Below are 57,671 nucleotides of genomic sequence, written 5' to 3'. Positions count from 1 at the left end.
CGCCGAGCGCACGCTGGGCCGCAAGCGCCTGGCCTCGGGCTGGTTCACCCGCAATCAGCACGCCTCGGTCGGCTATCTGCCGCTGGGCGTGGTCGGGGTGCTCGGTGCCTGGAACAACCCGGTCTTCACACCGATGGGCGCCATCGCCTACGCCATGGCCGCGGGCAACACCGTGGTGTTCAAGCCGCACGAGCTCACCACCGGCGTCGGCGTCTGGCTGGCCCAGAGCTGGACCGACATCGCCCCCGACCATCCCGTCCTGCAGGTCGTCACCGGTGACGAGCGCACCGCGACCACCCTGTGCCGGGCCGAGGTCGACAAGATCGCCTACGCCGGTCCGGAGGCGGGCGGGCGCGAGGTGATCGCCCAGTGCGCGCGCACCCTCACACCGGTGGTGGTGGAGCACAGCGGCAAGGGCAGCATGATCGTGCACGTCGACGCGGTCCTCGACGCGGCGGCCGAGGCCGCGGTGTTCGGCGCGATGGCCAACGCCGGTCAGAACGCCACCGGCATCCAGCGCTGTTATGTCGCCGACTCGGTGTTCGACGACTTCCTGGCCAGGGTGGCCGAGCGCGCGGCCCGGCTGCGGCCCGGCGCCGACAATCGCGCCGCCTACGGCCCGATGATCAACGCCGCCCAGGTCGACGTGGTCCGCACCCAGGTGCGCGACGCCATCGCCCGCGGCGGGCACGCGGTGCTGGGCGGGCTGGAGTCCTTCCGCGACCCGTATGTGGAGCCGATCGTGCTGGCCGAGGTGCCCGAGGAGAGCATCGCCATCACCGGCGAGGGCATCGGCCCCGTGCTGGTGGTCAACCGGGTGGCCGATCTGGCCGACGCCGTCACCCGGGTGAACGCGGCGGGCAACGGCATCGCCGTCACCGTGTTCACCCTAGATATCGCCAGCGCCGAATTCATCGCCGAGCAGCTCAAAGTCGGCGTCGTGACGGTGAATTCGTCCACCGCCTTCACCGGTATCCCGGCCCTGCCCTTCGGCGGTGTCGGTGAGTACGGCCAGGGCCACAGCCACGGCCAGCAGGGCCTCTACGAGTACAGCCGCACCATGGCCATCGCCCGCAGGCGTTATCGGGCGCCGGTCCGGCTGTCCACCTTCGACCGTCACCCGCGTCATCTGCGCACCGCGAAGGCGTTCTTCCGGTTACGGCACGGCCGCTGAGACTCCGGCTCAGTCCTGATCGGTGGGGTTGCCGATCAGGACTGAGCCGGTCAGCGCGGCCAGGCGGGCCAGCTGTTCGGGCCGCGAGTCGAAGCGCAGCAGCCGGCCGACATCGATGATCTGCCCGATCGCGGCGTGCACCCGGAAGCGTGCCTCGATCGGGTCGCCGTCGAGCAGGTTGGCCCATTCCAGGACGTTCTGGCGCTGGATGGCGCGCAGCCGGTGCTGTTCGGCCTGCGGCAGGTTGCTGAACTCGGCGTAGTAGACCGGCATGATCTCCGGGGTCGCGAAGGTGAGCCGGGCGTAGCGGTCGGCGATGCGGCGGGCGGCGTCGGCGCGGCTCTCGGATTCGGCCAGTGCCTCGCCGATGGCGACGGCGAGCCGGTCGCCGGTGCGGTGGAAGGCGGCGGCGAGCAGGTCGGCCTTGCTGTCGAAGTGCCGGTAGACGCTGGAGGCGTTGATGCCGACGGCGGCGCCGATCTCCTCGATCCCGGACTCGTGGTAGCCGTTGCGGCCGAAGATCCGGATCGCCTCGGTGAGCAGCTGTTCACGTTTCGAGGTCACCGGCAGCCCGCGGTTCTGCCGGTCGGGTTCGGCGGCGGCGGGCGCGGGCGGCAGCTCGGCGCGCACGATCGACCAGGCCATATCGAGTTGCAGGGCCAGTATCCGCCCGTGCGAGAGGGTGGTGCGGTGCGCGGCGATGCTGGCCAGGGCGCTCAGCGCGCCGACGGCCAGCAGGGTGACGTCCTCGGGGGTCGCCTCCGGGCGCAGCTCGGCGATGGGCGCGGCGACCATCGCCTCCAGTTCCCGGTAGAACGCGCGGATGCGCACCCGGTCCTCGCGCTCGAGGTAGCGGCGTTCCCAGCGGTAGAGCCCGGCCTCGCGCCGGAAGTCGATGTTCTGTTCGGCGACGGCGGTGAGCAGCGCGTCGAGCCGGGCCTCGGGCGCCAGCGCGGGGTCGTCGGCGGCGGCCGCGCCGTCGCGCAGGCCACGCGCGCCCGCCTCCGCGGCGGCCACGAGCAGGGCGTACTTGTTGGCGAAGTGCCGGTACAGGGCGGGTCCGGAGATGCCGACCTCGGCGGCGATCTCGTCCACCCCGACGGGGTAGTACCCGCGGGCACTGAAGGCGCGCGCGGCGGCCCGCATGATCTGCATCTTGCGGTCCTTGGGCCTGCGGCGCACGACCCGCGCCGGTGCGGTGGTCGGCTCGCAGGCGCGTTCGGCCTCACTGCGATCGGCGACCATGCACTCACTTTCCGTTCCGCGTACCGGGGTCATCGACTACTCGGGCGCTGCGGCGGGGCAGCGCCGGACCAGTCAACCTAAGTTAACCACAATTCGCAAACGCCGAGAGGCAGGTCGGTCAAACGAAAACCGCCCCGCCGGGCAGGCGGGGCGGTTCGTCGAGCGTGTGGGCTACAGGCCCAGGCCGCGGGCCAGGGTCGGCCACGACAGCTTCAGCTCGTCCTTCCAGTAGCCCCAGGAGTGGGTGCCGTTGGGACGGAAGTTGAAGGTCGCCGGGATACCCAGCTCGTTGAGCCGGTTGGCCAGGTTGTGCGTGCAGTAGTTGGTGCCCGCCTCGATCACGCCACCGATGACGATCTGGTTGGCCAGGCCGTAGGCACCGGGCAGCGCGTAGGGACCGTCGAGGGTGTCGTACGGGCCGGGCAGGCCGTTGCCGGTGGAGATGTAGAGATCGAGCCCGCGCAGCCCCTCGGCGTTGACGTACGGGTCGTTCTTCACCCACTCCTCCGAGCCCTGCGGACCCCACATGTTCATGGTGTCGCCGCCGCCCCAGGTCTCGACGGTGAGCTTGACGAACTCCGAGCCGACCGGATCGGAGGTCTGCGCGCACCCGCTGTAGGCCGCGACGGCCTTGTACAGGCCGGGCTTGGCGATCGGCAGCGCGAGCACGGTGGTGCCCGAGGTGGACAGACCCGCGATGGCGTTCACGCCGTTGGTGCCCAGCGCGCCGTCGATCAGCGGGGGCAACTCCTCGGTGAAGAAGGTCTTCCACTTGTTGCGGCCGACCACCGGGTCGTCGGCGATCCAGTCGGTGTAGTAGCTCCAGGCGCCACCGATCGGCTGGACGACGTTGACGTTCTTGTCGCCGAGGAACTCGAGCGCGTCGGTCTTGGCGACCCAGGACGCCGAATCCTCGCCGCCGCCCGCGCCGTTGAGCAGGTACAGGGTGGGGCGCGGCACGGACGCGTCGGCCGGGCGCTGCACGTCGACGATGATGTTCTGGTCCATGGCCGCCGAGTACACGTGCAACCGCAGGCTGCGCGAGTCCTTCACCTCGGCCTTGACGATCTTGGAGCCGTCCGGGGCGACCGGGTTGGCCAGCAGGCTCTGGGAATCGATGATCGGGTCAGCCGAGGCGGGACTCACGCCGAGGCCGGACATCAGTCCGGCCAGCACTGCCGTTGCCGCGATCATCGCCGCGGCGCGGGAGCCACGACGCCGGGTCTGCCGACGCATCAATTTCGCACCTTCGCTTCGTCTCGAATTCGTTTGCTGCGTGCCCAAGATACGGGTTATGCATTCGATACAACAGTGGTAACCACGACAACAGTGCGGTCACATCATGCCTCACCGGCCACAGTGCTGTCACCGGGCCCCGGACTCCCGGTCACCGGCGTCGAGCAGCTCGGCCAGGCGAGGGCCGATCTCGGCCAGCGCCTGGGGCGAGGTCATCTGATCATGCACCACCGCGACCGGCCGATCGCGGATCTCGCCGTCGACATACGGGGCCCAATTCCCGGCGGCCGCCTCGTGACCCAGCGCGCTGAAGTACTCGAGCCTGCCCCGGAACACCGCGGGCCGGTGTTCGGCGATCAGTTCCGCCGAGCGCACCGCGCTGCGATAGATCCGGCGCACCCGTTCCGGGGTCAGCACGGCCATATTGGCCGGGATGATCGCGTGCAGGGCGGCCAGCGCGTCCTCGTTGAGTTCGCGCACGCCGGATACCGGTAGCGCCGCGCTGATGTCCACGCCGAGTTCGGCGAGCGCGTCGCGCACCGCGGTGTGGAAATCGGGCACGTCGATGTCGGGGTGCGAGTCGAGCATGGCCAGCAGCGAGACCCGCTCCCCCGACGCCTGCAGCTCGGTCGCCACGGCGTGCGCGAGCACACCACCCAGCGACCAGCCCATGAGCCGGTAGGGCCCGTGCGGCTGCTCGGCGCGAATCTCGGCGACGTAGCGCCGGGCCATCTCGGCCAGCGTGCCGGGCAGATAGCCGGCCTCGCTCAGGGCCGGTGACTGCAGGCCGAAGATCGGGCGCCGCGACGGGATGTACTGGGCGAGTCCGGCATAGCACCAGGACAGCCCGTACATCGGGTGCACGCAGAACAGCGGCCCGCCCGCCTCGGTGCCGTGCGGCACCCGGTTGCGGATGGGCAGCAGCACACCGAGGGCGTCGTCGGATTCCTGGTCGTAGTCGCCGGTGCCCGCCTGGGTGGCGTCGATCCGGTCGGCCAGCGCGGCCACGGTGGCGTCGGTGAAGAACCACTGCACCCGCACCTCGGCGCCGACCCGGGTGCGCAGCCTGCTGATGGCCTTGGTGGCGATCAGCGAGTTGCCGCCGAGTTCGAAGAAGTCGTCGTCGAGGCCGACCTTGCCCGCGCCGAGCACCTCGGCGTAGACCTCGGCGACGGCGCGTTGCAGCGGCGTGGTCGGCGGGCGGTAGGGCCGGGTGGTGAAGGCGGGTACCGGCAGCGCCTTGCGGTCGAGTTTGCCACTGGCGTTGAGCGGCAACGACTTCAGCACCTGCAACGTGGCGGGCACCATGTAGGCGGGCAGGGCGGACCTGGCGTGCGCGAGCACCGCCGCCTCGTCGATCGTGGCGGCGGGGTCGAGCGCGTAGCCCGCGGGCTTCGTGGCCGCGGCGGGCTCGGCCGCGACGGGCACCACGTACCCGACCAGGCGGTCACCGGTCGGCCCGTGCACCAGGGCGACGGCCGCGTGGCGCACGGCGGGGTGATCGCGCAGCACGGCTTCGATCTCGCCGAGCTCGATGCGCTGACCGCGCAGCTTCACCTGGAAATCACTGCGGCCCAGGTACTCCAGCTGCCCACCGACCCAGCGGACCATGTCGCCGGTGCGGTAGAGCCGTCCGCCACCGGGCCGGGCGACGAACCGTTCGGCGGTGAGCGCGGGCGCGGCCAGATAGCCGCGCGCCAGCTGTACCCCTTCCAGATACAGCTCGCCCGCGATGCCGGGCGGCACCGGGCGCAGCTGCCGGTCGAGCACGTGCGCGCGGGTGTTGGCGACCGGGGCGCCGATCGGAACACTCACGCCCACAGCGGTTCCCGCGTCGGCGGCGGTGACCACGGTGGCCTCGGCGGGCCCGTACCAGTTGACCAGGTCCACACCCGGCAGCACCTGACCGAACCGGTGCGCGGTCGAGGCCGACAGCGCCTCACCGGCGGCAAACACCCGGCGCAGCGCCGGAAGTTCGGTGACGCCACCGTCGGCCAGGAAGGCGTCGAGCATCGACGGCACGAAATGCACCGTGGTGACGGCCCGTTCGGCGATCACCCGCGCGAGGTACTCCGGGTCACGGTGCCCGTCCGGCTCGGCGACGACCACCGTCGCGCCGGTCTGCAACGGCCACAGCAGTTCCCAGGTGGAGATGTCGAAGGTGACCGGCGTCTTGTGCAGCACCACGTCCCCGGGCCCGTGCGGGTAGGTGCGCTGTGCCCAGCGGAACTGGTTGACCAGCTGCCGGTGGGTCAGCATCACGCCCTTGGGCCTGCCGGTCGAGCCGGAGGTGTGGATGACATAGGCGAGAGCGTCCGGCCGCGCGGCTGCGAAGCCGCCGGTGGCCGCTCCGGCGTCGAGCGTGTCGATGGTGACGACGGGAACCGCCGCGCCGGTGGTGAATCCGGTACCGCTGGTGGTCAGCACGCACACGGGCCGGGCCGAGGCCAGTACCCGCTCGGTGCGTTCGGCCGGATGGTCCGGGTCCACCGGGACGTAGGCCGCACCGGTGCGCAGTACCGCGTAGATCGCGGTCACCAGGTCGACCCCGCGTCGCATGGCCACGGCGACCAGCGTCTCCGGGCGGGCCCCGAGCGCCCGCAACTCGGCGGCGAGCGCCCGTGCGCGCGCGTCGAATTCGGCGTAGGTGTAGGTCTGCTCGCCGTCGATCAGCGCGGTGGCGTGCGGGGTGCGGGCCACCTGCGCGTCGAACAGCGTCAGCAGGGTCGCCTCGTCGAGCAGTTCCGGCGCGTCGGTGGCGTTGACCGACGCCAGGGTCGCGCGTTCCTCGGCGAGCAGCACGTCGATCTCGGCGATCCGCGCGCCCGGGTCGGCCAGGAACCGGGCCAGCACCATCGACAGGCGCTGGGCCAGTGCGGTGGCGGTGTCGGCGGCGAAGACGTCACGCAGGTATTTCACCGAGACCCGCAGCTGCCCATCGGCCACCACCTGCACGGTGAGCGGGTAGTGGGTGCCGTTGGTGGCGTCCATGCCGGTGACCGCGGCCGAGCCGGTGGCCGCCTGCGCGAGCGCGGCCCGGTCCACCGGGAACGACTCGAAGACCACCAGCGAGTCGAACAGCGCCTCGATGCCCGCGATCTCCTGGATCTCGCCCAGGCCCAGGTAGTGGTGGTCGAACAGGGCGGCCTGCTCGTCCTGGAGGGTGCGCAGCAGTGCGGCGACGGTGTCGCCGGGCCGCAGCCGCACCCGGACCGGGATGGCGTTGAGGAACAGGCCGACCATGCGTTCCACGCCGTCGAGCACGGCGGGCCTGCCGGAGACGGTGGCGCCGAAGACCACATCGTCACGGTCGACGAGCCGGGCGATGAGCAGCCCCCAGGCCGCCTGCACCACCGTGTTCACCGTAACGCCGAGCTCGGCCGCCAGCGCGCCGAGGGCGGCAGTGTCGGCGGGTGAGAGCGCGAAGCCGGTCTCGCCGGTGCCGGTGGCGATCTCGCGGCCCTGGTCCACCGGGGCCAGCGGGGTCGGTTCGGCCAGGCCGGTCAGCGCGGTGCGCCAGGCCTGGCGGGCGGCCTCGAGGTCTTGATCGGCCAGCCAGACCAGGTAGTCGCGGTAGGGCGCGACCTTGGGCAGGCGCCTGCTGCGGCCGCCGACGGCGTAGGCGGTGAGCAGTTCCTGCAACAGCAGCGGGGTAGACCAGCCGTCGATGAGGATGTGGTGGCTGGTCACCAGCAGGTGCGCGCCGGTGGGTGTGCGCACCAGGGTGAAGCGCAGCAGCGGCGCGGTGGCCATGTCGAAATGGGTGGCCAGGTCGGCGGCCGCGATCCGCGGGTAGGTGTCCTCGTCGGCGTCCACGACGCGCCACGGCACCGTGAGGTCGTCGAGCACGATCTGCAACGGGGTGCCCGCCGCGTCGGTGGCGAAGGCCACGCGCAGGTTGTCGTGCCGGTCGAGCACGGCCTGGGCCGCCTCGCGCAGGCGGTCGGCGTCCACGGCCGGGTCGAGATCGAGGACGAACTGGGTGATGTAGGGGTCCACCGAGTTCTCCGCGAGCAGCGCGTGGAACAGCATCCCCGATTGCAGCGGCGTCACCGGCCACACATCGCTCAGGCGCGGGTAGCGGCGCACCAGGCGGCCGAGTTCGGTCTGCCCGAGCTGGACCAGCGGGAAGTCCGACGGCGTGAATCCGCCAGCGCCGGGCCGCAATCCGTGTTCGGCGAGGCCGCCGAGGGCGCGGATCCAGTGCTCGGCGAAGGTCTTGACCGCCTCGGCGGTGAGTACCGAGGTGGCGTAGTCGAAGCGGGCGACCATGCCGTCGGGGCCCGCGTCGACGGTGAGCACGAGGGCCAGGTCGTCGGCGGCGAGATCGGTGTGCACGGTGGCCGGGCGCAGGTCGCGGTAGCGCACCGCGAAGCGGCCCCGGTCGAGCGCGCGCACGCTGTCGGCGGCCTCGATGTCGAGGTAGCGCAGCAGCCCGAAGCCGGCGCCGTGCGCGGGGACCGTGCGGCGCAGTTCCTTGATCTGGGCCAGTGCCCGGCCCGCGGCCGGTCCGCCGACGAGGGCGTCGGCGATGTCGACGCCGTCCAGGCGCAGCGGCAGCGGGAAGTCGGTGGTGAAGCCACCGACCACGTTCTCCGCGTCGGCCCGGCCCAGCTTGCGCTGATCGGCGCGCAACCGGACCACGTTGCCGAGCACCCGGACCGCGACCGAGTCGGCGGCGGTCTGTACGGCCAGCGCGGCGGCGGTGACCAGCACTTCGTCGACGGTCGCGCGATAGGCCTCGGCCACCCGGCCCACGGCCGCGGACCCCTCGCCCGTGATGGTCAGCGAGACGCGGTTGCGCTGTCGCAGATCCACGGATTCAGCGGCTCGGGAACGGATCACGCGATGCCAGTACTCGCGCTCGGCGCGTGCCGCGACGGTCGACGGGTACTCGGCCAGTCTGCGGACCAGATCGCCGAGCCCGGCATCGGGCGCGCCCGGTGCCGCGTGCCTGCCCCGGCTCCACGCCGAGGTCAGCTGGTCGATCACGGTGCGCCACGAATTCTCGTCCAGCACCAGGGCATTGGCGACCACCACGAGGGTGGCGGGGCCGTCGCCGACGCCGGTGAGCACGAAGTGGATATTGCGGCCCTCGTCGGGGTCGAGCGCGGCGGCGGCCGCGGCCACCACATCGTCGACCGGCAGCGTGGACTCGCCGTCCTCGGCGTCGAGCCTGCGGAAGGCGCCGCCGGTGCGCTCGTCCTGCGGTGGGATGCGCAGGGCCGGGGTGTCCCCGGTGCGGTCGAGCAGCGCCCACAGCATCGGGTGCTGGTTCATCACCGCCGCCGCGGCATCGGCGACGGCCTGCACCGGACACTCCGCGGGCACGGCGAGCAGCACCGCGCGCGGTTCGACGGCCCGCTCCCCCGCCTCGATCAGCTGGGCGGCGGTGGCGGTCAGCGGCAGGTCGGCGCGCAGAGCGCCCGCCTCGGCGGTGAGCTCGGCGCGTTCGGCCAGGGCACCGACGGTGCGCGCGTCGAACAGATCGCGCGGCCGCAGCACCACCCCGGCGGCCCCGGCCCGCGAGACCACCTGGATGGCGGTGATGCTGTCGCCGCCGAGGGCGAAGAAGTCGTCGTCCAGACCCACCCGGTCGTGGCCGAGCACGTCACCGATCACCCGGGCGACGGCCCGTTCGGCGGCGGTGCGCGGCGGCCGGTGTTCGCGCCGCGCCACGACCGGATCGGGCAGCGCCCGCCGGTCCAGCTTGCCGACCGGTGTCAGCGGCAGTTCGTCGAGGACGATGATCGCCGCGGGAACCATGTAGTCCGGCAGCACCTGCGCGGCGAGCGCGGTCAGCTCGGCCGGAAGGTCCTGCGGCGCACCGTCTTCGGGCAGCACATAGGAGACCAGCATGGTCGACCCGGACCCGCTGTCGCGGCCGATCGTGGTGGCCCACGCGACACCCGGCGCGGCGGCCAGCACCGCGTCGATCTCGCCGAGCTCGATCCGCAGGCCACGGATCTTCACCTGGAAGTCGTTGCGCCCCACGAACTCCAGCACGTCACCACGGCGTCGCACGAGGTCACCCGTGCGGTAGAGCCGAGCGCCGCCGGCCGAAGCCGCCTCGCTGTCGAGCGGCGCGTACGGGTCGGCGACGAAGCGCGCGGCGGTCAGCGCCGGACGCTCGTGGTAGCCGCGAGCCAGCTGGATACCGCCCAGGTAGAGCTCACCGGTGACGCCCTCGGGCACCGGGCGCAGCCGCGAGTCCAGCACCAACGCGCGCACGCCCCGGATCGGACCGCCCATGTGCACGGGCTCGCCCGGACGCAGCGGGTCGCTGATGGCGGTCATGATGGTGGTCTCGGTAGGACCGTAACCATTGTGGAAGTGCCGCTGCGGCAGCGTGTTCCAGCGGGCGGCCAGTTCGGCGGGCACGTGTTCGCCGCCGACGACCAGCGCGCGCAGCCCGGGCACACCCTCGGGGTCGAGGGTGGACAGCACGGTCGGGGTGAGGAAGGCGTGGGTGACGCCCTCGGCCCGGATCAGTTCGGCCAGTTCGGTTCCGCCCACCGAACCGGCGGGTGCGATCACCAGGGTGCCCGCGCCACCGAGGGCGAGCAGCAGTTCCAGCATCGAGGCGTCGAACGAGGGCGAGGCGAAAGCCAGTGCGCGCGAATCGGGTCCGAGCTGGTAGCGCTGCTTCTGCTCGGCGCAGAAATTGGCCAGACCGGCATGGGTGACCACGACGCCCTTGGGCAGTCCGGTGGAGCCGGAGGTGTAGATCATGTACGCCGCGTGGTCGGTGCGCTGCTGCCCGCGCAGTTCGATCTCGCGCAGCGGCACACCGGGGAATCCGGCGATCTCGGCGGTGAAGGCGCGTTCGTCGAGCGCGACCCAGCCGATATCGCCCGCCAGCGGCGGCAGACCGGCGAGTTCGGCGGTGACGGTGATGCCGAACCGCGCGCCGGAATCGGCCACCATGTGGCTGATCCGCTCGGCGGGATAGCCCGGATCGATCGGCACGATCACCGCGCCGGTGCGCGCGATGGCCCACACCGCCAGGACAGCTTCGGCGGAGCGCCGGATGGCCACGGCCACCGCGACTTCCGGGCCCGCGCCGCGCGCGAGCAGTCCGCGCGCGAGCTGGTTCGCGGCCGCGTCGAGGTCCCGGTAGGGGTACCCGCGACCGTCGGCGCGCAGTGCCAGGCCGGTGGGGTTGGCCTGGACGGCGGCGTCGAGGAGGGCGGCGAGGGTGCGCGGCGGCTCGGCGGCCGGACCGCGCAAGCCGGTCTGCCGGGCGATCTCGGCGGGGTCGAGCAGTTCGACGTCACCGACCGCGCGATCGGGATCGCCGACCAGCCCGCTCAGCAGGCGCTGGAACCGCACCGCGAGGCCCTGCACGGTCGCCGCGTCGAACAGGTCTGTCGCGTAGGAGAACTCGGCCCGGATACCGCCGAGTTCGGGGAGCTCACGCAGGGTGAGCAGCAGGTCGAACTTGGCCTCGCCGGTGCGGGCGTCGAGCGCGCCGACCGCGAGACCGGGCAGCTCGACCGCAACCGGGGCGAGGTTCTCGAACGACAGCGCCACCTGGAACAGCGGATGCCTGCCCGCCGACCGCGCGGGCTGCACCGCGTCGACGACCCGCTCGAACGGGACATCGGCGTGCGCGAAGGCCCGCAGATCGGTCTCCCTGGTCCGGGTGAGCAGTTCGGTGAACGGCGCGCCTTCGTCGACGTGGCTGCGCAGCACCAGGGTGTTGACGAACATGCCGATCAGCTCGTCGAGTTCCCTGGCGCCACGTCCGGCGATCGGGGTGCCGATGGCGACGTCGTCGGTGTCGGCGAGGCGGGCCAGCAGTACCGCGAGCGCGGCCTGCACCACCATGAACACGGTGACACCCTGGGCCCTGGCGAGTTTCGACAGCTCCGCGTGCAGCCCGGCGTCGAGGGTGAACTCGCTGGTGGCGCCCGCGAAGGACTGCACCGGCGGGCGTGGCCGATCGGTGGGCAGCGCGATCTCCTCGGGCAGCCCCGCCAGCTCGGTGGTCCAGAAGGCCAGCTGCTGGGCGGCGACGGAGGACGGATCGTCCTCGGCACCGAGCGAGTCCCGTTGCCACACCGCGTAATCCGCGTACTGCAACGGCAACGGCGCCCACGCCGGTGCGGCGCCCGCGGTCCGCGCGGTGTAGGCCAGCACGAGGTCACGCGTCAGCGGACCCATCGAGAATCCGTCGGCGGCGATGTGATGCGCGACGAAGACCAGCACGTACTCGTCCGCCGACGGCAGCACCTCGGCACCTGCCGAACCGGACGGGGCCGTGGCGGCACCGTCGTGTCCGGTGACGCGCAGCAACCGCACCCGGACCGGCGGTGCGGCGGTGACATCGAAGCCGATGCCGACAATGCGCCGGACCGTCTCCGCCAGCTCGCCGGCCGCCACCGCCACCGGCGTCAGATCGATCGGCACCGCGTCCGGCGCCAGCACCTCCTGTACGGGTCCGCTACCGCGAGCCGGGTCGACCGGCGTCGCGGAGCCGACGGCGGTCCCGCCGACCTCGGGATAGCGGGTCCGCAGCACCTCGTGCCGGGCGAACAGGTCACCGACGGCCAGGCCGAGCGCCACCGGATCGAGGTCACCGGTGAGGCGGATGGCGGCCGGGATGTTGTAGACGGTCGCCTCGGGGTCGAGGCGGTTGAGCAGCCACATGCGGTGCTGGGCCAGGGAGAGCGGTACCCGGTCGGGGCGCGGCCCGGCGGCCGGTGGCAGCGCGGCCAGCGCGTCCGCGCGGTGCACGCGCAGGGCCAGGTCGGCGACGGTGGGTGCCTCGAACAACAGGCGCACGCCGATCGCGCGGTCGAGCGCGGTGCCGATGCGGGCGGCGGCGCGGGTGGCGAGCAGGGAGTTGCCGCCGAGGGCGAAGAAGTCGTCGTCGGCGCCGACCGTGTCGAGTTCGAGGATCTCGCCGTAGACGCCGGCGATCAGCTGTTCGGTAGGGGTGGCGGGCGCACGGAAGGCGGCGGACTCGAAAACCGGTGCGGGCAGGGCGTTCCGGTCGAGTTTGCCGTTGGCGGTGAGCGGTAGCGCGTCGAGCACCACGAACGCCTCGGGCACCAGGTAGGCGGGCAGTTTGTCCCGCAGACCAGACTTCACCTGTGCCACATCGGTTTCCGCGCCGACCACATAGCCGACCAGCCGGTCACCGAAGTGGGCATCGGTGCGGGCGAGCACGGCGGCCTGGGTGACGCCGGGCAGCGACAGCAGCGCGGCCTCGATCTCCCCCGGCTCCACCCGGAACCCGCGCACCTTCACCTGGAAGTCGGTGCGGCCGAAGTAGATCAGCTCACCGTCCGCGGTCCGGGCCACCAGGTCGCCGGTGCGGTACATGCGCACACCCGGCTCGAATGGATCGGCGACGAAACGTTCGGCCGTCAGCGCGGCCTTGCGCAGGTACCCGCGCGCCAGTTGCACGCCACCGAGATACAGCTCACCCCTGACCCCGGGCGGCACCGGGAGCAGCCGCTCGTCGAGAACGTAGACGCGGCTGTTCCATTCGGGGGTGCCGATCGGCACGGTCAGCACGTCGGCCGCGCTCACCCGATGATCGGTGATCGACACGGCGGCCTCGGTGGGCCCGTAGAGATTGTCGATCCTGGTGTCGGGCAGGGCGTTCAGCAGCCGCTGGGCCAGCGCGGCGGGCAGTGTCTCGCCGATGGCGAGGATGCGCGAGAGGGGGCGCGGGGTCGCCTCCCAGTATCCGGCCAGCGCGTCCAGCAGGGAGGGGACGGCGGTCAGCGTGGTGACACCGGTCTCGGCGATGAGCATGTCGAGGTAACCCGGGTCGCGGTGCCCGTCCGGCGCGGCCAGCACCAGGGTGCCACCGCAGACGGCGGCCGACCAGAACTCCCACACCGACAGGTCGAAGGTGGCAGGCGTCTTGAGCAGGAACACATCGGACGCGTCGGTGCCGAATTCGCCACGCAGCCACTGCAACTGGTTGACCACCGCGCCGTGCGAGACCGCGACGCCCTTGGGCCGCCCGGTCGAGCCGGAGGTGAACAGGACGTAGGCGGTGTTCTCGGGCCGCAGCGGCGCACGCCGGTCGGCATCGGTGACCGGTGACGGGTCCTGCGACCCGACGACCGGATGGTCCACGTGCACCACCGGCGCGACATCGGTGCGGAAACCCTTGGTGAGCACGCAGATCGGGGCCGCGGTGCCGAGAATGTAGTCGGTGCGGTCGGCGGGCTGTTCGGGATCGATGGGCACGTACGCGCCCCCGGCCCGGACCACCGCGTACATGGCGACGACCAGCTCGATCGAGCGGGGCAGCGCCAGCGCCACCAGCGATTCCGGCCCCGCGCCCAGGGAGATGAGGTGGCGGGCGAGCCGGTTGACCCGAGCGTCGAACTCGGCGTAGGTGAGTTCGACCCGGCCCTCCGGCAGGTCGGCGACCAGCGCGACGGCGGTGGGGCTCGCCTGCGTCGGCAGATCGGCGAGCGTGCCGCCGGGCACGGCCAGATCGGCTGCCCCGCTGACGATCTCGCTCGCGATCTCGGCGGCGGTCCGCAGCTCCACCGCGCCGACGACCACCGAGGGATCACGCACCACGGCCGCGAGCAACAGCGTGAGCCGTTCGCCGAAGGCCGCCACCGTCGCGGCGTCGAACAGTTCGGTGGCGTAGGTGAAGAAGCCCTCGATGCCGGTGGGGGTGCCGTCGGCGGTGTAGCCGTCACCGACGATGAGGTGCAGGTCGAACTGCGAGACCGCCAGCTCCGCCGCGACCGGCGCGATCCGCAGGCCGGGCAGTTCCAGCGCCGCCCGGTCGACGTTCTGGAACGACAGACCCACCTGGAACAGCGGATGCCGCGCGGTCGAGCGCGGCGGATCGAGCACCTCGACCAGGCGCTCGAACGGTACATCGGCGGCGGCGAAGGCGGCCAGATCGCGGGTGCGCTGGGCGGCCAGCAGCTCGGTGAAGGTGGCGGCGCCGTCGTAGCCGGTGCGCAGCACGACCGTGTTGACGAACATGCCGATGAGCTCGTCGAGTTCGCGTTCGCCGCGTCCGGCGACCGGGGTGCCGACGGCGACCTCGGAGGTACCGGCGAGGCGGGCCAGCAGCACGGCGAAGGCGGTGTGCAGCACCATGAACACCGTGGCGCCGCTGTCGCGGGCGATCCGGGCGAGCCCGGCGTGGGTGTCGGCGTCGACGCGCACCGGCACCCGGGCGCCTGCCAGCGAGGCGACGGCGGGGCGGGGCCGGTCGGCCGGGAGTTCGAGCAGATCGGGAAGCCCGGCCAGTTCGTCACGCCAGAACGCGATCTGCTGGGCGGCCGCGGAATCGGTGTCGTCCTCGGTGCCGAGGCGGTCGAGCTGCCACAGCGCGTAGTCGGCGTACTGCACCGGCAGCTCGGCCCACTCCGGGGCGCGCCCGGCGGCGCGGGCGAGGTAGGCGGTGGTCACATCGCGCACCAGCGGCGGCATCGAGGACGCGTCGGCGGCGATGTGGTGCACCACCACGGCGAGCACGTAGTCGGTGGGCGCGTCGGGGCCGGGCTCGGTGATGTCGAGCAGGCGCACCCGCAGCGGGACCTCGGTGGTGACATCGAAGGCGGTGGCGGCCAGCGCGGCGACCTGCTCGACCAGCTCCGCGACATCGCCGCGGCGCGGGCTGACGTCGAGATCGACGGCCTCGACGGGCAGCACCCGCTGGATCGGGCCGTGCCCGGTCTCCGGGTATACGGTGCGCAGCACCTCGTGGCGGGCCAGGACATCGCGCAGGGCGGCCCCGAGCGCGGCCACGTCCAGACGGCCGGTCAGGCGCAGCGCGAACGGCAGGTTGTAGGCGGCGGCCCCGTCACCGCCCATGCCCTGGTCGAAGCGGTTGAGGAACCACATGCGCCGCTGGGCGGGCGAGAGCGGCAGCTCGGCGGGCCGGTCGATGGTGCCGAGGCCGCTGGCGGCGACCGGCTCGGCGTCGAGGTCGAGGACGGCGGCCAGCGCGGCCACGGTCGGGTTCTCGAACAGGGTGCGCACCGCGACGCGGCCGCCGGTGGCGGCACCGAGCCGGGCGATCAGTCTGGTGGCGATCAGCGAGTTGCCGCCGAGGGCGAAGAAGTCGTCGTCGGCGCCGATCTCGGGGCGGCCGAGCACCGCGGCGAACTGCTCGGCGACCAGCCGTTCGGCCGGGGTCGACGGCGCCCGGAAGGCACGGGTGCGGAAGTGCGGTGCGGGCAGCGCCTTGCGGTCCAGCTTGCCGGAGGCATTGAGCGGCAACGCGTCGAGCACGGTGATCGAGGCCGGAACCATATAGGCGGGCAGGGTTTTCGCGACCACTGCCTGCAACCGGTCGGGATCGGCGGCGTGACCGGGAGTGGGCACGACGTAGGCGACGAGCTGATCGCCCAGCTCGGTCGCGGCGACCAGCGCCACCGCCTGATTGACGGATTCGTGGGCCAGCAGCGCGGTTTCGATCTCGCCGAGCTCGATACGCTGCCCACGGAACTTCACCTGGAAGTCGATGCGGCCCAGATAGTCCAGCCGGTGCGGCGCGGTGGCCGTCGGCTCGCGCCAGACCACCAGATCGCCGGTGCGGTAGAGACGTTCGCCGGTGCCGAAGGGGTCGGCGACGAACCGGTCGGCGGTGAGACCCGGGCGCGCGACATACCCGCGCGCGAGCTGGTCGCCCGCGAGATAGAGCTCTCCCGCGATCCCCGGTGGCACCGGCCGCAGGCGCGAGTCCAGCACGTAGACGCGAGTGTTCCACTGCGGCAGGCCGATCGGCACCGAGCGCTGACCGGAACGGGCGGGCCAGTAGGTCACCGAGACCGCGGCCTCGGTGGGGCCGTACAGATTGTGCAGCCGCGCGGGGCTCACCTCGGCCATGGCGTCGACGGTCTCCGGCGGCAGCGCCTCGCCGATCACGAACACCTCGCGCAGCGAACCCAGGCTGCCCGGGGCCGCTTCCGCGGCGAAGACGGTCAGCATGGAGGGCACGAAGTCGGTGACGGTCACGTTGTGCCGCCCGATCAGCTCGATCAGGTAGGCCGGGTCGCGATGCCCGTCCGGGGTGGCCAGCACCAGCGTGGCGCCGACGCGCAGCGGCATGAAATAGCCCCACAGCGACACGTCGAAGGTGGTGGCGGTCTTCTGCAGGTACACATCACCCAGGACCAGCGGGTACTTGGCCAGCATCCACACCAGCTGGTTGTGGATGGCGGCGTGGGTGACGGCCACGCCCTTGGGCTTGCCGGTCGAGCCGGAGGTGAAGATGACGTAGGCCGGGTGCTCGGGGCGCAGCGGGGCGCGCAGTTCCTCCGGGCGCACGGCGTCGATCGGTACCGCGCGGGTGTCGAGCTCGTCGAGCAGCAGCAGTTCGATGTCGTCGGGCACCGCGATGGCGTCGGCGCGGGTGCTCAGCACGGCGGCGGGGCGGGCGGTGTCGAGGATGTAGGCGAGGCGGTCGGCCGGGTGGTCGGGGTCCAGCGGCACATACGCGCCACCGGCGGTGAGCACCGCGTACATGCCGATGACCAGCTCCGGCGAGCGCCGGATGGCCAGGCCGACCAGCGCTTCCGGGCCGACTCCCGCGCCGATCAGCAGCCGGGCCAGCGCGTTGACCCGCTCGTCGAACTGCCGGTACGACAGTTCGACACCCTCGTAGACCAGGGCGGTCGCCTCGGGGTAGGCCCGAACCGCGCGGCGGTAGGCGTCGAGCATCAGTTCCGGTGCCACCGGGTGGGCGGTGCCGTTCCAGGCCGTCAGCGTGAGTTCGCGCTCCCGCTCGGTGATCAGGCCGATCTCGGCGATCGCGGTATCGGGTGCCGCGGCGACCGCGCCGAGCAGGTGGGTGAAGCGGGCCGCGGTCGAGGCGATGGTCTCGGCGTCGAACAGGTCGGTGGCGTAGGTGAACGACGCGGCCATCGGTTCGGCCGGGTCGGTGCCGGGCACGATGGTCAGTTGCAGGTCGAAACGCGCTACGGTGCCGCCGAATTCGACCGGGGCCGCGTCCAGGCCGGGCAACCGCAGGTTCGGCAGGTCGAGGTTCTGGAAGAACAGCGCCACCTGGAACAGCGGGTGGTGGGCCTGCGAGCGGACCGGGTCGAGCAGTTCGACCAGCCGCTCGAAGGGCAGGTCGGCGTGGGCGAAGGCGGCCAGATCGGTCTGTTTGGTGGCGCGCAGCAGTTCGGCGAAGCTCGCGCGCTGGTCGATCTGCGAGCGCAGCACCAGGGTGTTGACGAACATGCCGATCAGGTCGTCGAGTTCGCGGGCGCCGCGCCCGGCGACCGGGGTGCCGATGGCGATGTCGTCGGTGTGCGCGACGCGGCTGAGCAGCACCGCGAAGGCCGCGTGCACGACCATGAATTCCGACGCGCCGCTGCGCTGGGCCAGTGCGGCGAGCGCGGTGTGCACCTCGGCGGGGATCTGGAAGCCGTATTCGGCGCCGCGGCCGGTGAACACCGGCGGGCGCGGGCGGTCGGTGGGTAGGTCGACGCGATCCGGCAGCCCGGCCAGCGCACCGCGCCAGTAGGCGATCTGGGCGGCGGCGAGCGAGCCGGGATCGTCCTCGTCACCGAGCAGTTCCCGGTGCCAGAGCGTGTAGTCGGCGTACTGCACCGGCAGCGGCTGTTCCCTGGGCCGCGAACGGTTGCGCCGGGCCAGGTAGGCGCCGAGCAGATCGCGCAGCAGCGGCGCGATGGAGGCGCCGTCGGCGGTGATGTGGTGCAGGGCCACGGCCAGGACGTGATCGCGCGGGCCGAGCTGGGCCAGCGCCACCCGCAGCGGCACCCCGGCCGCCACATCGAAGCCGGTGGCCGCGAATTCGGCCAACCAGAGCGGCAATTCGTCCTCGGTCAGCGAGTCGACCAGCACATCGGGCACGGCCTCCTCGATCGGCAGGATCACCTGGTGACCCACGCCGTCCACAGCCGGGTACCAGGTGCGCAGGGATTCGTGGCGGCGCACCAGATCCGACAGGGCCGCGTGCAGGGCGCGCGCGTCGAACGGTCCGGCCAGGCGCAACGCGAACGGGATGGTCTCGGCGGTGGAGGCGGGATCGAACTGGTTGAGGAACCACATCCGCCGCTGGGCGGGCGAGAGCGGGATCAGCTCGGGCCGTTCACGACGGGTCGGTGCCTCGTGCCCTCCGGCGCCCTTGAGCGGTTCCAGCAGCACGGCGAGCCCGGCGACCGTCGGACTTTCGAAGACGTGACCGGCCGGCACCCGCCCCGACAGCTTCGCGCCGAGCCGGGCGGCGGCCTGGGTGGCCAGCAGCGAGTTGCCGCCGAGGGCGAAGAAGTCGTCGTCGGCGCCGACCGGGCGCTCCGGGGTGAGCAGTTCGGTGAAGACCTGGGCGACGAGTTCCTCCATCGCGCCCGACGGCGCGCGGAACTCCTTGGCGCGCAATGCCGGTGCGGGCAGGGCGGCCCGGTCGAGCTTGCCGACGGGGGTCAGCGGGATGACGTCGAGCTCGGTCAGCGCGGTCGGGACCATGTGCGCGGGCAGTCCGGCCCTGGCGTGCGCGAACAACTCGTCGAGGTCGATGCGGACACCCGGGGTGGCGTGCACGTAGGCGGCGAGAATCGTGGTGCCGTTGTCGAGTTCGTGCCCGACGGTGACTGCGAAGTCGACGCTGTCGTGCGCGGTGAGCACCGTGTCGATCTCGCCGAGCTCGATCCGGAATCCGCGCACCTTCACCTGGAAGTCGTTGCGGCCGACGAACTCCACGGCGCCGTCGGGGCGGCGGCGCACCAGGTCGCCGGTGCGGTACATGCGGCCACCGGCGGGGTCGAACGGATCGGTGACGAAGCGCGCGGCGGTCAGCGCGGGCTGGTGGTAGTAGCCGCGGGCCAGGCCGTTGCCCGCGATGTAGAGCTCACCGACCATGCCGTCGGGCACCCGCACCAGGCGCTCGTCGAGCACGTACTCGGTGACCCCACGCAGGGGCGCGCCGAAGTTCATGGCGTCACCGACCACCAGCGGCGCACTGATATTGGTGACGATGGTGGTCTCGGTCGGGCCGTAGCAGTCGTGGAAGCGGCGGGTACCGGTGGCCCAGCGGCGGATCAGGTCCGGCGGGCAGGCTTCGCCGCCGGTGGTCACCATCGCGAGATCGTCCAGACCGGCCGGATCGAGCCCGGCCAGCGCGGCGGTGGTGATGAACATGTGCGTCACCGCGTCGCGGCGCAGCACCTCGGCCAGATCGTGGCCGCCGAGGATGCCGGCGGGCACGATCACCATGGTGGCCGCGGCGCTCACAGCCATCAGCAGTTCCAGCACGGCGCCGTCGAACGAGGGCGAGGCGAAATGCAGTGTGCGCGAAGCCGGTTCGACACCGTAGTGGGTGCGCTGCTCGGCGCAGTAGCCCGCGAGACCGGCGTGGGTCACCGCGACGCCCTTGGGCAGGCCGGTGGAGCCGGAGGTGTACACCACGTAGGCGGGGTGGGTCAGGCGCAGCGGGCGCACGCGATCGGCGAAGGTCACCGGGTCGCCGGGCTGCTCCTCGACCGCGCCGCGCACGGCCGGGTCGTCCAGGCACAGCCAGTCCAGGCCCGCGGGCAGCCGGTCCAGCTCGGCGCCGCTCGACAGCCCGGCCACCGCGCCGGAATCGGCGAGCATGTGCTCGACCCTGGCGCGCGGATAGTTGGGGTCGACCGGCAGGAAGGCCGCACCGGCCTTGGTGATCGCCCACATGGCCAGCACCGAGGCAGGCGAGCGCGGCAGCCCGACGGCGACCACGTCCTCCGGGCCGATACCGCGCGCGATCAGCAGCCGGGCCAGCCGGTTGGCGCGCTCGTCGAGTTCGGCGTAGGTCCAGCGCACCGGCTCGGACACGCCGTCGTCCCAGGTCAGCGCGAGACCGCCCGGATTGGATTCCACCGCGACGGACAGCAGTTGCGGCAGCGACTTTCCGCGCTGCCGGGCACGGGCACCGGACGCCCGAGACGCCCGGGTCACGCCAGTCCCCTCCGTTCGAGCGTGAGGACTAGCCGCTGCCCGGTCATGCGCTTTCCACCTATCCATCCATGCCGATCACCGCGCGCCGCTGCTGCGGCACTCCGGCGTCGCCGATCATCTCACCCAGCGCCACGATCGTCGCGCCCGCGCCGTCCCCCGGTGCGGCCACCGCGACCGCCGCCTCGGTGAACACGTGACTCACCTCGTCCTCGCCGTCGTCGGGCGAGAGCACCACCGTCGCGCCCGCGATACCCGCGGCCACGATCTCCAGCACCGCGGCCACCGAATCCGGCCGCCCCGCGGCCCGGGTCCGCGACTCGAAGTTCAGTCCGGTGCGCTGGCCCACCCGTTCGGCGGCCCCGGCCAGCTCGTCGTAGCTGAGCGTGCGGCCGCCACCGACGAAGGCCACATCGTCGCCACGCAGCGCACGGGTGCGGTGCGCGTAGCCGATCGGGCGCGGCGACTCGGCGGCCAGCTCGGCCTCGAGCGCCGGGTCGGCCAGGTCGTACCAGTCCAGGCCGTCGGGAACATCGTAGATGTCCAGCGTCAGACCGAGTTTCACCTCCAGGCCGTGCGGCAGCTGGGCGTCGAGCCGGGCCAGCGGGACCACCGCCGCGCCCGCCTTGAGCACCGCCCAGGTCGCGATCGCCGCCTGCACACCCCGGTCCAGCCGCACCGCGACACCGGTGCCCGGACCGGCACCGCGCGCGATGAGCGAGCGGGCCAGTTGCGAAGAGCGGGCGTCGAATTCGTGGTAGGGCAGCTCGGTGCCGCCCAGGTCGAGGGCGGGTGCCTCCGGGTCCTCCTCGACGGCCGAGGCCAGTTCCTGGGCGAGGGCGGCGCCGTTGGCCGAGGGCACCGGCGCGTACGCCGCGGCGGTGAGTTCGCGTTCGCGCTGCTGGGCGTCGCGCAGGTCGATGTCGCCGATGCGCACCCGCGGATCGGCGGCCACCGCGTTGACGATCTCGGTGAGGCCGTGGGCGAACATCGTCACCGTCGGCTCGTCGAAAAGGTCGGTGGCGTAGGTGAACACGATGTTCACCTCGTCGGGTTCGCCCTGCTGGGTGAGCCGCGGTTCCACGTTCACCTGCAGGTCGAACTTGGCCGGGCGCGCGGCCAGGTCCATCGCCTCGATGGTGAGCCCGGGCAGCCGCAGCAGCGGGGCCTCGTTGTTGTGGAACGAGAGCACCACCTGGAACAGCGGATTGTGCGAGACGGTGCCGGTGGGCGCCACCTCCTCGACGATCCGCTCGAACGGCAGGTCGGCGTGGGCGAAGGCGGCCAGGTCGACTTCGCGTGCGGCGGTGACCAATTCGTCGAACCCGCGCTGCGGCGAGACCTCGGTGCGCAGGGCCAGCGTATTGACGAACATGCCGACCAGGTCGTCGAGCTCCGGTTCGCCACGACCGGCGATCGGCGTACCGATCGTCACGTCGGTACTGCCCGAGAGCCGGGCCAGCAGCACCGCCAGCGCCGCGTGCACCACCATGAACAGCGAGGCATTGTGCGCGCGGGCGATATCGGTGAGCCGCACGTGCACGTCGGCGGGCAGCGTGGTAGTCACATCGGCGCCGCGCAGCGAGGCGTGCGGGGGCCGGGGATGGTCGTGCGGCAGTTCGACGGTGCCGGACTGCCCGGCCAGGGTGCGCCGCCAGAAGTCCAGTTGCCTGGTGGCGGTGGATTCCTCGTCGGATTCGTCGCCGAGGACCGCGCGCTGCCACAGCGCGTAGTCGGCGTACTGCACCGGCAGCGGCGCCCAGCTGGGCGAGCGTCCCTCGACCCTGGCCCGGTAGGCGATCACCAGGTCGCGGGCCAGCGGTGCCAGCGAGGCACCGTCGGCGATGATGTGCTGCACCACCACGGCCAGCACGTGTTCTTCCTCGGCCAGCGGGTCGTCGTCGGGCGCGGTGAACAGCCCGGCGCGCAGCGGAACCCGCTCGGCCACATCGAAACCGCCCGCGAGCAAACGCATCACGCGCTCGCGCGGATCGTCGCACTCCTCCACCGGCAGACCGTTGGGCAGCACCGCGCTGACCGGCAGGATCTCCTGGTACGGCACGGCGTCGGGGCCGTCGGCCGGGAAGCGGGTGCGCAGCGCCTCGTGCCGTTCGAGCAGGTCGGCCACGGCGTAGCGCAGGGCGGAGGTGTCCAGCGCGCCGCGCAGGCGCAGCACCAGCGGGATGTTGTAGGCCGGGGAATCCGGGTCGATCCGGTTGAGCAGCCACATCCGCTGCTGGGCGGGCGAGAGCGGGACACGGCCGCGCTCCTGCGCCGGGAGCAGCGGCGGGCGCGGGGCGGCGACCGCGCCGGGACGCACCCGGCTCGCCAGTGTGGCCACCGTGGGCGACTCGAACAGGTCGCGGACCACCAGGTCGGCGCCGAGGGCCTGGTCGATCCGGGCGATGGCCCTGGTCGCCAGCAGCGAGTTGCCGCCACGGTCGAAGAAGTTGTCGTCCAGGCCCACCTCGGGCACGCCGAGCAGCGCCGCGAAGACCTCGGCGATGCTCAGCTCGATCGGTGTGGTCGGCGCCCGGAAGACGGTGGCGGCGGTGAACTCCGGGGCGGGCAGCGCGGCCTTGTCGAGCTTGCCGTTGGCGGTCATCGGCAGCCCGGCGACCACCACCACGGCGTCGGGAACCATGTAGCCGGTGAGGAAGTCGGCGACGGCACCGCGCACCGCGACGGGGTCGAGGGCGGCACCGGCCGCCGGGACGACGTAACCGATCAGCCGGTCACCGGCGTGTTCGTCGGCGCGCACCACCACGGCGGCCTGGCCGACGCCGGGCACACCGAGCAGCGCGGCCTCGATCTCGCCGGGCTCGATCCGGAAACCGCGCAGCTGCACCTGCTGGTCGCCGCGGCCGCCGTACTCGAGGGTCGGGGTGCCGCGGAAGCCGATCCAGCGGCCGAGGTCGCCGGAGCGGTAGCGGCGGGCACCGGGCGGGCCGAACGGGTCGGCCACGAACCGGGTGGCGGTGAGCCCCGGCTTGCCGAGGTAGCCGCGGGTGACCTGGTTGCCCGCGATGTAGAGCTCGCCGGCCACGCCGAAGGGCACCGGCCGCAGCCGGTCGTCGAGCACGGCCACCGACAGTCCGGGCAGCGACCGGCCGATCAGGCTGCCGGGCAGCTCCACCGGCGCGCCGTCGGCGTCGGCGGGGCGCGGGGTGATGGCCATGTGCGAGACGTGCACGGTGGTCTCGGTGATGCCGTACATGTTCACCAATTGCGGTGCGCCCGGCCCGAATCCGTAGCGGTCGTACCAGCGGTTGAGCTTGCGCGGGTCCAGCGCCTCGCCACCGAAGATCACATAGCGCAGCGCCAGCGGCACGGCACCGGCGGCCTGGGCGGCCCGGTCGGCCTCGTCGAGCTGGGCGAACGCGGTGGGGGTCTGGCTCAGCACCGTCACCCGTTCGCGGGCCAGCAGCTCACGGAACTCGATCGGCGAGCGCGAGGTGAGATGGTCGACCACCACCACCGACGAACCGCCGGCCAGCGCGCACCACAGCTCCCAGATGGAGAAGTCGAAGGCGACCGAGTGGAACACCGTCCACACGTCGGATTCGTCGAAGGTGAACAGCAATTGGGTGTTGGCGAACAGTTCCAGCACATTCCGGTGACTCACGGCCACGCCCTTGGGCAGGCCGGTGGACCCGGAGGTGTAGATGACGTAGGCGAGGTGGTCCGGCCGCAGCGGCGCGCGCCGCTCCTGCGGACGCACCGGCGCGGTGGAATGGGCCGACCGCTCGTCGAGCAGCACCACCGGCAGCCCGGCGGCGGGCACCCGGTCCAGCTCCGACGAGGTGGTCAGCAGCACAGTCGGTTTCGCGTCGGCGAGGATGTACTCGAGGCGCTGGGCCGGGTAGCTCGCGTCGATCGGCAGATATCCCGCGCCCGCGAGCAGCACCGACAGCAGCGCCACCGGAAGTTCCTCGGTGCGCGGAACGGCCACGGCCACCAGGGTTTCCGGGCCTGCGCCGTGCGCGATGAGGGCCCGCGCGAGCGCCGAGGCCCGGCCGAGCAGCTCGGCGAAGCTCAGCGAGTGCTCCCCCGCGCGTACGGCGACGGCGTCGGGCCGCTGCTGGGACTGCGCGGTGATCAGGTCGGCCAGGGTCACCTCGGGCACCGCCATGCCCGGCGAATCCCCTTCGCGCAGCACCAGTTCGCGCTCACCGGGCGCGAACACGTCGATGTCGCCGACGGGGGCGGCCGGGTCGGCGACCACCGCGGCGAGCACCCGCGACCAGCGGTCGGCGAAATCGGCCACGGTGGCCCGGTCGAACAGATCGGTGGCGTAGACGAACGAGACCGCCATGCCCTGTGGCGCGCCGTCGGCGCCGATGTGCTCGGCCAGCTCCACCTGCAGGTCGAACTTGGCCAGCGGCACCGTGAAGTCCGCGCCGGACACGGCCAGACCGGGCAGTGCCAGGTCGGTACGGGCCAGGTTCTGGAAGGTGAGCATCACCTGGAACAGCGGGTGCCGGGCGGTCGAGCGCACCGGTTCCAGCAGTTCGACCAGGCGCTCGAAGGGCACGTCGGCGTGGCCGAAGGCGGCCAGGTCACCGGCCCTGACCTCGGTGAGCAGATCGGTGAAGCGGGTGCCGGGGTCTACCTCCGTGCGCAGCACCAGCGTGTTGACGAACATGCCGATCAGCTCGTCGAGCGCCTGCTCGCCGCGCCCGGCCACCGGCGTGCCGATGGCGATGTCGCGGGTGCCGGAGAGCCGGGCCAGCAGCAGCGCCAGCGCCGTGTGCACCACCATGAACAGCGTGGCGTTGTGCTCGCGGGCCAGCGCGGCCAGCCCGGCGTGCACCGAGGCGGGCACCTGGATGTTCATCGTGGCGCCGCGGCGGCTGGCCACGGCGGGGCGCGGGCGGTCGGCGGGCAGGTCGAGCTGCTCGGGCAGATCCGCCAGTGTCGAGCGCCAGAAGGCCACCTGGGCGGCCAGCAGCGCCCGCGGGTCGTGCTCGGCGCCGAGCAGCTCGCGCTGCCACAGCGTGTAGTCGGCGTACTGCACCGGCAGCGGCGGCCACTGCGGGGCGCCCCCACCGCGGCGCTCGGCGTAGGCGGTGAGCAGATCGCGCGTCAGCGGCGCGAAGGAGAACCCGTCGGCTGCGATGTGGTGCACCACGCACACCACCACGTGCTCGGTCTCCGAAAGAACCAGCACGCGAACCCGCACCGGCGGCCGCGCGGTGACATCGAACCCGGTCAGCGCCGCGGCGGCGATGGCCTCGGTGACCTCGCTCTCGGCGACCTCGACGACCTCGAACTCCGGCGCGGCGGCCGGATCACCCGCGGCCAGCACCACCTGGTGGCCCTCGCCGTCGAGGACGGTGTCGGTGGGGACGCCGTCGTAGACCGGATAGACGGTGCGCAGCACCTCGTGCCGGGTCACCAGGTCGGCGACGGCGGCCTGCAGCGCGGGCAGGTCGATGCGCCCGGACAGGCGCACGGCGACCGGGATGTTGTCCACCGCCGAGGCGGGATCGAAGCGGTTGAGGAACCACATCCGCTGCTGCGCGTAGGACAGCGGCACCACCGCCGGGCGCGGGCGCGGGGTGAGCGCGAGCGCCCGGGCCGAGGCCCGCTGCTGCTCGGCCCTGGTGGCCAGTCCGGCGACCGTGGGCGCCTCGAACACCGCCTGCACCGGCACCCGCACGTCGAGCGCGGCCCCGATCCGGGCCACCGCCTGCGCGGCCAGCAGCGAGTCGCCGCCGAGTTCGAAGAAGTCGTCGTCGGCGCCGACCCGCCCCGCGCCGTCGCGCAGCAACAGCGCGGCGAATACATCGGCGACCACCTGTTCGGCGGGCGTCGCGGGCGCGCGGAAGCCGCGCACGGTGAACACCGGCGTCGGCAGCGCGGCGCGATCGAGCTTGCCCACCGAGGTCAGCGGCAGCGCGTCGAGCACCATGATGACGGCCGGAACCATGTACGCGGGCAGCGATTCGGCGAGGAACTCCGCGAGCGCGCCGGTGTCGACGGAGTGGCCGACGCGCGGCAACACATACGACACCAGCCCGGTCGCGCCCGAGGGCATGGCCTTGCCGAGGGTCACCGCGTAGTCGAGATCGGGGTGCGCGGTGAGCGCGTTGTCGATCTCGCCCAGCTCGATCCGGAACCCGCGCACCTTCACCTGGAAGTCGGTGCGGCCCAGGTATTCCAGGCTGCCCTCCGGCTCGAGCCTGCGCACCAGATCGCCGGTGCGATACAGCCTGCCCGCGCCGAACGGCGAGGCGACGAAACGTTCCGCGGTGAGCCCCGGCCTGCCCAGATAGCCCTGCGCGAGCGCGGGCCCGGACAGATACAGCTCGCCGACGACCCCCGCGGGCACCGGTCGCAGCCGCGCGTCGAGCACGTAGAGGCCCATGCCGGGGATCGCGGTGCCGATGGTGATCGGCGCGTTCGCCCGCAGCGGGCGGGTGCTGGTGGCCAGGATGGTGGCCTCGGTCGGCCCGTAGCCGTTGTAGAAGGCCCGCGCGTCGGTGGCCCAGCGGCCGACCAGTTCCGGACCGAACCGGTCACCGGCGACGACGACCGCGCGCAGATCCGGCAGCCCGGCCGGATCGACCGACTCCAGCGCGCCCGGGGTGATCAGCAGATGGGAAATCCGTTCGCGGCGCAGCAGATCCGACAGCTCGAAGCCGCCGAAGATCCGCGGCGGCGAGATCACCAGGGTGGCGCCGGTCGCGAAAGCCAGCAGCAACTCCAGCACGGAGACGTCGAAGTTCGGCGAGCACACATGCAGCACACGCGAATCCGGCTCGACGCCGTAGTGCTCGCGTTCGGCGGCGACCAGCGCGGCGAGGCCGGTGTGGGTCACCACCACGCCCTTGGGCTTGCCGGTGGAACCGGAGGTGTAGATGACGTAGGCCGGGTGCCGCTCGTCGATCGGCCGCAGCCGGTCGGCGTAGCTCACCGCGTGCGCCTGCCGCGCGGCGATGCGCTCGGCGACCACCGGATCGTCGAGTTCGATCCAGTACAGGCTGGTGCCCAGCAGCGCGCGGTGCGCGGCGGTGGTGAGCCCCAGCACGGCACCGGAGTCGGCGACGATGTGCGCGATCCGCTCGCCGGGATAGGCCGGATCCACCGGCACATAGGCGGCACCGGTCTTGGCCACGGCCCAGACCGCGAGCACCGATTCGATCGAACGGGCGATCGCCACGGCGACCACGTCACCGGCGCCGACACCACGGTCGATCAGCTCACGGGCCAGCCGGGAGGATTGTTCGTCGAGCTCGCGATAAGTGAGTTCCCGTTCACCACCGGGCATCCCGGTGGGGTTGTAGCGAACAGCTATCGACCCGGCCGCGGATTCGACGGCGGCCGTGAGCAACTGGCCGAACAATGTACCGGTAGGACGCCGCCTACCGGTGCGGCCAGAGCGGCGGGAGTTTTCCACAGACCAATACACCTCTCGCGTCCGGCGGGCCGATTCGGACACAGCATAGCCACACCTACCTTGCTACCGCCGACCGTCGCCGAGGTGTGCGCCACGACACACCAACTCTCTCGAAACGAAATCGTAATCCCCCGGCGACCCGTTACGGGCCGCTATCCGACTACCGCTCGAAAAGGGCGAGGACCTGCGCCGTTACCGGGCCGATCGTGGCCGATGCCACGGGTGAGAGCAGTTCGTTATGACCGGAGTCCACCGGATGATCGGTGATGACCCCACCGATATGGGCCCGCCAGCGCGAGGCGCCGCCGCGTAGCGCCGCCGGATCGCGCAGGGCGGTGAAGTAGGTGAGATCACCGTCGTATCGGGTCGGCGACAGTTCGGTCACCGCCGCCACCGTGTGCAACGCGCCGCGATACATGCCGACGAACTGCTCGCGCGAGATCGGGATGTCCGCGGCCAGCGTGGCGTGCAGCGCGCCGACGGCCTCGTCGCCCAGCTCGGTGAGCCGGTCGGCGGCGGGCAACTGGTGATCCGGGATTCCCAGCTCGATCAGGGCGTGGCGCAGCTCGTCCCGGAAGCCGGTCAGGTCGGCGCCGGGGACGCTGTCGAGCATGATCAGCGAGGCCACCGTCTCCCCCTCGGCCTGGAGCCGGGTGGCGACCGCCTGCGCGAGCACACCGCCCAGCGACCAGCCGAGCAGATGGTAGGGCCCGTGCGGCTGCGCGCCACGGATCTCGGCCAGGTACCGGTCGACCAGTTCCCCGGCCGAGGCGGGCCGGAAATCGGGGTCGCTCAGCGCCGGGGACTGGATGCCGATGATGGGCTGCTCGGCGGGCAGGTGCGGTTCGAGGCTCGCGTAGGCCCACGCCAGGCCCGAGACGGGGTGCAGGCACAGCAGTGGCGGGCGGTCGCCGCCCGCGCGGATCGGCAGCACCACGGCGAGTGCGGCGGCCAGGTCGCCCGCACCCGCGTGTTCGTCGCCGACACGGGCGGCCAGCCCGGCCACGGTCGGGTCGACGAAGAAGGCGGCCACGGTGAGTTCGGCGCCGGTGCGCTCGCGCAGCAGGTGCACCACGCGCGTCGCCAGCAGGGAGTTGCCGCCGAGGGCGAAGAAGTCGTCGTCGAGGCCGGGACGTTCGGCGCCGAGGACCTCGGTGAACACCGCCGCCACGGCGATCTCCTCCGGGCTCTCCGGCGCCCGGTAGGTGCGGGGTTCGAGGGCAGGCGCGGGCAGGGCGGCACGGTCGAGTTTGCCGTTGGCGTTGAGCGGCAGGTGATCGAGGACGACGAACACCGCAGGCACCATGTAGGACGGGAGCACCTGCGCCACAGCTGCTTTCACGGTGTTCACGGACAGATCGGCGCTGGGTTCGGGCACGACGTAGGCGACCAACCGGTCACCGAGTCGCGTGTCGGTCTGCGCGATGACAGCGGCCTGCGCGACCCGCGGCACGGCCAGCAACGCGGCTTCGATCTCGCCGAGCTCGATCCGGAAACCGCGGATCTTCACCTGGAAGTCGGTGCGGCCCCGGTATTCCAGTTCGCCCGCGGCGGTCCAGGCCACGAGGTCGCCGGTCCGGTACATGCGGGCCGACGCGTCGAACGGGTCGGCGACGAAGCGGTCGGCGGTGAGGTCGGGGCGGGCGAAGTAGCCACGGGCCAGCTGGTCCCCCGCGAGGTACAACTCGCCCGAGACACCGACCGGCACCGGGCGCAGACGCGCGTCGAGGACATAGACGCGACTGTTCCACTCGGGCGCGCCGATCGGGACCGTGGTGCGGTCCTTCGCGGTGACGCGGTGATCGGTGATGGAGACCGCGGCTTCGGTGGGGCCGTAGAGATTGTGCAGGGCGGCGGAGTTGCCGTCGAGGAACCGCTGGGCGGTCGCGGCGGGCAGCGCCTCGCCGATGGCGAGTACGCGGCGCAGCGAATCCGGCAGGGCGCCAACGGCTTCGGTGAGCAGGGCATCGAGCATGGACGGCACGACATGCAGCGTGGTGACCGCCTGCCGGGCCAGCGTCCGCAGCAGGTACGCCGGGTCGCGATGCCCGTCGGGCGCGGCGATGACCAGCCGTCCACCACACACCGCCGCCGACCAGAATTCCCACACCGAGAGATCGAAGGTCGCGGCGGTCTTCAACAGCACCGAGTCGTGGGGTCCGAGGCCGAATCGCTCTGTCTTCCACCGCAATTGGTTGACGATCGCGCCGTGCGACACGGCGACACCCTTGGGCTTGCCGGTCGATCCGGACGTGAAGATCACGTAGGCCGTGTTCTCCGGCCGCAGCACACCCCGCCGCTCGTGCGTGGTGATCGGCGTGCCCGCGATCCCGGCCAGCTCGACCGCATCGATGGCGACCACAGGCGGGGCACCCGCCGCGGCCGGGTCTGCCACTGGCGCACCGAATCCGTCGCGCGTGGTCGTCAGGACGCGGACCGGCGCGGCGGTGTCGAGGATGTGGGCGATGCGGTCGGCGGGCTGGTCGGGGTCGATCGGCACATAGGCCGCGCCCGCCTGGGTCACCGCGTACATGGCGACGACCAGATCGGTCGACCGCCGAATGGCCAGGGCGACGCGGTCTTCCACGCCGACCCCCTGGGCGATCAGGTGCCGGGCCAGCCGGTTCACCCGGTCGGCGAAGTCGTCGTAGGTGAATTCGGTGCCGTCGGGATCGACCAGCGCCACCTCCGACGGGTGGGCGGCGGCGGTCCCGGCGAACAGCGCGGCCAGGGTGGTCGGAGCGACCGGATGGCCGGTGTCGTTCCAGCCGTGCAGGATTCGCTCACGCTCGGCGACCGAGAGCAGCTCGAGCTCGTCGACGGGGCGCTCGGGTGCGGCGGCGACGGCGGCCAGCACCCGGGCGAAGCGGTCGGCGTAGCCCTGGGCGGTGGCCGCGTCGAAAAGGTCGGTGGCATAGGTGAACACGCCGCTGATGCCCTGGGCGATGCCGTCGGCGTCGTAGTGGTCGGCGACGATGGCGTGCAGGTCGAACTGCGAGACCGCCAGGTCGACGTCGACCGCCTCGACCGCCGCCTGCCCCAGTTCGAGACCGGTGCGGGTGAGGTTCTGGAACGACATCCCCACCTGGAACAGCGGGTGCCGCGCCGTCGAGCGGGCCGGGTTGATCGCCTCGACCAGCCGCTCGAAGGGCAGGTCGGCGTGGGCGAAGACCTGTAGGTCGATATCGCGCTGGCGGGCCAGCAGGTCGGCGAAGGGCTCACCGGGAGTGAGGGTGGTGCGGAAGACGAGGGTGTTGACGAACATGCCGATCAGGTCGTCGAGCGCGGCCTCACCGCGCCCGGCGATCGGGGTGCCGATGGCGAGATCGTCGGTACCCGCCAGCCGGGCCAGGGTCACCGCGAGCGCGGTGTGCACCACCATGAACAGCGTGGCGCCCTGCTCGCGGGCCAGGGCCACCAGCGCGCGATGGGTCTCGGCGTCGATCTCGACCGGCACCCGCCCGCCCGCGAAGGACTGCACGGCGGGCCGCGCCCGGTCGGCGGGCAGGTCCAGCTGGTCGGGCAGCCCGGCCAGGGCCTCGCGCCAGTAGGCCAGCTGCGCCGAGGCCAGCGAGTCCGGATCGTCCTCGCTGCCGAGCAGCGCGCGCTGCCACAGCGCGTAGTCGGCGTACTGCACGGGCAGCGGTGCCCAGTCCGGCGCGGCACCGGCCGCGCGGGCGCCGTAGGCGAGCATGAGATCGCGGGTCAGCGGGGTCAGCGAGGAACCGTCACCGGCGATGTGGTGCACGACCACGGCCAGCACCGATTCGGCGTCGCTCAGCTGGAACAGCGCCACCCGCACCGGCACCTGGCTGCGCACATCGAATCCGGACGAGCCGAGTTCGTGGGTGGCGGCGGTGAGCTGATCGGCGGTGATCCGCCGCACCTCGAGCCGCGGCGTGGCGTCGGAGGCGGCCAGCACCTGCTGCACCGGCCCGTCCTCGGTCTCGGGGTAGATGGTGCGCAGCGTCTCGTGCCGGGCGACCAGATCGCCCACCGCGGCCCGCAGCGCCTCGACATCGATCGCCCCGTCGAGCCGCACGGCCATCGGGATGTTGTAGGCCACCGAGCCGGGATCGAACTGGTTGAGGAACCACATCCGCTGCTGGGCCAGCGAGAGCGGGACGCGCTCCGGCCGCCGCACCGCCACCAGCGCGGGCCGCGCCCCGGCGCCCGCGGTCTCGGTGAGCCGCTGGGCCAGCGCGCCCACCGAGGGCACCTCGAACAGCAGCCGGACCGGGAAGTCGGTGTCGAGCGCGGCGCCGAGGCGCGCGGCGACCTGGGTGGCCAGCAGCGAGTTGCCGCCGAGGGCGAAGAAGTCGTCGTCGAGGCCCAGCGTCGCGTCCTCGGCCAGGTCGAGCACCTGCGCGAAGGTCCCGGCGACGATCTGCTCCACCGGTGTGGTCGGCGCGCGGAACTCCGCGTGCTCGAGCACCGGTTCGGGCAGCGCCCGCCGGTCCAGCTTGCCGACCGGGGTCAGCGGGATGGTGTCCAGCGGCATGATCACGGTGGGCACCATGTGCGCGGGCAGGCTGCGTTCGGCGACGGCGACGAGTGCGACCGGGTCGACGGTGGCACCCGGCGCGGCATGCACGTAGGAGACGAGAATCGTGGCGCCGCTGTCGAGTTCGTGTCCCACCGTGGCGGCGAAGTCCAGGCTCTCGTGACTCGACAGCACGGCGTCGATCTCGCCGAGCTCGATGCGGAAGCCACGTATCTTGACCTGGAAGTCGTTGCGGCCCACGTATTCCAGCGCGCCGTCGGCGGTCCAGCGCACCAGGTCACCGGTGCGGTAGAGGCGGGAACCGGCCGGGTCGAACGGGTTGGCGACATAGCGTGACGAGGTCAGGCCGGGGCGGGCGTGGTAGCCGCGGGTCAGCTGGGCGCCGGTGATGTAGAGCTCGCCGGTGACGCCGGGCGGCACAGGGCCGAGCCGGTCGTCGAGGACGTATTCGGCGACGCCACCGATCGGCCCGCCGATGGTCAGCGGGTCGCCGGGCTTCAGCGGCACACTGATATTGGTGACGATGGTGGTCTCGGTCGGCCCGTACACATTGTGGAACTCCCGCAGGGTCCCGTCGGCCAGCGGAACGGCCCAGCGCCGCAACAGATCCGGCGGACACGCCTCCCCGCCGACAGCGACCACCCGGAAATCGTCGAGCCCGGCCGGATCGATCGAGGCCAGCGCGGCGGGGGTGATGAACGCGTGGCTCACCCGCTCGCGGCGCAGCAGCGCGGCCAGGTCGTCGCCGCCGAACACGCTCGGGTCGACGATCACCATGGTCGCGGCCGCGCCGACCGCCAGCAGCAGTTCCAGCAGCGACGCGTCGAACGATGGCGAGGCGAAATGCAGGGTGCGCGAGCCGGATTCGACGCCGTAGAGCCTGCGCTGTTCCTCGCAGAACGGTGCGAGCCCGGCCTGGCTCACCGCGACGCCCTTGGGCAGGCCGGTGGAGCCGGAGGTGTAGATGATGTAGGCCAGATCCTCCGCGCGGACCGGGCGCAACCGGTCGGCATTGGTGATCGGCTCGCCGGAGACCTCGTCGAGCAGCGCCTCGGCCCGCGGACCGTCGATGGCCAGCCAGTCGACCTCGGTGGGCAGCCGGTCGGCGACGGCGGTGACGGTCAGGCCGAACACGGCGCCGGAGTCGGTCACCATGTGCGACACGCGATCCGGCGGATAGTTCGGGTCCACCGGCACGAAACCGGCACCCGTCTTGGTGACCGCCCAGACCGCCAGCACCGATTCGATCGAACGCGAGATGCCAAGGGCCACCAGATCGCCCGCGCCGATGCCGCGCGCGATGAGCAGGCGCGCGATCCGGGTGGACCGCTCGTCGAGTTCGGCGTAGGTGCGGCTGTCGATGGTGCGGGTGGCGTCGGCGAGGACGACGGCGGTGCCGTCGGGAGCGGTCTCGACGGCGGTGGCGAGCAGCTGCGCCAGGGTGGTCACCCGGGGGCGCCGCGTGCGCACCGGTCGGGTCCGTGCCGGTCGTGTCATTGCTGTTCCACCTCACCCATCACCGAAACTTGTTGCGCGCGGGCAGGATCAGGCGACCGGCGCGCGCAGATCCCCGAGTACCAGGACCACCTCGGCCGGGCCGGGGTCGGCCGGGGCCGCGTCGTCGGCGATCACGGCCCGCAGGTCCTCGAGGTCCGTGGTGTCGATCGCCTCCAGCGTGGCGCGGTCGCCGAACAGGTGGCTCACCCATTCCTCGGCGAGTGCCGCCGAACTCGCCAGCACCATCGACGCACCGGCCACACCGGCCGCGACCGGCTCGACCAGGGCGGCGAAGCTGTCGGCCGCGCCGTTGCCGAAGGTGCGCGACTCGTAGGTCAGCTCGGCGTCGGCGCGCACCCGCGCACCGGCGGTGGCCAGTTCGTCGTAGCTGCGCACGCCGTCGGCGCCGACGAAGGCCGGGTCGCCGCCGCGCAGGGCCCTGGTGCGATCGGCGTAGGTCACCGGTCGCGCGGACTGGGTGGACAGTTCGGTCCGCACCGCCGCGTCGTCGAGGACCACCCAGTCGATCTCCCCGCCGCGCGCGCTGCCCAGGGTGATCCCGATCTTGGCGCACGGCTCACCGATGGCCCGCCCATCCGGCACCGGCACCACGGCCGCACCGGACTTGAGAACGGCCCAGACGGCGACCGCCCAGTCCACGCCACGCGGAAGATCCAGCGCCACACCGGTTCCGGGCCCGAAACCACGGCCGATCAGCAGCCGGGCCAGCCGCGAGGAGCGGGTGTCGAGCTGCTCGAAGGTCAGCGATTGCTCGCCCCACACCAGCGCCGGGCCGTCCGGATCGTCCTCGGCCGCCGCGGCGAACGCCTGGGCGAGGGTGGTACCACCGGTCGGCGCGCTCGCGGCGGCGGCCTGTTCGGCGCCACCGAGCAGCCGGGCGCGTTCCTGCTCGTCGAGGATGTCGATATCGCCGATACACAGCTGCGGGTCGGCGGCGACCGCGGTCAGGATGCGGGCGAAGCGGGTGCCGAGCGTGCGCACGGTCGCCTCGTCGAACAGGTCGGTGGCGTAGTTGAACAGCGTCACCAGCTCGTCGGGCTCACCGGCCGCGGTGAAGCGCGGTTCCACGTCGACCTGCAGATCGAACTTGGCCGCCACCGCGGTCTCCAGCGCGGTCACGGTGAGGCCAGGCAGTTCCAGCGCGGCGGCCTCGTTGTTGCTGAAGGTCAGCGCCACCTGGAACAACGGGTTGTGCGCGCTGCCCTTGCCCGGCGCGACGACCTCGACGACCCGCTCGAACGGCAGGTCGGCGTGGGCGAAGGCGCCCAGGTCGGTGTCGCGGGCCAGGTCGACGGCCTCGTCGAAGGACCCGGCCGGGTCCAGCGGTGTGCGCAGGGTCAGCGTGTTGACGAACATGCCGACCAGCTCGTCGAGCGCGCGCTCGCCACGACCGGCGACCGCCGTGCCGACGGCGATGTCGGAGGTCCCGGAGAGCCGGGCCAGCAGCACGGCCAGCGCCGCGTGCACGACCATGAACAGCGACGACTTGTGGTCGCGGGCAAGCTGATTCAGCCGCGCGTGCACCTCGGCGGGCAGCCGCAGTTCGGTGGTGGCGCCGCGCAGCGTCGGGACCGCCGGACGCGGCCGGTCCTGCGGCAGTTCCAGCAGCGGCGGCAGACCGGCCAGCTGCTCGCGCCAGTAGTCGAGCTGTTCGGCCGCGCCCGAGCCGGGCTCGTCGTCGGCGCCGACCACCTCACGCTGCCACAGCGCGAAATCGGCGTACTGCACCGGCAGCGGGGTCCAGGCCGGGGCCTGCTGCCCGGCGCGGGCCACGTAGGCGGTCATCAGGTCGCGGGCCAGCGGCGCCAGCGAGGCGCCGTCGGCGGAGATGTGGTGCACCACGAACACCAGCAGCCAGTCGGCGGCCGAGCCGTCGGTGAGCAGCCGTACCCGCAGCGGCACGTCCTTCGTCACGTCGAAGCCGGCCTCGGCCAGCTCGGCGACCCTGGTCAGCACCTCGGTGGTGGTCTCCACCGTGAGCCCGTCGGGCAGCACCTCGGCGACCGTGCGGATCTCCTGCACCGGGTTGCCGTCGACGGCCGGGAACCGCGTGCGCAGCGACTCGTGCCTGCCGAGCACATCCAGCACCGCCGCGTCGAGGGCGGCGACATCGAGTTCGCCGGTCAGGCGCAGCGCGAAGGGGATGTTGTAGGAGCCCGAGGCCGGGTCGAGCTGGTTGAGCACCCACATGCGCTGCTGGGCCAGCGACAGCGGAATCCGTTGCGGCCGTTCGGCGGCCACCAGCGCGGGCCGGGCGGCACCGGCGGCCGCGCCGATCCGGGCGGCCAAAGCCGTCACCGTGGGCGCCTCGAACAGGTCGCGGATGGTGATGTCGGCGTCGAGTGCCTCGTTGATCCGGGCGATGGCGCGGGTGGCCATGAGCGAGTTGCCGCCGAGCGCGAAGTAGTCGTCGTCGGCGCCGACGCGGCCCATGCCGAGCAGTTCGGCGAACACGCCCGCCACGATCTCCTCGGCGGGGGTGGCGGGTGCGCGGAACTCGCCCGCGGTGAAGGTCGGAGCGGGCAGGGCCTTGCGGTCGAGCTTGCCGCTGGTGTTGAGCGGGACCTCCGCCAGCGACACCAGCGCGGCCGGAATCATGTACTTGGGCAGCGATTCCCCGATGGCGGCCAGCAGCGGCGCCTGCTCGATCTCGGCACCCGGCTTGGGCACCACGTAGGCGACCAGCTGCTCACCGGCCGCCGAATCGGCGACGATCGCCACGGCCTGGCTGACGTCGGGCTGGGCCAGCAGCGCGGTCTCGATCTCGCCGAGCTCGATGCGCTGACCACGGAACTTCACCTGGAAGTCGGTGCGGCCCAGGTACTCCAGCACGTGCGTGTCGTCGGCCGAGGTGCGCCAGACGACGAGGTCACCGGTGCGGTACATCCGCGCGCCGGGCTCGAAGGGGTTGGCCACGAACCGATCCGAGGTGAGATCCGGCCGGGCGACATACCCGCGCGCGAGCTGGTCACCGGCGAGATACAGCTCGCCGACCACCCCGGACGGGACCGGGCGCAGCCGCGCGTCCAGCACGTAGACGCGAGTGTTCCACTGCGGCACACCGATCGGCACCGAACCGCGATCGGTCTCACCGGCGGGCCAGTAGGTCACCGACACGGCCGCCTCGGTGGGGCCGTACAGGTTGTGCACCTGCGCGGTGGACACCGCCCGCAGCGCCTCGACCGTCTCCGGCGGCAGCGCCTCGCCGATGGCGAACACCTCACGCAGCGTGGGGATCGAGCCCGCGGGGGTGTGCGCGGCGAACACGGTGAGCATCGACGGCACGAAATCCGTCACCGTGACACTCTGGGCGGCAATGGTTTCGGCGATGTAGGCCGGGTCGCGGTGCCCGTCGTGGGTGGCCACCACCAGCTTGGCGCCGGTGCGCAGCGGCATGAAGTAGCCCCACAGCGACACGTCGAAGGTGGTGGCGGTCTTCTGCAGGTACACATCGCCCGGGCCCAGCGGGTACTCCGCGAGCATCCAGGCGGTCTGGTTGTCGATGGCCGCGTGCGAGACCGCGACGCCCTTGGGGCGGCCGGTCGAGCCCGAGGTGAAGATGACATAGGCCGGATGCTGCGGCAGCACCGGGCGCAGCAGCTCGGCGGCGGTCAGCGGCGCGGCGGAGAAGTCTTCCAGCGCGACGGTATCCATGGTGATCACCGGCGTACCGGCGGGCACCTCGACAGCGTCGGCGCTGGTGGTGAGCACGCACACCGGCTGGGCGGTGTCGAGGATGTGGGCGATGCGCTCGGCCGGGTGGTCCGGGTCCAGCGGTACGTACGCGCCACCGGCGGTGACGATGGCGTACATCCCGACCACCAGGTCCAGCGAGCGCCGCACGGCCAGGCCGACCAGCGATTCCGCGCCGACCCCGCGCTGCACCAGCAGCCGGGCCAGCCGGTTCACCCGCTCGTCGAACTCGCGGTAGGTGAGTTCGGTGCCCTCGTAGGCGACCGCGACGGCATCGGGGTGCGCGGCCACGGCCGCGCGGTAGCCGTCGAGCAGCAGGGCCGAGGGCAGTTCGTGCGCGGTATCGTTCCAGCGCACCAGGATTCGCTCGCGCTCGGCGGGCTCGAGCAACTCGATCGCGCCGACCGGGCGGGCCGGATCGGCGACGACCTGGGTGAGCAGACGCACCAGCCGGTCGGCGAAACCGGCGACGGTGGCCTCGTCGAACAGATCGGTGGCGTAGGTGAACGCGGCCGAGACGCCGTCGGCGACCCCGGCGGTCTCCAGCGGCACCATGGTCAGTTCCAGATCGAACTTCGCGAACGGCGTGGCCAGATCGACCCCGGCGACGGTGAGACCGGGCAGCTGCAGTTCGGTGTTGGCCAGGTTCTGGAAGGTGAGCATCACCTGGAACAGCGGGTGCCGCGCCATGGACCGGGCCGGGTCGAGCAGTTCGACCAGGCGCTCGAACGGCACATCGGCGTGGCCGAAGGCCGCCACATCGGTGGTGCGGACCGTGCCGAGCAGCTCGTCGAAACTGCGGGCCGGGTCGACCTCGGTGCGCAGCACCAGGGTGTTGACGAACATGCCGATCACGTCGTCGAGCACGGCCTCACCGCGCCCGGCCACCGGTGTGCCCACGGCGATGTCGGTGGTGCCCGACAGCCGGGCCAGCAGCACGGCCAGCGCGGTGTGGACCACCATGAACAGCGTCGAATTGTGTTCGCGCGAGAGGCGATCCAGCGCGGCGTGGACGTCGGCGGGGATACGGAAGTCGTAGCTCGCGCCGCGGTTGGTCATGGCGGCGGGGCGCGGCCGGTCGGCGGGCAGGTCCAATTGTTCGGGCAGCCCGGCCAGTTCGTCACGCCAGAACGAGATCTGCTGGGCCAGCAGCGAATCCGGGTCGGATTCGGCGCCAAGGGTCTCGCGCTGCCACAGGGTGAAGTCGGCGTACTGCACCGGCAGGTCGTGCCAGCGGGGGGCCAGCCCACGCAGGCGGTCGGAGTAGGCGGAGATGAGGTCGCGGGTCAGCGGCGCCATCGAGAAACCGTCGGCGGCGATGTGGTGGACCACGCACAGCAGCACGTGTTCCTGGGCACCGAGGCGGAACAGGCGCAGCCGCACCGGCGGTGCCTGCGTCACGTCGAAACCGGCCACGGCCTGCGCGCCGATCAGCGCGGGCAGCTGGTCGGCGGTCGCGTCGACCACCTCGAGCCGCGGGACCGCGCGCGGGTCGCGCACCGGCAGCACCAGCTGCACGGCGTCACCGTCGACCTCGGGGTAGATGGTGCGCAGGACCTCGTGACGGGCGACGAGATCGGTGACCGCGGCACGCATGGCGGCCAGGTCGAGCACGCCCGACAGGCGCACCGGCAGCGGAATGTTGTTGGCGCCACTGGCCGGATCGAACCGGTTGAGGAACCACATCCGCTGCTGCGCGTAGGACAGCGGGATCTGCTCCGGGCGCACCTGCGCCGTCAGCGGATGACCGGTGCCCACCCCGATATGCGATTCGACCCTGGCCGCCAGCGTCGAGACCGTCGAGGCCTCGAACACCAGCTGCACCGGCACCCGGGTCTCGAGCGCGGTACCGATGCGGGCCACCGCCTGCGCGGCCAGCAGCGAGTTGCCGCCCAGCTCGAAGAAGTCGTCGTCGGCGCCGACCTGCTCGCTGTCGTCGGGAACCAGCAGATCCGCGAACACCCGCGCCACGATCTCCTCGACCGGGGTGCTGGGCGCGCGGTAGGCGCGCGCGGTGAAGGTGGGCTCCGGCAGGGCTTTGCGGTCCAGCTTGCCGACCGGGGTCAGCGGGATCTCGTCGAGCAGCATGACCGCCGCGGGCACCATGTACGCGGGCAGCAGCCCGGCCAGGTGGGTGGTGAGCTCGGCCGGGGTCACCGCGGCGCCCGCGCGGGGCAGCACGTAGGACACCAGCGAGGTCGCGCCGCTGGCCAGCGTGCGGCCCAGGGTGGCGGCGAAGTCCACGTCGGGGTGGGTGGTGAGCGCGTTGTCGATCTCGCCCAATTCGATACGCAGGCCACGGATCTTGACCTGGAAGTCCGAGCGGCCCAGGTACTCGAAGTCACCGGAGGTGTTGCGGCGCACCAGGTCACCGGTGCGGTAGAGACGGCCACCGGGCGCGCCCGCGTCGGCGCCGAACGGATTGGCGACGAAACGCTCCGCCGTGAGCCCCGGACGGTCCAGATATCCCTGTGCCAGTGCGGGTCCCGCCAGATACAACTCGCCGACCACCCCGGCCGGCACCGGCCGCAGTCGCGCGTCGAGCACGAACGCGGCCACGCCGGGGATCACCGAACCCAGCGTCACGGGCTCGCCGGCGACCATCTCGCCGGTGGTGACCATGACCGTGGCCTCGGTCGGCCCGTAGGCGTTGAACACCGAACGACCCTGTGCCGCCCAGCGATCCACCAGTTCCGGGCCGAGCTTGTCACCACCGGTGACGACCACGCGCACGGTCTCCACCGCGTTCACGTCCACCGACTCCAGCGCGCCCGGCGTGATCAGCAGATGCGAAACCTGTTCGCGGCGAACCAGATCGGCCAGCTCGACGCCACCGAACACCGTCGGCGGCACCACCACGAGGGTCGCGCCCGCGCTGAAGGTGAACAGCATCTCCATCAGCGAGAAGTCGAAGCTGGGCGAGCTCAGATGGGTGACCCGCGCGCCGGCCTCGATGCGGTACTGCCTGCCGACCGCGGCCATGGTCGCCAGTCCGGCCTGGGTCACCGCGACGCCCTTGGGCAGGCCGGTGGAGCCGGAGGTGTAGATGAGGTAGGCCGGGTGGCGCTCGTCGAGGGTGCGGACCCGGTCGCTGTAGGAGATGGCGTGCGCGGGGCGGGCCGCGACGGCGGCGGCGAGGGTGGGGTCGTCGAGTTCGAGCCAGGCGGTGCTGTCACCCAGGCTGTCGCGGTGCGTGGTGGTGGTGATGCCGAGCACGGCCCGCGAATCGGTGACGATGTGGGCGATGCGATCGGCTGGGTAGGCGGGGTCGATCGGCACGTAGGCCGCGCCGGTCTTGGCGACCGCCCACACGCTCAGCACCGACTCCACCGAGCGGGTGATCGCGACGGCGACGATGTCACCGGGGCCGACACCGCGGCCGATCAGCTCGCGGGCGAGCTGGGAGGACTGCTCGTCGAGTTCGCGGTAGGTGAGTTCGCGCTGGTCGGCGGGCTCACCGGTGGGGTTGAACCGCAGGGCGACGGCCTCGGCGGCTGATTCGACGGCTGCCGTCAGCAACTGCCCGAATGTCGGACTGCTCGACCGGCGACGGCGGTTACCGCGGGCAGAACGACGGGCAGTTTCCATTCGGGTTCATTCACCTCTCATCGAGCCTGGACGCGCGGCGACACCGCACCGTGCAGATCGAGCCATCATATCGACCGGTCACATCGCCCTGCCGGTCGCGCCGGTGCCCCCAGCACTCGGGGCCCTGAGGAGTATCGGCCCGACCCCGGACGGTGTTGCCGGATCAACAGCAAAGTGACGGGGGTCATACCAACCACCGCCACTGTGCCCACGCGGGTCATCCGCGCTCGAAACGCTCACTCAGTGCGAGGAGGGACCCCACTCCAGCGGCACACCCTTGGAGGCGAGGTAGGGCATCGGGTCCATCTTGGCGCCGCCCTGGTCCCAGATCTCCAGGTGCAGGTGCGGGCCGGTGGACTGGCCGCGGTTGCCGACGGTCGCGATGACATCGCCCGCGTTGACCCGCTGACCCTCGCTGACCAGCATCTCGTTGACGTGGCCGTAGACCGCGGTGGTGCCGTCGTCCTGGAGCACCCGCACCCACAGGCCGAAGCCCGAGGCCGGGCCCGCCTCGATGACGGTGCCGTTGGACACGGAGTGGATGGGGGCGCCGATCTGGTCGGCGAAGTCGAGGCCGTAGTGCATGGCGCCCCAGCGGGAGCCGTAGCCGGAGCTGATCGGGCCCGCGACCGGGCGCACGCTCTGCGACGGCGCGACCTGGTGCTGGATGCCCTGGAGGATGTCCTCGACCTGGCTGAGCGGGCCCGCGATCTCGGGCGGCAGGTTGCCGATGCCGAACGGCGCGGCCACGGGGGCGGCGATCGGGGCGGCGACGGCGTCGACCTGGGTGGGGGCCTCGGTGTGCGCGGAGACTTCCTGCGCGGCGACCAGGTTCACGTCCTGGCGGGCCGACTCGGGGACGACGGAATCCTGCACGTCGTCGTGGCTGGGCAGCAGCGGGGCGGCGTAGGCGATGGTGGGGGCGATCTGGGCGGCGATGCCGACCAGGGCGCCGGTGGCGACCGCGGCGCTGGCGGCCACGCGCACCCGATCGGTCCGCGAGGGCTCGGCACGGTGCCTGCTGGGGCGCCCGGCCGCTCCGTCACCCAGCAGAGCCTGCACGGAGATCGATTCGGGGCCAACCCGGTGCTGCGACAACGTTTCGTCCTAGCGTCCGACTACAAGGAAAACGTCACCGGCGGGGCCGGTCCGGGAGCCTCCGAAGTGGTACCCGGTGCCGAACTGTCTGTAACGGTTCGGCATCCGTTGTGACGGGAACTCTACTCGGCCGTGATCATTCCGCAACCTTCCGGGGAATAAACGCAGGTAGATGACGTATCGCACAGTGACCGAAGTCGTGTCCGGCGGCTCACACCGGACGCCAGGGGGCTGGACACGCGCCGGGGCGAGCAGACTCTGACCCATGGTGCTCGAGAGCTTGCGTGTCCCCATCGTCGCCGCGCCCATGGCGGGCGGCCCCACCACCGCGGAGCTGACCGCCGCGGTCTCGGCCGCGGGCGGCTTCGGCCAGGTCGCCGCCGGCTACCTCACCGCGCAGGCGCTGGCCGAGCAGATCGCGGCCACCCGTGCCGCCACCGCCGCGCCGTTCGGCGTCAACCTCTTCGCGCCCGGCCCGGTCACCGAACCCGCCGACTACGCCGGCTACCTCGCCGAACTCGGCGCGCGGTTCCCCCTGGGCAGCCCGACCCACGACACCGACGCCTGGGCCGAGAAGCTCGACCTGCTGGTGGCCGACCCGGTCGCGGTGGTCTCGACCACCTTCGGCTGTCCCAGCGCGGTGGAGGTCGACCGCCTGCACGCCGTCGGCACCGAGGTCTGGGTGACCGTCACCTCCCCCACCGAGGCGCTGATCGCCGTCGACGCGGGCGCCGACGCCCTGATCGCCCAGGGCGCCGAGGCGGGCGGCCACCGGGCCGGCTTCCACGACGTCCCGGCCGACGACCCCGTCGACCCGCTCGCCCTGCTGCCCCTGCTGCAACTGCTCACCGCCGTCACCGACCGCCCGCTCGTCGCCGCGGGCGGCATCGCCACCGGCGCGGGCGTGGCCGCCGTGCTCGCCGCGGGCGCGCGGGCGGCCCAGATCGGCACCGCCCTGCTGCGCTGCGCCGAGGCGGGCACCAACGCGGTACACCGGGCCGCGATCGGCTCGGCCGAACCCACCATGCTGACCCGCGCCTTCACCGGACGCCGCGCCCGCGGAATCCGCAACCGCTTCCTCGTCGAGCACTCCGCCGACGCGCCCGCCGCCTACCCCGAAATCCACTACGCCACAGCCCCGCTGCGGGCCGCCGCCAGGGCCGCGGGCAACCCCGACGAGGTGAACCTGTGGGCGGGCCAAGCCCATTCGCTCAGCACCGGGCAATCGGCAAGCGAACTGGTCAGCGACCTCGCCGCCGACGCGAAAAGCGCTCTCCGAAAAGCACTTTCGGAATGAATCCAGGGTTATTGACAACGAATTTCGTTTAGACTCGGACAGGCACACCCCGCCCCAAGCAGGAGGAGAGCGCCATGTCCCTCGATGTACCCGCCGCCTTGCTCGAACGCGCCGAACAGGGCGATATCGACGACGCGGAATTCGTCGAATGCGTCCGCACATCACTGCCCTACGCCTGGGAAGTGGTGAGCCGGGTCGCCGGCGAACTGCGGGACGGTGACGCGGAATTCGCCGACAACGTGGTGCCCCCGCCGGACGAGGTCGCCCGCGGTCAGCTGCTGCGCGCCCTGGCCTCCGACGCCATCCGCGGCGGGCTCGAGCGGCACTTCGGCGTGAAGCTGGCCTTCCAGAACTGCCACCGCGTCGCGGCGTTCCCGCTGTCGTCGGTGGGCGGGGAGACCTACACCCGCTACATCAGCCCCCGCGCCCAGCTCCTCAACCAGAGCCCCGAACTGCGCAACTGCTGACTTTCGGTCGACAACTGAATATCGACAACTGCATCGCACAACAGAATCCGACAACCGAATACGACGACAGCGGGCGTGGAAGCGAATTCCACGCCCGCTGTCGGTCCTACTCCGGGACTCAGCCCAGGGTGACGACGTCCAGCTCGCCCTCGGCGTACTGGGCCCGCAGCCGCTTCTTGTCGAACTTGCCGACGCTGGTCTTGGGCACCTCCGCGATGAAGGTCCAGCGCTCGGGCAGCTGCCACTTGGCGAACTTGTCGGCCAGGAAGTCGCGCAGTTCGGCGGCCTCGGTGGCCGAACCCTCGGCCCGCACGATGGCCACCAGCGGGCGCTCGTCCCACTTCTCGTCGGGCACACCGATCACGGCGGCCTCGGCGACGGCAGGATGGCCCATCACCGCGTTCTCCAGATCCACCGAGGAGATCCACTCACCGCCGGACTTGATCACGTCCTTGGAGCGGTCGACCAGGGTGAGGTAGCCGTTGGGGCTGATCTTGCCGACGTCACCGGTGCGCAGCCAGCCGTCGTCGAACTTGTCCGGGTCGATCTCGGCGCCGGTGGGCGAGTAGTAGGAGCCGGTGATCCACGCGCCGCGCACCTCGAGCTCGCCGAGCGATTCGCCGTCGTTGGGCACGACCTTGCCGTCGTCACCGACCAGCCGGGCCTCGACATTGGCCGGGAAACGACCCTGCGTGTAGCGGTAGGCCCACGCCTCCTCGCCCTCGGCGCCGGCGGGCGCGTGCGCGACGCTGCCCAGCGGGGAGGTCTCGGTCATGCCCCAGGCGTGCAGGATGCGCACGCCGTGCTTCTCCTCGAACGCGCGCATCATCGACGGCGGCACCGCCGAACCACCGACCACGGCGGTGCGCAGGTGCGAGATGTCCTGCGGCTGGGCGGCCAGCGCGGCCAGCACGCCACCCCAGATGGTCGGCACGGCGGCGGCGAAGGTCGGCTTCTCGGCGGCCATCATCTCCAGCAGCGGCGCGGGCTGCAGGAAGCGGTCCGGCATCAGGATGTTGGCGCCCGACATCAGCGCCGCGTACGGCAGGCCCCACGCGTTGGCGTGGAACAGCGGCACGATGGCCAGCACGTAGTCAGAGCCCTGGAAGCCCATGCCGTTGGGCGAGTTCACCTGCATGGCGTGCAGCCAGTTGGAGCGGTGCGAGTAGACGACGCCCTTCGGGTCACCGGTGGTGCCCGAGGTGTAACACATCGCGGCGGCCGAACGCTCGTCGATCACCGGGAAGTCGAACTCGGCGGACTGTGCGTCGAGCAGCTCGCGGTAGGCGTGCACCTGCACACCCTCGGGCGCGGTGAGCGCGGCGGCGTCGCCGTTGACGACGATCACGTGCTTCACGGTCTTCAGGTTCGGCAGGTACTGCGCGAACAGCGGCAGCAGCGTGCCGTCGACGAGCACCACCTGGTCCTCGGCGTGATTGGCCACGAACACCAGCTGCTCGGGGAACAGCCGGATGTTGAGCGCGTGCAGCACCGCGCCCATGGCGGGCACCGCGATGTAGGCGGTCATGTGCTCGTTGTTGTTCCACATGAAGGTGCCGACGCGGTCACCCTCGCCGATGCCGAGCCCACGCAGCGCATTGGCCAGGCGCGCCGAATCGGCGCCCAGCTCGCGGTAGGTCATGGTCCGTACGCCGTCGCCGGTCCAGGTGGAAACGATCGAATCGCCCTGGAAAGTGGTGGCGTACTTCAGCAGTGTGGCCAGCGACAGCTGGTCGTTCTGCATGGTGCTCAGCATTGTGGTGCTCCTTCGGTCCCTGCCATGGCATGAGCCACGTCACACCGGATGCTACCGAAAAGTATGCGTCGGGAGATTGTTTCCTCCGGCAACATTCCTGCAGGTCTGTAGGGTCACCGCGAAGTCGGCGGCGGGTCGTGCGGCGGCTGGGCCCCGGGCCCGCGATGATGCGCCGGGACGCCCGGTCCGGCGTGCTCGGCGTTGTGCACCGCGTCGACCACCAGCCGGCGCACATGGTCGTTGTCGAGGCTGTAGTAGATCGTGGTCCCCTCCCGCCGGGTCCGCACCAGCCGCGCCATCCGCAATTTCGCCAGATGCTGTGACACCGAGGGCCCGGCCTTCCCCACCCTGGTGGCCAGCTCGGTCACCGACAGTTCCTCATCGGCCAGTGCCCACAACACCTGCACCCGCGTCGCGTCGGCCAGCATCCGGAACACCTCGACGACCAGACCGACCTGGTCCTCGTCCAGCGGCGGGCGCTTGTCTGCGGTCATGCGCAGATAGTAGAGAACCGCCGAAGGCGCAGCACCTCAGGCGGCGGTCGGCAGGGCCGAGTCGATCAGCAGTTTCACCGCGACGCGCGCGTCGTCGAGCGGCTCGGTGGTGCGCGCCCCACGGCTCTGCGCGATGGCACCCTCGACCGCGCTGACCACCGTGCTGGCGACGACCTTCGCGGTCGCGGCTTCGGCGCCGGATTCGATCAGGGCGGCGGCGATCTTGTCGGTCCAGATCGCGAAGACCGCGGCGGAGGCCGCCTGCACGGCGGGTTCCTGCGCACCCGCCTGCGCGGCCGCCAGGATCGGACACCCCATGGTGTAGTCGCTGCCGGTGAGGACCTGTTCCCAGTGATCGATGATGCCGTCGATCGCTCCGGCCGGGGTCCGGGTGGCGAGCAGGTCGTCGAGCAGCGCGGAGATGGTGCGCCCGGCGGCGTAGGTGGCCTGCTCGAACAACTCGGACTTGCCCGCGGGAAAGTGCTGGTAGATCGAGCCACGCGCGGTGCGGCTGTGCGCGAGCAGATCGCTCAGTCCGGTCGCGTGCACACCGCGCTCGCACATCAGCGCGATCGCGCTGAGCAACAGTCGCTGCCTCGGTCCCTGCGTGGTCACCGAGCCTCCTTTCCCCGAAAGACACTATAGACCGACCAGTCTATCGTCCTGTACCGTTCGAGCACGACATAGACCGACTGGTCTATCGAGGCGAAGGGACAACGGCATGCAGGACTGGGACGCGATCGTGGTCGGCAGCGGCATGGGCGGGATGACCGCCGCCGCGTATCTGGCCGCAGGCGGGCGCCGCACCCTGGTGCTCGAACAGGGCGACGTCCTCGGCGGCTGCACCCATGTGTTCCGCCGCAAAGGCTACGAATTCGAGGTCGGCGTGCACTATCTGGGCGACTGCGGCCGCCCCGAGGGCAATATCCCGACGATCCTGCGCGGCCTCGGCGTCGACAAGCACGTCGAGTTCGCCGAGATCGACCCCGACGGATTCGACGTGCTGGCCTTCCCGTCGGTGACCTTCCCGGTGCCGCGCGGCTGGGACGCCTACCGCGACCGGCTCATCGAGACCTTCCCCGACGACGCCAAGGCACTGCGCCGATACGTGCGCGTCATCCGCAAGCTGGCCGACGTCGTCGACCGCGCCACCACACCCGCCTCGTTCGGCGGCAGCGCGGCGATGGCGGCCCGCGCGGGCTGGGCGGCGCCCTTCGCCCTGGTGCCACTGACCCGCCTGTTCGACCTCTGCGGCATCGGTCCCGCACCCCGGCCGGTCCTGGGCGGGCAGACGCCGGCGTACGCGTCCCCCGGTGACCGGGCACCGGCGATCGTGCAGGCCGGATACCTGAAGAACTACGTCGAGGGCGGCGCCTACTTCCCCGTCGGCGGCGGGCAGGTGCTCTCGGCCACCATGGCCGAGGTCGTGCGCGCCAACGGCGGTGACTTCCGGCTGAACGCCAGGGTGCGGCGGATCCTGGTCGAGGACGGGCGGGTGCGCGGGGTCGAACTCGACGGCGGGGAGACGATCACCGCGCCGGTGGTGGTGTCCAATGCCGACGTCAAACGCACGTTCCTCGAACTGCTCGACCCGTCGGCGGTCTCCGCGCGCACGCGCAAACGGGTCGCCGGGTACACGATGGCGTGGCCGCTGTTCAACACCTATCTCGGCCTCGACATCGACCTGTCGCAGACGATGAGCAGCGCCCAGATCTGGAAGTTCCGCTCCGACAGCGACTTCGGGCCCATGCAGCGCGCGCTCAGCTGGGAGGCCGCGGGGCGCGACCGTGACCGGTGGCTGCGACTGGTGCGCGAGAACATCGCCGCGATGATCCACATCGCCGGGAACAAGGACCCGCACACCCCGTACGCGCCCGCGGGCCACTCGGTCGTCGAGATCATGACGTATCTGCCCGCCGATCACGACCTGTGGGGCGTGCGCGCGGGCGGCCCGGTCGCCGGGGAGAAGTACCGCGACAACCCCGACTACCTGGCGGTCAAGGACGCGGTCACCGAGATCCTGATCGATCTCGCCGCCGAGGTCATCCCGAACCTGCGCGAGCACCTGGTGTGGCAGGAGGCGGGCACCCCGATCACCCAGGAGCGCTACACCCATTCCTCAGGCGGCGGCTCCTATGGCATCGAGATGAACCTGCGTCAGCTCGGCCCGTTCCGCCCTGGCCCGACGACCGAGATCACCGGGCTCTACCTCGCCGGTGCCAGTCAGGGCTGGGGACCCGGTGTGGAAGGGGTGATGTTGTCCGGGGTCGGCGCGGCCGGTGCCGTCCTGCGCCGCGACCTGTTCACCGAGATCCGCGGCGGCACCGTCCTCGGCAATGCCGACCAGCTCCCGACCCACGGCACGGACTGGGACCCGCTGGCCGTGGCCACCGACACCCGGCTGCGCGGCCAGAAGGCACGCAAGCAGCGCTGACCACACCACCCTGGGCCCCGGACTGGGCTACTCCACCCTGGAACTGAAGGTGAACTTCATCCGCACGGTCGCCACCGACGGACAGCGCCTGACCGCCACCGGCACCACCGTGCACGTCGGCCGCCGCACCGCGACCGCCGAGGGTCGCGTCGTCGACGAGCGCGGCAAGCTCGTCGCCCACGGCACGACCACCTGCCTGATCCAGCCGCTCGGCTGAGTCAGCGCAGGGCGGTCTCGGCCAAGGTGGTCCAGTCGGCGAGCACCTGCTTGCGCCGCGCCCGGTCACGGCCGACCATCTCGTCGAGCGTCGCGCCACGGACGAGGTCGATGGTGAGCCAGAAGGTGCTCTCGAGACGTTCGCGGGCGATGTCGGGGGCGATCAGTTCGGCGCAGCGGTCGAGGAGTTCGACCGTGAGATCGTGCTGGACGCGCAGCATCTCGCGGCGCAGCGCGGCGTCGTTGGCGATGCCGACGTAGAGCTCGACCGCGGCGCGGCCCAGTTGTCCCGCGAACGTGGCGGTGACCAGTCGCACCAGCACCGCACCGGCGGAGCTCTCCCCGGCGAGCGCTTTCGCCTTGCGCTGCATGGCTTCCCGCTGCCGGTCGGTGAGATGGCCGATGGTCTGCGCGAACAGCTCGGCCCGCGTGTGGAACTGGTGCAGCTGGGCACCGCGGGTCACCCCGGCGCGGGCGGTGATGTCGGCGATGGAGGCGCCCGCGTAGCCGACCTCGGCCAGGCTCTCGATCGCGGCGTCGAGCAGCAGCGTCCGCGTGCGCAGACTCTTCTCCTGATGCTTGTTCGGTGGCAACGCGGGCATCGGACCAGTATACGGGCTGAAAATTCCGTGCTGCCTTGCACGCAATTCCGTGTGACACGTACTGTGACAGGCATGGCTGTAGACCGGATGCTGCCCACCGACGAAGCGCGCGAGCTGATCGAGCTGACCCGCGACATCGCCGACAAGGTCCTCGAACCTCGGGTCGCGGAGAGCGAGAAGACCGGCGTCTTCCCCGAGGGCGTGTTCGGTGCGCTCGGCGCCGCCGGGCTGCTGAGCCTGCCGTACCCGGAGGAGTTCGGCGGCGGCGCGCAGCCCTACGAGGTCTACCTGCAGGTGCTCGAGGAACTGGCGAGCCGCTGGGCGGCCGTCGCCGTCGCGGTGAGCGTGCACGGCCTGAGCTGCCACCCCCTGTTCACCTACGGCACCGACGAGCAGAAACAGCAGTGGCTGGCCGGCATGCTCTCCGGCGAAACCGTCGGCGCCTACAGCCTTTCCGAGGCCCACGCCGGGTCCGACGCGGCCGCCCTGCGCTGCCGCGCCACCCCCGTCGACGGCGGCTACCGCGTCACCGGCACCAAGGCGTGGATCACCAACGGCGGCCGCGCCGATTTCTACACCCTGTTCGCCCGCACCGGCGAGGGCTCGCGCGGTATCTCCTGCTTCCTGGTCCCCGCCGACACCGCGGGCCTGAGCTTCGGCAAGCCCGAGGAGAAGATGGGCCTGCGCGGCATCCCCACCACCACCGCCGCCTACGACGACGCCTTCCTGCCCACCGAACGCCGCATCGGCGCGCAGGGGCAGGGCCTTTCGATCGCCTTCAGCGCCCTGGACGCGGGCCGCCTCGGCATCGCCGCCGTCGCCACCGGTGTGGCCCAGCGCGCCCTCGACGAGGCCGTCGCCTACGCCAAGGAGCGAGAAGCGTTCGGCCGCAAGATCATCGATCACCAGGGCCTCGGTTTCGTCCTGGCCGACATGGCCGCCGCCGTCGACACCGCCCGCGCCACCTACCTCGACGCGGCCCGCCGCCGCGACGCCGGTCTGCCGTACTCACGCCAGGCCAGCGTCGCCAAGCTGGTCGCCACCGACGCGGCGATGAAGGTGACCACCGACGCCGTGCAGGTCTTCGGCGGCTACGGCTACACCCAGGACTTCCCCGTGGAGCGCTACATGCGCGAGGCGAAGGTCATGCAGATCTTCGAAGGCACCAATCAGATCCAGCGCCTGGTGATCGCCCGCCACCTCGCCGGGTAGCTATCCCGCCACACGCTGATCAACACAGGTCGGCACGATCGGGCAACCAGCCAGTAAACTCGATGGCATCTCGAGACCTCGACGTGAAAGAGGTGCGCGATGCTGTGGTGGCTGGTCGTGATCGTGATCGTCTGCGTGGGTCTGCTGCTGTATCTGCGCGCCGAACAGAACCGGCGCACAGCGAGGGAACTCGAGGAGGCCCAGGCCGACGCCAGGGTGACCATCGAGCGCCTCGGCGGGCAGGTCTACCAGCTCACCCCGCGCAACGAAGCCGCCCGTCAGGCGCTGGCCGACGCCTCCGAGCGCTACAACGCCGCGGGCGGCCAGATCGACCGCGCCACCTCCGCCGCCCAGGCCGTGCTGGCCAAACAGTCCGCCGTCGAGGGCCTCTACTACATCGCCGCCGCCCGCACCGCCATGAACATGGACCCCGGCCCGCCCATCCCCCCGCTGCCCGGCCAGGACATCGCGGGCCGCGTCGACAAACCCCGCGTCATCGAACACGACGGCCGCCGCATCGCCGCCTCCCCCGCCGCGTCCCCCGGCACCCCGAACTACTACCCGGGCGGTCGCGTCGCCGGTCGTCCCGTCCCCGCAGGCTGGTACTCCGAGCCCTGGTGGCGGCCCGCGCTGATCGCGGGCGCCTGGGGCGCGGGCTCGGCACTGCTGTTCACCTCGCTGTTCGCCGGAATGCCCGGGGTCGGCTACGACGCGCAGGCCTTCGAGGACGGCGCCGGGGAAGCCGCGCTCGACCAGGGCGACCCGGGCGTCGACCCCACCGGATTCGACGACCCGAGCGGGTTCGACGACCCCAGCTGGGGCGGCAGCACCGACACCGGATTCGACGGGGGCTTCGACGGCGGATTCGCCTGAGCGCGACCGGTCAGCTCCTGGTCTGGCATTCGGCCAGTTCCGCGGTCTCCCGCCGCACCTGATCGGAGGCGGGCAGGCGGTCGGCGACGAGCCGCACGCGCGGATTCTGATTCGCGATCTGCTCCGCGGACGCCGCGATCAAATCGCGAGCGGCGGTTTTCAAATGCTCCGGATCGCCCGGATCGACCGCGGCCATCTCGGTGGCCCTGGACCGGTCGGCCAGGTGCAACCCGTCGAACAGCAGGATCAATTCGGCCTGCGCCGACCGCCATTCCTCCGGGAACAGCTCCGGAATGGGCAACTCCGCGACCCCACGACGCGCGGTGTCGGCAGCCGTGGCCCGCGCCGTCAGCATGGCCGCCGCCGCGTCTCGATACCGCACCGGCGTCAACTGCCCACCACCCGCCTCGGCCGCCTGCAGATCAGCGCGATACCGCGTCTGCACCACACACACCGACCGATAGAACGCCACCATCTCCGCCTGCACCGCGGGCCCCGCCCCCTCGATCTCGGCCGCCCGAGCCACCACCGCCGGATCGGCCTCCCGCGTCACCGCCGTCCCCACCAACCCCCCTTCCACCGCACACCCACCCAGCACCCCACACGCCGCGACCGCGACCAGCACACCCCGAAAACCCGCCCGACCAGCCATGACCACGTACTCCTCGGAAGAAGAACACTCAGCATGCCCACCATCGCCCCACGGGGCGGAAACAAACCGACGCTAGATCACCATCCCCCGAGTACCCCACCCCACACCCATTTCACATCCGGCGTGTCGCCCCACCACCAAGGTTGTAACCACCCCACCCCCACCCGGTAGACTCCCCTCTCGTCCCCCCGGGACCCCCGCCTTCGTAGCTCAGGGGATAGAGCACCGCTCTCCTAAAGCGGGTGTCGCAGGTTCGAATCCTGCCGAGGGCACCCAAAACATGGCCAACCGCGGAGCGGTTGGCCATGGAGGAGGCGTACCGTATCTGACCAGCGTCTTCTCGGATTGCTGACACCCATGCCGGTGCGTGTTCGCCCACCGGGCAGCTCGAAACTTGTCTTGAAGCGGCTGCGAATCCTCGATCACGGCTGACCTGTCCGATGCCAGCCCATTGACGGATGTCGACGGCATGCGACATCTTCGGCCAGGCCGAGCGTGCGTGCCGATGAACGGTGGCGGGCTGGAGCACGATCTCTGGCCGGATAATCGCACCGTCGCCGATCATGGCACCGAAACATGTTTGGTCCCAAGTGCTTTCACGTCATCCTCTAGGGCTGGGATGTGACATACTCCTCGCGTCGCGATCGATAGGGCGGGGGTGTGGCAGTGACGCAGGGTCAGGAGTTCGACTGGCTCGCAGAAGCTATCTCGATCTTCGGTGCGTCATGCAAGGCCATGGTGAACGGACCGGGCGACCCCGAGGCGTCAATTCGACCACCGCTGCAGAATCTCCTGGAAGCTGTGGGCAGCCACGACGCCATGGACGGCGTCCTGTGGCATTCCGAAACGCCCCTGCGTGATGTTGGCGTGCGCCCTGACTATGCGGTCGAGGTGCACGGTGAAATCGTAGGTTATGTCGAGGTCAAGCGCCCCGGTCAGACGGTCGATCCAGAGAAGTTCACCGGGCGTAACAAGAAGCAGTGGGAACGGCTCCGCGACTTGCCGAACGTCCTCTACACCAACGGCACTGAATGGCGCCTCTTTCGCTCCGGCGAGCTGATCGGTGCGCCAGTCTTCTTCGACGGCGATCTCGGAAGCGTAGGACGCTCGTTGTCCGTCCGGGAGCCTGCAGCGTTCCATGCCCTTCTGAGGACCTTCCTCCACTGGGTTCCTGAGCCGATCCGCCACATCAACACACTGGTCCGGCGCACCGCGCCGCTGTGCCGCCTGCTACGCGCGGCCGTCCTGGAGCAGCTGGAATGGGAGGGACAGTATGCAGCTGAGGGCGCGCGTCCCGAGGAACTGCGCTTCACTGGGCTGAAAAACGACTGGCGTAGGCTGCTTTTCCCGTCAGCTGACGACGCTACCTTTGCTGACGGATATGCCCAGACGGTGACCTTCGCGCTTCTGCTGGCGCGTACAGAGGACATCTCTGTCAAAGGAGTGGGGCTACACGAGATCGGCCGACGCCTGGACGACGGACACGCCTTGATGGGCAAAGCCCTTCAGCTCCTGACCGACAACATCACGGTAAGCTTCGAGGTCAGCCTCGACCTGCTTCTCCAGGTAATCGACGCTGTCGAATGGGCGGTGATCCGCAAGGGCCGACGGGATGCGTACCTACACCTGTACGAATCGTTCCTGGAGGTATACGACGAGAAGCTGCGCCAGAAGAGCGGCTCGTATTACACCCCTCGGGAAATTGTCGAGGAGATGGTGCGCCTCACCGAGGATGTGCTCCGTACCCGCTTGGGTCGCCAGGCCGGATACGCGGACGACGGCGTGCGCATCGTCGATCCGGCGATGGGGACGGGCACATACCTGCACGCGGTCATCGAGCACGTCGCCGCTTGGACGGCGGATAACGATGGCCCTGGGGCGATTCCGGATGCGATAGGCAGTCTGGCAAAGCGCCTCATCGGTTTCGAGCTGCAGATGGGCCCCTTCGCCGTCGCCGAGCTAAGGGCTTCGGACTTGCTCAAGCGGCATCAAGCAGTCGCACCGCCCGACGGTATGAAGCTGTTCGTCACCGACACATTGGACAACCCGTATCTGGCCGAGGAAACCCTCGCCTCAACGTACGGCGTGATCTCGGAATCGCGTCGACGAGCGAACCAGGTGAAGGCAAACACACCGGTCACCGTCGCGATCGGCAACCCACCCTACGACGACAAGGCCATGGGCCGTGGAGGCTGGATAGAGAAGGGAAGCCCGGCGCAGGGCAGCACCCCGATCGAAGCGTTCAAGTGGCCCGGAAACGGCCGCTATGAGCACGTGCTCAAGAACCTTTACATCTACTTCTGGCGCTGGGCAACCTGGAAGGTCTTCGACGCCGATCAACAGGACCAGCAGGGAGTCGTCTGTTTCATCACCCCCGCCGGCTTCACCACTGGACCCGGCGGGCGTGGCATGCGTAACTACCTGAGGCGCACCTGCGACGAGGGTTGGATTATAGACCTCTCTCCGGAAGGGCATCGCCCAGATGTGGCCACCCGGATTTTCCCTGGTGTTGCCCAGCCGCTGGCCATCTGCATCTTCGTCCGCAGCAAGGACGCCGATCCCGATCGACCCGCCCGCATCCACTACCGAGCCGTACACGGCAGGCGAGCAGATAAGTACCGCCAGCTCAAAGAGATCCAACTGGACGACGACGGCTGGCAGGACACGCACTCTGCCGACATCCGGCCGTTCCGCCCGAGCACCGAGACGGGGTGGGAGGACCATCCCGCTCTCGATGATCTCTTCCTCTGGGGAAGTCTGGGAATTACCGCCAACCGCTCGTGGGTCAACGCCCCCAGCGAGCAGTTGCTCCAACGGCGCTGGGCGCGTCTGATCCACGAGGCCGACCCAGACAAACAGGCGAAGCTGTTCAAGGGGACGCGAGATCGTTCACTGCACGCCCGCCGGCCCCCGCTGCCCGGACAACCTGAGCACGCCCACGGGCTTGCAGACGAAACTGACCTCACGCCGGACCTGATCCGCATCGCCATGCGCAGCTTCGACCGGCAGTGGCTGATCTCTGACAGTCGCGTCATCGACTTCGCCCGACCCACGCTGTGGGAAGCCCTCCAGCCGGGACAGCTCTTCCTCAACCAGCAGTCCTCCCAGGAGATCGAGACCGGGCCGGCCGTCGTCGCCACCGCGCTGCTCCCCGACACCCACCACTTCAACGGCCGCGGCGGCAAAATCATGCCGATCCTCCACCCGGACGGCACACCCAATGTGCATCCGCGGCTGCTCGCCCACTTGGCAACCGAGCTCGGCCTCGACCGCATCACGGTGCACGACCTGGCCGCATATGTGGCGGCTGTCGCCGGGCACAGTGGGTTCACCGAGCGGTTCGCCGAGGAACTACGCACCCCTGGCACACGGCTGCCGCTCACTCGCGATCCCGATCTGTGGCACGAGGCCGTGAAGCTTGGCGAGCGTCTGCTGTGGGCTTCGACGTACGGGGAACGGTACATCGATCCGAAAGACGGTCGACCAGCAGGAGATGTCCTCTTCCCTCCAGGCGATCCGCGTCGGCTCCGCTACGACCAGCACATCGGGACGGAGGTTCCGAGCGAAATCCACTACGCCGAGCTGAACCGAACCCTGTACTTGGGTGCCGGATTCGTCAGCCCGGTCCCCACAGAGGTGTGGAACTATGACGTCGGCGGCATGCAGATCGTCAAGAAGTGGTTCGGATACCGCAAGGCGAACCCCAACAGCCGCAAGACGAGCCCCCTGGACGACTTGCATGTCGACTCGTGGCCATCCAGCTGGTCGCGCGAACTCATGGAACTGCTCTCCGTGCTGCGCCGACTCACCGACCTCGCTCCCGTGCAACAGGAACTGTTGGACCGGATCCTCGCCGGACCCAAGGTCACGGTGGCAGACCTCGAGCAGGCCGCTATTCTGCCGGTGTCCGACAAGGCTCGCAGGCCCCGTCGTCAACTCAAGACCAGTCAGGACGAGCTTCATCTGGACGCCGACGAGAAACCGTAGCGTCAGCTCAGCGCGTCTTCGCGCAACGCTCGACATACGCTACCGCCTCTGTTCCGGTCCATGCACCTTCTGCGAGTTCACGGAGCGCGTGCATTTCCGGACTGAGTGAGGGTGTACGTCGCTGCATCTCATCGGCGAATACGCTCACCTCAGCCAGGCGTTCGCCAAGCGTGGCGCACTCGGCTTCGAAGTACACTGCCTTGCCTCGCGGCGTGATAACCAGACTCTCACCGGTGACTTCCAGTAGGCCCATCCAACTGAGAGTTTGCACGTCGGCTGCGATGCTCTCCTGGTCAAGCCCCCGGACTGCGGCCGCTATAGCATCAGGGAACGGAATCTCGGCGGTCACGAGATGATGCAGAACCCGAATCTGTGATGGCGAGAGCGCTGGGTGCACGGATGCATGTCTAGCAGCACCGGGGACGATCCTGCCGCAGGCCACGCGTAACGGGGCTTCTAAACAAACCCTGCGCCCGCTTCTGTCGCAATAACGCGAACGCGTGGCTCAGGGTCAGGTCACCGACACACCGTCAAACTGCCACGACACGCCGATCAACCGTATCGCCTGTCCCGACCAGCACCGCCTGTGTTCAGCTCCCACCGTCACCGTCCCCATGATCGCGGAGACAGACCAACCAACAGCGCGGCAATCGCCTTGGTCTGCATCGCGGCGAGGCGCTCTCCTTCCGCGCCGTCGACATGGCGAATCCTGCGAAAACACCGTCGCGACCAGTAGCCGAGTTGACCCGCGCGGTAGTCGCTACGACATGGGCGCGGCAGCCCGCAACGGGCTCAACCACTCGGCCACCCTCGACCAGCGCAAAGCCATGATCGATACCGCCGTCGCCCAGCGCGACGTCGAATTCACCGGTGGCCCCGCCGAATACACCAGCGGCACCGTCCACGAACTCACCACCGAATCCACCCCGATCGAGCGCGAGTTCTACGGCTTCTACCGCACCCAGCGCAGCGCGGTCACTCCCGAAGGCGCCACACCGGAAACCACCACCCACCCGACCCTGTCCAGCAACGTCAAGTTCCTGAACTTCCGCCCCTTCAACGACATCGAGACCATCTCCCCCGCGCCCGATGCTGTTCGTCACCGGCGAGAACGCCTACTCCCGCGAATTCAGCGAGGAAGCCTTCCGCCTCGCCGGCGACCGCAAGGAACTGGTCGTGCTCGGCTTGTCGTGACCGCGCCGAGACGCACCAAAAACCGTTCCTTCGCCGATATCGACACTGTCGAGCCGAAGCCCATGAAAAGATCTCAGCGGCAATGCATCTCATTCTCACCATGGGGCCAGGCAGCAGCCGGACACCCACCACT

Annotated in this window: 21 protein-coding genes, 1 tRNA gene and 1 pseudogene (2 of these 23 running past the window's edge); 10 read left to right on the top strand and 13 right to left on the bottom strand. The window is 71.1% G+C overall.

Features of this window, described 5'->3' with window-relative positions; genetic code table 11:
• Nucleotides 1–1,174, top strand: partial view of an aldehyde dehydrogenase family protein gene (locus ACFC06_RS21830; protein ID WP_375934092.1) — the 3' portion only. The gene continues 338 nt to the left of window position 1, outside the view; the window shows 1,174 of its 1,512 coding nt (coding positions 339–1,512); the start codon falls outside the window, past its left edge; the stop codon is at nucleotides 1,172–1,174.
• Nucleotides 1,175–1,183: 9 nt separating this feature from the next.
• On the opposite strand, the gene ACFC06_RS21825 is transcribed toward ACFC06_RS21830, so the two are convergent.
• The 7 genes from ACFC06_RS21825 to ACFC06_RS21795 form a co-directional block, all read right to left on the bottom strand.
• Entirely contained in the window at nucleotides 1,184–2,419 is a 1,236-nt protein-coding gene (locus ACFC06_RS21825; RefSeq protein ID WP_375934089.1) for a TetR/AcrR family transcriptional regulator, read from the bottom strand.
• Between the two features lie 171 nt (nucleotides 2,420–2,590).
• On the bottom strand, nucleotides 2,591–3,613 hold the full coding sequence (locus ACFC06_RS21820) for an alpha/beta hydrolase (RefSeq protein ID WP_375935689.1): 1,023 nt from the start codon (nucleotides 3,611–3,613) through the stop codon (nucleotides 2,591–2,593).
• 171 nt (nucleotides 3,614–3,784) lie between these two features.
• Nucleotides 3,785–20,554, bottom strand: a complete 16,770-nt coding sequence (locus ACFC06_RS21815; RefSeq protein WP_375934086.1) for an amino acid adenylation domain-containing protein — start codon at nucleotides 20,552–20,554, stop codon at nucleotides 3,785–3,787.
• A 58-nt stretch (nucleotides 20,555–20,612) separates the two neighbouring features.
• Complete coding sequence (locus ACFC06_RS21810; RefSeq protein WP_375934083.1) at nucleotides 20,613–27,953, bottom strand: amino acid adenylation domain-containing protein; 7,341 nt, start codon at nucleotides 27,951–27,953, stop codon at nucleotides 20,613–20,615.
• 160 nt (nucleotides 27,954–28,113) lie between these two features.
• Entirely contained in the window at nucleotides 28,114–33,927 is a 5,814-nt protein-coding gene (locus ACFC06_RS21805; RefSeq protein ID WP_375934080.1) for an amino acid adenylation domain-containing protein, read from the bottom strand.
• Nucleotides 33,928–34,002: 75 nt separating this feature from the next.
• Complete coding sequence (locus tag ACFC06_RS21800) at nucleotides 34,003–41,256, bottom strand: amino acid adenylation domain-containing protein (RefSeq protein ID WP_375934077.1); 7,254 nt, start codon at nucleotides 41,254–41,256, stop codon at nucleotides 34,003–34,005.
• 240 nt (nucleotides 41,257–41,496) lie between these two features.
• Nucleotides 41,497–42,318: a M23 family metallopeptidase gene (locus tag ACFC06_RS21795; RefSeq protein WP_375934074.1), complete on the bottom strand. Its 822-nt coding sequence runs from the start codon at nucleotides 42,316–42,318 to the stop codon at nucleotides 41,497–41,499.
• Nucleotides 42,319–42,619: 301 nt separating this feature from the next.
• Between ACFC06_RS21795 and ACFC06_RS21790 the strand changes: the two genes are divergently transcribed.
• Nucleotides 42,620–43,651: a nitronate monooxygenase gene (locus tag ACFC06_RS21790; RefSeq protein ID WP_375934071.1), complete on the top strand. Its 1,032-nt coding sequence runs from the start codon at nucleotides 42,620–42,622 to the stop codon at nucleotides 43,649–43,651.
• A 74-nt stretch (nucleotides 43,652–43,725) separates the two neighbouring features.
• Nucleotides 43,726–44,118, top strand: coding sequence for an SCO5389 family protein (locus tag ACFC06_RS21785; RefSeq protein ID WP_278264599.1), 393 nt, complete (start codon nucleotides 43,726–43,728; stop codon nucleotides 44,116–44,118).
• 118 nt (nucleotides 44,119–44,236) lie between these two features.
• Here the strand turns inward: ACFC06_RS21785 and ACFC06_RS21780 are convergent, their stop codons facing one another.
• The 3 genes from ACFC06_RS21780 to ACFC06_RS21770 all read right to left on the bottom strand — a co-directional run bounded on the left by ACFC06_RS21780 (nucleotide 44,237) and on the right by ACFC06_RS21770 (nucleotide 46,983).
• Nucleotides 44,237–45,874 carry a long-chain fatty acid--CoA ligase gene (locus ACFC06_RS21780; protein ID WP_375934068.1) on the bottom strand — a complete coding sequence of 546 codons (1,638 nt, stop codon included), beginning with the start codon at nucleotides 45,872–45,874 and terminating at the stop codon, nucleotides 44,237–44,239.
• A gap of 113 nt (nucleotides 45,875–45,987) precedes the next feature.
• Nucleotides 45,988–46,368 carry an ArsR/SmtB family transcription factor gene (locus ACFC06_RS21775; protein WP_375934065.1) on the bottom strand — a complete coding sequence of 127 codons (381 nt, stop codon included), beginning with the start codon at nucleotides 46,366–46,368 and terminating at the stop codon, nucleotides 45,988–45,990.
• 36 nt (nucleotides 46,369–46,404) lie between these two features.
• Entirely contained in the window at nucleotides 46,405–46,983 is a 579-nt protein-coding gene (locus ACFC06_RS21770) for a TetR/AcrR family transcriptional regulator (RefSeq protein WP_375934062.1), read from the bottom strand.
• A 106-nt stretch (nucleotides 46,984–47,089) separates the two neighbouring features.
• Between ACFC06_RS21770 and ACFC06_RS21765 the strand changes: the two genes are divergently transcribed.
• Both ACFC06_RS21765 and ACFC06_RS21760 read left to right on the top strand, forming a co-directional pair.
• Nucleotides 47,090–48,802: a phytoene desaturase family protein gene (locus ACFC06_RS21765; RefSeq protein WP_375934059.1), complete on the top strand. Its 1,713-nt coding sequence runs from the start codon at nucleotides 47,090–47,092 to the stop codon at nucleotides 48,800–48,802.
• Nucleotides 48,798–49,019 (top strand): annotated as a pseudogene (locus ACFC06_RS21760) (PaaI family thioesterase); the annotation flags it as partial. The gene ACFC06_RS21765 and the pseudogene ACFC06_RS21760, both read left to right, overlap by 5 nt.
• A 1-nt stretch (nucleotide 49,020) precedes the next feature.
• Here the strand turns inward: ACFC06_RS21760 and ACFC06_RS21755 are convergent.
• On the bottom strand, nucleotides 49,021–49,620 hold the full coding sequence (locus ACFC06_RS21755; RefSeq protein WP_375934056.1) for a TetR family transcriptional regulator: 600 nt from the start codon (nucleotides 49,618–49,620) through the stop codon (nucleotides 49,021–49,023).
• A 72-nt stretch (nucleotides 49,621–49,692) separates the two neighbouring features.
• Between ACFC06_RS21755 and ACFC06_RS21750 the strand changes: the two genes are divergently transcribed.
• Together ACFC06_RS21750 and ACFC06_RS21745 are read left to right on the top strand one after the other, a co-directional pair.
• Entirely contained in the window at nucleotides 49,693–50,832 is a 1,140-nt protein-coding gene (locus ACFC06_RS21750; protein ID WP_375934053.1) for an acyl-CoA dehydrogenase family protein, read from the top strand.
• A 99-nt stretch (nucleotides 50,833–50,931) separates the two neighbouring features.
• Complete coding sequence (locus tag ACFC06_RS21745) at nucleotides 50,932–51,705, top strand: DUF1542 domain-containing protein (RefSeq protein ID WP_375934050.1); 774 nt, start codon at nucleotides 50,932–50,934, stop codon at nucleotides 51,703–51,705.
• Nucleotides 51,706–51,715: 10 nt separating this feature from the next.
• Here ACFC06_RS21745 and ACFC06_RS21740 read toward each other — a convergent pair whose 3' ends face one another.
• Complete coding sequence (locus ACFC06_RS21740) at nucleotides 51,716–52,330, bottom strand: hypothetical protein (protein ID WP_375934048.1); 615 nt, start codon at nucleotides 52,328–52,330, stop codon at nucleotides 51,716–51,718.
• Nucleotides 52,331–52,556: 226 nt separating this feature from the next.
• Between ACFC06_RS21740 and ACFC06_RS21735 the strand changes: the two genes are divergently transcribed.
• Both ACFC06_RS21735 and ACFC06_RS21730 read left to right on the top strand, forming a co-directional pair.
• Nucleotides 52,557–52,629: transfer RNA gene (locus ACFC06_RS21735), tRNA-Arg, on the top strand.
• Between the two features lie 388 nt (nucleotides 52,630–53,017).
• Nucleotides 53,018–56,344: a type ISP restriction/modification enzyme gene (locus ACFC06_RS21730; RefSeq protein WP_375934045.1), complete on the top strand. Its 3,327-nt coding sequence runs from the start codon at nucleotides 53,018–53,020 to the stop codon at nucleotides 56,342–56,344.
• Between the two features lie 7 nt (nucleotides 56,345–56,351).
• On the opposite strand, the gene ACFC06_RS21725 is transcribed toward ACFC06_RS21730, so the two are convergent.
• On the bottom strand, nucleotides 56,352–56,693 hold the full coding sequence (locus tag ACFC06_RS21725; protein WP_375934042.1) for a hypothetical protein: 342 nt from the start codon (nucleotides 56,691–56,693) through the stop codon (nucleotides 56,352–56,354).
• A 418-nt stretch (nucleotides 56,694–57,111) separates the two neighbouring features.
• Between ACFC06_RS21725 and ACFC06_RS21720 the strand changes: the two genes are divergently transcribed.
• Nucleotides 57,112–57,671 carry the 5' portion of a hypothetical protein gene (locus tag ACFC06_RS21720; RefSeq protein ID WP_375934039.1) on the top strand. The gene runs 25 nt beyond the window's last position, so only the first 560 of its 585 coding nucleotides appear in the window; it begins with the start codon at nucleotides 57,112–57,114; its stop codon lies beyond the right edge, outside the window.

This window comes from Nocardia sp. NPDC056064 (assembly GCF_042266925.1).
Taxonomy (GTDB): Bacteria; Actinomycetota; Actinomycetes; order Mycobacteriales; family Mycobacteriaceae; genus Nocardia.
Note: the sequence above shows the minus strand (reverse complement) of the source record. Positions and strands in the feature narration are given on the sequence as shown.

Coding starts and splice junctions, on each gene's coding strand:
- ACFC06_RS21825 (WP_375934089.1), bottom strand. CDS start 2,419: ATGGTCGCCGATCGCAGTGAGGCCGAACGCGCCTGCGAGCCGACCACC.
- ACFC06_RS21820 (WP_375935689.1), bottom strand. CDS start 3,613: ATGATCGCGGCAACGGCAGTGCTGGCCGGACTGATGTCCGGCCTCGGC.
- ACFC06_RS21800 (WP_375934077.1), bottom strand. CDS start 41,256: ATGGAAACTGCCCGTCGTTCTGCCCGCGGTAACCGCCGTCGCCGGTCG.
- ACFC06_RS21790 (WP_375934071.1), top strand. CDS start 42,620: ATGGTGCTCGAGAGCTTGCGTGTCCCCATCGTCGCCGCGCCCATGGCG.
- ACFC06_RS21785 (WP_278264599.1), top strand. CDS start 43,726: ATGTCCCTCGATGTACCCGCCGCCTTGCTCGAACGCGCCGAACAGGGC.
- ACFC06_RS21780 (WP_375934068.1), bottom strand. CDS start 45,874: ATGCTGAGCACCATGCAGAACGACCAGCTGTCGCTGGCCACACTGCTG.
- ACFC06_RS21775 (WP_375934065.1), bottom strand. CDS start 46,368: ATGACCGCAGACAAGCGCCCGCCGCTGGACGAGGACCAGGTCGGTCTG.
- ACFC06_RS21765 (WP_375934059.1), top strand. CDS start 47,090: ATGCAGGACTGGGACGCGATCGTGGTCGGCAGCGGCATGGGCGGGATG.
- ACFC06_RS21755 (WP_375934056.1), bottom strand. CDS start 49,620: ATGCCCGCGTTGCCACCGAACAAGCATCAGGAGAAGAGTCTGCGCACG.
- ACFC06_RS21750 (WP_375934053.1), top strand. CDS start 49,693: ATGGCTGTAGACCGGATGCTGCCCACCGACGAAGCGCGCGAGCTGATC.
- ACFC06_RS21745 (WP_375934050.1), top strand. CDS start 50,932: ATGCTGTGGTGGCTGGTCGTGATCGTGATCGTCTGCGTGGGTCTGCTG.